This window comes from Chryseobacterium sp. 'Rf worker isolate 10', assembly GCF_050753305.1.
Classification (GTDB): Bacteria; Bacteroidota; Bacteroidia; order Flavobacteriales; family Weeksellaceae; genus Chryseobacterium.
This window is the reverse complement of the sequence record NZ_JBOZOF010000008.1, coordinates 57,672-115,342: the sequence shown is the minus strand read 5'-3', so window position 1 is coordinate 115,342 and position 57,671 is coordinate 57,672. Positions and strand designations below refer to the sequence as shown.

Annotated in this window: 58 protein-coding genes and 1 tRNA gene (2 of these 59 cut by a window edge); 15 read left to right on the top strand and 44 right to left on the bottom strand. The window is 36.3% G+C overall.

Annotated elements, in window-relative coordinates; translation table 11 throughout:
• The 5 genes from sprA to LKL37_RS22930 form a co-directional block, all read right to left on the bottom strand.
• Nucleotides 1–1,442: the 5' portion of a cell surface protein SprA gene (gene sprA, locus LKL37_RS22950; RefSeq protein WP_431612568.1), read on the bottom strand. 5,638 nt of this gene lie to the left of the window's left edge; 1,442 of the gene's 7,080 nt are visible here — the first part of the coding sequence; it begins with the start codon at nucleotides 1,440–1,442; the stop codon falls past the left edge of the window.
• Between the two features lie 6 nt (nucleotides 1,443–1,448).
• Nucleotides 1,449–2,033: a Holliday junction branch migration protein RuvA gene (gene ruvA / locus LKL37_RS22945; protein ID WP_431612567.1), complete on the bottom strand. Its 585-nt coding sequence runs from the start codon at nucleotides 2,031–2,033 to the stop codon at nucleotides 1,449–1,451.
• A gap of 193 nt (nucleotides 2,034–2,226) precedes the next feature.
• Nucleotides 2,227–4,518 (bottom strand): NADP-dependent malic enzyme, encoded by a 2,292-nt coding sequence (locus tag LKL37_RS22940; RefSeq protein WP_431612566.1) that lies wholly within the window; start codon nucleotides 4,516–4,518, stop codon nucleotides 2,227–2,229.
• A gap of 16 nt (nucleotides 4,519–4,534) precedes the next feature.
• Entirely contained in the window at nucleotides 4,535–5,383 is an 849-nt protein-coding gene (locus tag LKL37_RS22935) for an ATPase (protein ID WP_431612565.1), read from the bottom strand.
• A gap of 86 nt (nucleotides 5,384–5,469) precedes the next feature.
• On the bottom strand, nucleotides 5,470–5,733 hold the full coding sequence (locus tag LKL37_RS22930; protein WP_089696488.1) for a hypothetical protein: 264 nt from the start codon (nucleotides 5,731–5,733) through the stop codon (nucleotides 5,470–5,472).
• A gap of 356 nt (nucleotides 5,734–6,089) precedes the next feature.
• On the opposite strand from LKL37_RS22930, the gene LKL37_RS22925 reads away from it, so the two are divergent.
• The 8 genes from LKL37_RS22925 to LKL37_RS22890 all read left to right on the top strand — a co-directional run bounded on the left by LKL37_RS22925 (nucleotide 6,090) and on the right by LKL37_RS22890 (nucleotide 16,067).
• Complete coding sequence (locus LKL37_RS22925; protein ID WP_105703332.1) at nucleotides 6,090–6,548, top strand: GtrA family protein; 459 nt, start codon at nucleotides 6,090–6,092, stop codon at nucleotides 6,546–6,548.
• 3 nt (nucleotides 6,549–6,551) lie between these two features.
• Nucleotides 6,552–7,280 (top strand): lysophospholipid acyltransferase family protein, encoded by a 729-nt coding sequence (locus LKL37_RS22920; RefSeq protein WP_431612564.1) that lies wholly within the window; start codon nucleotides 6,552–6,554, stop codon nucleotides 7,278–7,280.
• A 39-nt stretch (nucleotides 7,281–7,319) separates the two neighbouring features.
• A complete protein-coding gene (locus tag LKL37_RS22915) occupies nucleotides 7,320–8,765 on the top strand; it encodes an MFS transporter (RefSeq protein ID WP_431612563.1) in 1,446 nt (481 codons plus the stop codon).
• Nucleotides 8,766–8,859: 94 nt separating this feature from the next.
• The gene (locus LKL37_RS22910) at nucleotides 8,860–9,819 is read left to right on the top strand and encodes a DUF3810 domain-containing protein (protein WP_431612562.1); all 960 of its coding nucleotides are present in this window, start codon (nucleotides 8,860–8,862) and stop codon (nucleotides 9,817–9,819) included.
• A 747-nt stretch (nucleotides 9,820–10,566) separates the two neighbouring features.
• Nucleotides 10,567–12,081 carry a thioredoxin domain-containing protein gene (locus LKL37_RS22905; protein ID WP_431612561.1) on the top strand — a complete coding sequence of 505 codons (1,515 nt, stop codon included), beginning with the start codon at nucleotides 10,567–10,569 and terminating at the stop codon, nucleotides 12,079–12,081.
• A gap of 190 nt (nucleotides 12,082–12,271) precedes the next feature.
• Nucleotides 12,272–14,467 (top strand): peptidase domain-containing ABC transporter, encoded by a 2,196-nt coding sequence (locus LKL37_RS22900; RefSeq protein WP_431612560.1) that lies wholly within the window; start codon nucleotides 12,272–12,274, stop codon nucleotides 14,465–14,467.
• 61 nt (nucleotides 14,468–14,528) lie between these two features.
• Nucleotides 14,529–14,723, top strand: a complete 195-nt coding sequence (locus tag LKL37_RS22895; protein ID WP_431612559.1) for a bacteriocin-like protein — start codon at nucleotides 14,529–14,531, stop codon at nucleotides 14,721–14,723.
• 45 nt (nucleotides 14,724–14,768) lie between these two features.
• Nucleotides 14,769–16,067, top strand: coding sequence for an HlyD family secretion protein (locus tag LKL37_RS22890; RefSeq protein WP_431612558.1), 1,299 nt, complete (start codon nucleotides 14,769–14,771; stop codon nucleotides 16,065–16,067).
• A 381-nt stretch (nucleotides 16,068–16,448) separates the two neighbouring features.
• Here the strand turns inward: LKL37_RS22890 and LKL37_RS22885 are convergent.
• The 7 genes from LKL37_RS22885 to greA form a co-directional block, all read right to left on the bottom strand.
• Nucleotides 16,449–16,522 (bottom strand) — tRNA-Met (locus tag LKL37_RS22885).
• A gap of 44 nt (nucleotides 16,523–16,566) precedes the next feature.
• Nucleotides 16,567–17,859 carry a TlpA family protein disulfide reductase gene (locus LKL37_RS22880; RefSeq protein WP_431612557.1) on the bottom strand — a complete coding sequence of 431 codons (1,293 nt, stop codon included), beginning with the start codon at nucleotides 17,857–17,859 and terminating at the stop codon, nucleotides 16,567–16,569.
• A gap of 61 nt (nucleotides 17,860–17,920) precedes the next feature.
• A complete protein-coding gene (locus LKL37_RS22875) occupies nucleotides 17,921–18,139 on the bottom strand; it encodes a signal peptidase (RefSeq protein ID WP_431612556.1) in 219 nt (72 codons plus the stop codon).
• 5 nt (nucleotides 18,140–18,144) lie between these two features.
• Nucleotides 18,145–20,136 carry a T9SS type A sorting domain-containing protein gene (locus LKL37_RS22870; protein ID WP_431612555.1) on the bottom strand — a complete coding sequence of 664 codons (1,992 nt, stop codon included), beginning with the start codon at nucleotides 20,134–20,136 and terminating at the stop codon, nucleotides 18,145–18,147.
• Between the two features lie 74 nt (nucleotides 20,137–20,210).
• Nucleotides 20,211–21,398 carry an ATP-dependent Clp protease ATP-binding subunit ClpX gene (clpX, locus tag LKL37_RS22865; protein WP_105703342.1) on the bottom strand — a complete coding sequence of 396 codons (1,188 nt, stop codon included), beginning with the start codon at nucleotides 21,396–21,398 and terminating at the stop codon, nucleotides 20,211–20,213.
• Nucleotides 21,399–21,465: 67 nt separating this feature from the next.
• The gene (locus LKL37_RS22860; RefSeq protein ID WP_105703343.1) at nucleotides 21,466–21,855 is read right to left on the bottom strand and encodes an HIT family protein; all 390 of its coding nucleotides are present in this window, start codon (nucleotides 21,853–21,855) and stop codon (nucleotides 21,466–21,468) included.
• Between the two features lie 56 nt (nucleotides 21,856–21,911).
• The gene (gene greA / locus LKL37_RS22855) at nucleotides 21,912–22,382 is read right to left on the bottom strand and encodes a transcription elongation factor GreA (protein ID WP_105703344.1); all 471 of its coding nucleotides are present in this window, start codon (nucleotides 22,380–22,382) and stop codon (nucleotides 21,912–21,914) included.
• Nucleotides 22,383–22,491: 109 nt separating this feature from the next.
• Between greA and LKL37_RS22850 the strand changes: the two genes are divergently transcribed.
• The 3 genes from LKL37_RS22850 (at nucleotide 22,492) to LKL37_RS22840 (ending at nucleotide 25,343) form a co-directional block, all read left to right on the top strand.
• On the top strand, nucleotides 22,492–22,947 hold the full coding sequence (locus tag LKL37_RS22850; protein ID WP_431612554.1) for a hypothetical protein: 456 nt from the start codon (nucleotides 22,492–22,494) through the stop codon (nucleotides 22,945–22,947).
• A 5-nt stretch (nucleotides 22,948–22,952) separates the two neighbouring features.
• Nucleotides 22,953–23,402: a D-aminoacyl-tRNA deacylase gene (dtd, locus tag LKL37_RS22845; protein ID WP_431612553.1), complete on the top strand. Its 450-nt coding sequence runs from the start codon at nucleotides 22,953–22,955 to the stop codon at nucleotides 23,400–23,402.
• Nucleotides 23,403–23,684: 282 nt separating this feature from the next.
• Nucleotides 23,685–25,343 carry a S8 family peptidase gene (locus LKL37_RS22840; protein WP_431612552.1) on the top strand — a complete coding sequence of 553 codons (1,659 nt, stop codon included), beginning with the start codon at nucleotides 23,685–23,687 and terminating at the stop codon, nucleotides 25,341–25,343.
• Nucleotides 25,344–25,431: 88 nt separating this feature from the next.
• Here the strand turns inward: LKL37_RS22840 and LKL37_RS22835 are convergent, their stop codons facing one another.
• From LKL37_RS22835 to LKL37_RS22775, 13 genes are all read right to left on the bottom strand, one after another.
• A complete protein-coding gene (locus tag LKL37_RS22835; protein WP_431612551.1) occupies nucleotides 25,432–25,944 on the bottom strand; it encodes a hypothetical protein in 513 nt (170 codons plus the stop codon).
• A gap of 60 nt (nucleotides 25,945–26,004) precedes the next feature.
• On the bottom strand, nucleotides 26,005–26,544 hold the full coding sequence (locus tag LKL37_RS22830; RefSeq protein ID WP_431612550.1) for a hypothetical protein: 540 nt from the start codon (nucleotides 26,542–26,544) through the stop codon (nucleotides 26,005–26,007).
• A gap of 53 nt (nucleotides 26,545–26,597) precedes the next feature.
• Nucleotides 26,598–27,302: a DUF1361 domain-containing protein gene (locus LKL37_RS22825; protein ID WP_431612549.1), complete on the bottom strand. Its 705-nt coding sequence runs from the start codon at nucleotides 27,300–27,302 to the stop codon at nucleotides 26,598–26,600.
• 6 nt (nucleotides 27,303–27,308) lie between these two features.
• Nucleotides 27,309–28,679, bottom strand: coding sequence for a DUF4153 domain-containing protein (locus LKL37_RS22820; RefSeq protein ID WP_431612548.1), 1,371 nt, complete (start codon nucleotides 28,677–28,679; stop codon nucleotides 27,309–27,311).
• A 66-nt stretch (nucleotides 28,680–28,745) separates the two neighbouring features.
• Nucleotides 28,746–29,039 (bottom strand): hypothetical protein, encoded by a 294-nt coding sequence (locus LKL37_RS22815; RefSeq protein ID WP_431612547.1) that lies wholly within the window; start codon nucleotides 29,037–29,039, stop codon nucleotides 28,746–28,748.
• Nucleotides 29,040–29,050: 11 nt separating this feature from the next.
• A complete protein-coding gene (locus tag LKL37_RS22810; protein WP_431612546.1) occupies nucleotides 29,051–29,536 on the bottom strand; it encodes a Coq4 family protein in 486 nt (161 codons plus the stop codon).
• A gap of 12 nt (nucleotides 29,537–29,548) precedes the next feature.
• Nucleotides 29,549–29,845 (bottom strand): hypothetical protein, encoded by a 297-nt coding sequence (locus LKL37_RS22805; protein WP_431612545.1) that lies wholly within the window; start codon nucleotides 29,843–29,845, stop codon nucleotides 29,549–29,551.
• 32 nt (nucleotides 29,846–29,877) lie between these two features.
• Nucleotides 29,878–30,168, bottom strand: coding sequence for a hypothetical protein (locus LKL37_RS22800; protein ID WP_431612544.1), 291 nt, complete (start codon nucleotides 30,166–30,168; stop codon nucleotides 29,878–29,880).
• A gap of 65 nt (nucleotides 30,169–30,233) precedes the next feature.
• Nucleotides 30,234–30,524 carry a winged helix-turn-helix domain-containing protein gene (locus LKL37_RS22795; RefSeq protein ID WP_129042299.1) on the bottom strand — a complete coding sequence of 97 codons (291 nt, stop codon included), beginning with the start codon at nucleotides 30,522–30,524 and terminating at the stop codon, nucleotides 30,234–30,236.
• A 91-nt stretch (nucleotides 30,525–30,615) separates the two neighbouring features.
• Complete coding sequence (locus tag LKL37_RS22790; RefSeq protein ID WP_431612543.1) at nucleotides 30,616–31,233, bottom strand: hypothetical protein; 618 nt, start codon at nucleotides 31,231–31,233, stop codon at nucleotides 30,616–30,618.
• A gap of 175 nt (nucleotides 31,234–31,408) precedes the next feature.
• Complete coding sequence (locus LKL37_RS22785; RefSeq protein ID WP_431612542.1) at nucleotides 31,409–32,911, bottom strand: RagB/SusD family nutrient uptake outer membrane protein; 1,503 nt, start codon at nucleotides 32,909–32,911, stop codon at nucleotides 31,409–31,411.
• An 11-nt stretch (nucleotides 32,912–32,922) separates the two neighbouring features.
• Nucleotides 32,923–35,874: a SusC/RagA family TonB-linked outer membrane protein gene (locus LKL37_RS22780; RefSeq protein ID WP_431612541.1), complete on the bottom strand. Its 2,952-nt coding sequence runs from the start codon at nucleotides 35,872–35,874 to the stop codon at nucleotides 32,923–32,925.
• A gap of 431 nt (nucleotides 35,875–36,305) precedes the next feature.
• Nucleotides 36,306–37,070, bottom strand: a complete 765-nt coding sequence (locus LKL37_RS22775; RefSeq protein ID WP_431612540.1) for an enoyl-CoA hydratase/isomerase family protein — start codon at nucleotides 37,068–37,070, stop codon at nucleotides 36,306–36,308.
• Between the two features lie 258 nt (nucleotides 37,071–37,328).
• Between LKL37_RS22775 and LKL37_RS22770 the strand changes: the two genes are divergently transcribed.
• Together LKL37_RS22770 and LKL37_RS22765 are read left to right on the top strand one after the other, a co-directional pair.
• Nucleotides 37,329–37,880: a phage tail protein gene (locus LKL37_RS22770; protein WP_431612539.1), complete on the top strand. Its 552-nt coding sequence runs from the start codon at nucleotides 37,329–37,331 to the stop codon at nucleotides 37,878–37,880.
• Between the two features lie 34 nt (nucleotides 37,881–37,914).
• Nucleotides 37,915–38,736 carry a T9SS type A sorting domain-containing protein gene (locus LKL37_RS22765; RefSeq protein WP_431612538.1) on the top strand — a complete coding sequence of 274 codons (822 nt, stop codon included), beginning with the start codon at nucleotides 37,915–37,917 and terminating at the stop codon, nucleotides 38,734–38,736.
• An 84-nt stretch (nucleotides 38,737–38,820) separates the two neighbouring features.
• Here the strand turns inward: LKL37_RS22765 and LKL37_RS22760 are convergent, their stop codons facing one another.
• From LKL37_RS22760 to LKL37_RS22675, 18 genes are all read right to left on the bottom strand, one after another.
• Complete coding sequence (locus LKL37_RS22760) at nucleotides 38,821–39,507, bottom strand: SMUG2 DNA glycosylase family protein (protein WP_431612537.1); 687 nt, start codon at nucleotides 39,505–39,507, stop codon at nucleotides 38,821–38,823.
• Nucleotides 39,508–39,509: 2 nt separating this feature from the next.
• On the bottom strand, nucleotides 39,510–40,280 hold the full coding sequence (locus tag LKL37_RS22755; protein ID WP_431612536.1) for a DUF4241 domain-containing protein: 771 nt from the start codon (nucleotides 40,278–40,280) through the stop codon (nucleotides 39,510–39,512).
• 145 nt (nucleotides 40,281–40,425) lie between these two features.
• On the bottom strand, nucleotides 40,426–40,587 hold the full coding sequence (locus LKL37_RS22750) for a bacteriocin-like protein (RefSeq protein WP_165790536.1): 162 nt from the start codon (nucleotides 40,585–40,587) through the stop codon (nucleotides 40,426–40,428).
• 201 nt (nucleotides 40,588–40,788) lie between these two features.
• Complete coding sequence (paaZ, locus tag LKL37_RS22745) at nucleotides 40,789–43,284, bottom strand: phenylacetic acid degradation bifunctional protein PaaZ (RefSeq protein WP_431612535.1); 2,496 nt, start codon at nucleotides 43,282–43,284, stop codon at nucleotides 40,789–40,791.
• A 144-nt stretch (nucleotides 43,285–43,428) separates the two neighbouring features.
• Nucleotides 43,429–44,256, bottom strand: coding sequence for an alpha/beta hydrolase (locus LKL37_RS22740; protein WP_431612534.1), 828 nt, complete (start codon nucleotides 44,254–44,256; stop codon nucleotides 43,429–43,431).
• Between the two features lie 18 nt (nucleotides 44,257–44,274).
• Nucleotides 44,275–44,868: a transferase hexapeptide repeat family protein gene (locus tag LKL37_RS22735; RefSeq protein ID WP_109714332.1), complete on the bottom strand. Its 594-nt coding sequence runs from the start codon at nucleotides 44,866–44,868 to the stop codon at nucleotides 44,275–44,277.
• A gap of 95 nt (nucleotides 44,869–44,963) precedes the next feature.
• Complete coding sequence (pcaF, locus tag LKL37_RS22730; protein WP_431612533.1) at nucleotides 44,964–46,169, bottom strand: 3-oxoadipyl-CoA thiolase; 1,206 nt, start codon at nucleotides 46,167–46,169, stop codon at nucleotides 44,964–44,966.
• Nucleotides 46,170–46,228: 59 nt separating this feature from the next.
• A complete protein-coding gene (locus LKL37_RS22725; protein WP_431612532.1) occupies nucleotides 46,229–46,924 on the bottom strand; it encodes a DUF6624 domain-containing protein in 696 nt (231 codons plus the stop codon).
• Nucleotides 46,925–46,955: 31 nt separating this feature from the next.
• Nucleotides 46,956–47,369, bottom strand: a complete 414-nt coding sequence (locus LKL37_RS22720) for a PaaI family thioesterase (protein ID WP_431345829.1) — start codon at nucleotides 47,367–47,369, stop codon at nucleotides 46,956–46,958.
• A 9-nt stretch (nucleotides 47,370–47,378) separates the two neighbouring features.
• The gene (locus LKL37_RS22715) at nucleotides 47,379–47,687 is read right to left on the bottom strand and encodes a hypothetical protein (RefSeq protein ID WP_431612531.1); all 309 of its coding nucleotides are present in this window, start codon (nucleotides 47,685–47,687) and stop codon (nucleotides 47,379–47,381) included.
• An 89-nt stretch (nucleotides 47,688–47,776) separates the two neighbouring features.
• The gene (locus LKL37_RS22710; RefSeq protein ID WP_431612530.1) at nucleotides 47,777–48,910 is read right to left on the bottom strand and encodes a 3-hydroxyacyl-CoA dehydrogenase NAD-binding domain-containing protein; all 1,134 of its coding nucleotides are present in this window, start codon (nucleotides 48,908–48,910) and stop codon (nucleotides 47,777–47,779) included.
• Nucleotides 48,911–48,969: 59 nt separating this feature from the next.
• Nucleotides 48,970–49,770 carry an enoyl-CoA hydratase/isomerase family protein gene (locus LKL37_RS22705; protein WP_431612529.1) on the bottom strand — a complete coding sequence of 267 codons (801 nt, stop codon included), beginning with the start codon at nucleotides 49,768–49,770 and terminating at the stop codon, nucleotides 48,970–48,972.
• Nucleotides 49,771–49,912: 142 nt separating this feature from the next.
• Nucleotides 49,913–50,350 carry a 1,2-phenylacetyl-CoA epoxidase subunit PaaD gene (gene paaD, locus LKL37_RS22700; RefSeq protein ID WP_394353421.1) on the bottom strand — a complete coding sequence of 146 codons (438 nt, stop codon included), beginning with the start codon at nucleotides 50,348–50,350 and terminating at the stop codon, nucleotides 49,913–49,915.
• Between the two features lie 133 nt (nucleotides 50,351–50,483).
• On the bottom strand, nucleotides 50,484–51,272 hold the full coding sequence (paaC, locus tag LKL37_RS22695; protein WP_431612528.1) for a 1,2-phenylacetyl-CoA epoxidase subunit PaaC: 789 nt from the start codon (nucleotides 51,270–51,272) through the stop codon (nucleotides 50,484–50,486).
• A gap of 30 nt (nucleotides 51,273–51,302) precedes the next feature.
• Nucleotides 51,303–51,584: a 1,2-phenylacetyl-CoA epoxidase subunit PaaB gene (paaB, locus tag LKL37_RS22690; protein WP_039364405.1), complete on the bottom strand. Its 282-nt coding sequence runs from the start codon at nucleotides 51,582–51,584 to the stop codon at nucleotides 51,303–51,305.
• Nucleotides 51,585–51,696: 112 nt separating this feature from the next.
• A complete protein-coding gene (gene paaA, locus LKL37_RS22685) occupies nucleotides 51,697–52,635 on the bottom strand; it encodes a 1,2-phenylacetyl-CoA epoxidase subunit PaaA (protein WP_431612527.1) in 939 nt (312 codons plus the stop codon).
• A 114-nt stretch (nucleotides 52,636–52,749) separates the two neighbouring features.
• Nucleotides 52,750–53,835, bottom strand: coding sequence for a 2Fe-2S iron-sulfur cluster-binding protein (locus tag LKL37_RS22680; protein WP_431612526.1), 1,086 nt, complete (start codon nucleotides 53,833–53,835; stop codon nucleotides 52,750–52,752).
• Nucleotides 53,835–55,151 (bottom strand): phenylacetate--CoA ligase family protein, encoded by a 1,317-nt coding sequence (locus tag LKL37_RS22675; protein ID WP_431612525.1) that lies wholly within the window; start codon nucleotides 55,149–55,151, stop codon nucleotides 53,835–53,837. The genes LKL37_RS22680 and LKL37_RS22675 overlap by 1 nt, the downstream gene beginning before the upstream one ends.
• A gap of 114 nt (nucleotides 55,152–55,265) precedes the next feature.
• Here LKL37_RS22675 and LKL37_RS22670 point away from each other — a divergent pair, with 114 nt between their 5' ends.
• On the top strand, nucleotides 55,266–55,454 hold the full coding sequence (locus LKL37_RS22670) for a hypothetical protein (protein ID WP_431612524.1): 189 nt from the start codon (nucleotides 55,266–55,268) through the stop codon (nucleotides 55,452–55,454).
• Between the two features lie 18 nt (nucleotides 55,455–55,472).
• Here the strand turns inward: LKL37_RS22670 and LKL37_RS22665 are convergent, their stop codons facing one another.
• Complete coding sequence (locus LKL37_RS22665) at nucleotides 55,473–56,051, bottom strand: TetR/AcrR family transcriptional regulator (protein ID WP_431612523.1); 579 nt, start codon at nucleotides 56,049–56,051, stop codon at nucleotides 55,473–55,475.
• Between the two features lie 368 nt (nucleotides 56,052–56,419).
• On the opposite strand from LKL37_RS22665, the gene clpB reads away from it, so the two are divergent.
• Nucleotides 56,420–57,671 carry the 5' end (the start) of an ATP-dependent chaperone ClpB gene (gene clpB, locus LKL37_RS22660; RefSeq protein WP_431612522.1) on the top strand. It continues 1,343 nt past the right edge of the window, so only the first 1,252 of its 2,595 coding nucleotides appear in the window; its start codon is at nucleotides 56,420–56,422; its stop codon lies beyond the right edge, outside the window.

Sequence of the window (57,671 nt, the reverse complement as noted above, 5' to 3'; positions counted from 1 at the left end):
GGACTTTCTTCGGAGAATTCCCCTACTTTGTATACTTTATTACTTCCGTTAACGGTATAAGAGTATGAAACAGCTAAAAGCTGCTGGTCATTTAATTTTTGATTTAATGAAATATATCCAAGCTGCGGCTGAAATGTGAATTCACCAGCATTAAGCTTTCTCGCTTTTGTATTGTATATAAACTGCTCCCCATTATCATAAGGAGTAGGATCTCCCGGAAGCACCTGCCCCTGAAAAATAGTTCCATAATTTTTTCCTGCTTCTCTTGATCCGGCTACTGATGAAACACCATCATACAAACCATTCAAAGAGTTATCAGGTAAAGTAAATCCACCTGCTGCTTCCCCCAAATCTCTGATCCCGATAATACTTTTCTGATACGCCAGATTACTGTTCCCCTGATCAAGTACCCAAACCTCCATTCTGGTAATATTAATAGTGGAATTGATCTGCGGATAATTAAGCAACGCATCATCATATTTGTTCAGGAAATAATGTCCTAAAAAGAAGTGTTGGTTTTCTTCATAGTCAATAGCATTGACTTTAAAGTTATTCATAACACCTCCACCCTGTACGACAATATTACGAGCCTCACCCTGTTGTTGGGAAAGAACTACTGTTCCAAATGTTTTTCCTAACTGGAATTCGGTTTTCACCCCGAACAATGATTGCGAACCACGGATCAGACTGGTGGAAAGCGGCATATTTACGTTACCGAATTCAACTCTTTTGATGATTTTATCTTCTCCTCCTTCGTTGGGTTTATCTACATTTCCAAGGCCTTTGCTTTGAAGATCTTTCCAGCTTCCTTTTGCCTGCCAAACAAGGTTCATCCTGTTTTCGAAAGCAAAACCACTCTGGGTATCATAATTGGCCTTTAACTGCAAGTTTTCTCCTACTTTCCCCAATAATCCCAGCTGAATTCTCTGATCAATATCAAAGGTAAAACTGGTCCTGTTTTGCGGCAGGATCATAGGGTTGTCTATTTTCTGGTAAAGCCCGGCAAAATCCAGAGAAGCGTATCCTGAAGGAATGATTTCAATTTTATTCCCCCCGAAAATGGTTTCGAAAAGCTTGTTATTGATCATTACTGAAGGAATGAGCCCTTTTCTCCTTGCATCTGATTTGTCTCTTCTGAAAAGAAGATTGTATTTATCAGATTTTTCCTTGTAGTAAGCTTTAGTCTGGGTAGCGAGCATATATTGCTTATACTCTTCCGGAGACATTGCTGTAGGAGGACCTGTGATTGTATTTCCAATCTTGGGATACACGTAGTACATCCCGGTTTTTATGTCGTAATAGGCTTCATACCTCGTAGGGTCTGCCACTTCATATTGTTTTCTTATGATCGCCGTATCTCTCTGTGCCTGTGCAAAAGCACCGACAGAGATAAACAGGAACGACAGGAACAAAAATATGTTAAGATGCTTAATATTCGCCACCAAATGTTAAATGTTTTTTAAGATTTGTTTAACCAATTCTTCTACTGAGATGCTTGGATTTTGTTTTATTATTCTATCCGCGATCTTTTCACTCGTACGCTTAGGAATTCCTAAAACTTCTAATGCAGATAACGATTCTTCCTTGATTTTATTATCTGCCATCACAGAAATGTTCGCATTCGGATCGCTGTATTTCTGTACTTTATCTTTAAGATCTACAATAATTCTTTCGGCAGTTTTTGCACCGATTCCTTTCGCTTTTTGAATCAAAGCACTGTTTCCGGAAAGTATTGCAGAAGCAATCTCATCAAGGCTCAATGTAGACAGCAGTATAAGTGCTGAGACAGCTCCTACACCATTAACACTAATTAACAGATTGAACATTTCTTTTTCTGAACGTGTGTTAAATCCGAAGAGAAGATGGGCATCTTCACGGATGATCTGCTGGATAAATAGAAAGGTCTGCTGATTCAAAACCAGCGTCTGTGAGGTCATCAAACTGATTCCCACGTAGTAACCAACCCCTTGTACATTGATGACCGCGTAGGTAGGCGTAAGTTCTTGAACGTTGCCTTGTAAAGAAAATATCATTATTAATTTTTAAAACTCCCAAATATAGCAATTTAAACTAATTAATGTTTTCATTTCACGTGCGAATGATTTTTAACTTAATTTTTAGGTAAGAATTCAATGAATTAACATAAAAGCAAAAGACTCCAAAATATGGAGTCTTTTATTATCTCAACACTGTTTAAAGTGTCTTTTTTTAATAAGAAAATCTGATTTAGTTTGATTTCTTTTCTCTTCTTTGAGCATCAAGAACAGCAATGGTAGCCAGGTTTACAATTTCATCTACGCTGGAACGCATCTGAAGTACGTGTACCGGCTGCTTTAATCCCATCAATATTGGTCCGATAACCTGTGCTACTTTCATTCCTCTTATAATTTTATAAGAAAGATTTGCGCTTTCCAGATTCGGGAAGATAAATGTATTGGCAGGTGTTGTTCCTAATTTTGAGAATGGGTAATCGCTCAGGTGATCTGCATTCATTGCAAAATCCGGTTGAATTTCACCATCCACAATCATTTTAGGGAATTTTTCATGAAGGATGCTTACTGCTTTCGCTACTTTTTTGGAAGTTTCAGAGATTGCAGCAAAGTTTTCAAATCCAAGCATTGCAATTCTTGGTTCAATAGCGAAAGATTTCACTGTAAATTCCGCCATTTTAGCAATATTGACAAGGTCTTCTGATGTAGGATTCTGATTGATGGATGTATCTGCGAAGAAAATAGGTTTCTTTTCAGACAGAATCATCATCATTGCCGCTACTTTATCTACTCCTTTGTCTTTTTCAATCACTTCTAAAACAGGACGTAAAACTGAAGTATAATTTTTCGAGAAGCCTACGATAAGCCCATCAGTATCTCCATGTCTCAGCATAAGAGGTCCGAAATAGTCTCTCTGACGTACATATCTTTTCGCTTTGTACTCATTCATACCTTTTCTCTGGCGAAGTTTCCAAAGGGTTTCTCTGTATTTTTTTCTGTTTTCTTTCTGATCATCATCACTTGGATCAATGATGGGAACATCCAGGGTAATTCCGTAACGCTCCATTTGTTCCTTGATGTATTTTTTATCACCTAAAAGGCTTGGATAAGCAATTCCTTCTTCATAAAGAATTTGGGCAGCTTTCAATACATTATATTCTTCAGCATTCCCAAGGGTGATTCTCTTCGGATTGGATTTCGCACGGCTCTGCATCATTCTTACCAATCTCTCATCTCTACCCATTCTGTCTAAAAGCTGGTGCTCATATTCTTCGAAATCCGTAATGGTTTTTCTTGCAACACCACTTTCAATAGCTGCTTTTGCAACAGCGCTTGATACTTTTGTGATCAATCTGTTATCGAATGGTTTCGGAATGAAGTATTCTCTTCCGAACTGAAGATTCTGAACGTTATATGCTAAAATTACAGCTTCCGGAACCGGTTCTTTTGCCAAATCAGCAATTGCATGTACGGCAGCCAGTTTCATGTCTTCATTAATTCCTGTAGCCTGTACATCTAATGCTCCACGGAAGATATATGGAAATCCTAATACATTGTTTACCTGGTTAGGATAATCACTTCTTCCTGTTGCCATGATGACATCTTTACGGGTTTCAAGGGCAAGGTCATAAGCAATTTCCGGATCAGGGTTAGCTAAAGCGAATACGATAGGATTTTCATTCATGCTCAAAAGCATTTCCGGAGTCATTACGTTTCCTTTTGACAACCCTACAAAAACATCAGATCCTTTTACCGCGTCTTCTAATGTTTCGATATCTGTCTGAGCAATGAAATCCAGTTTTTCAGGAGTAAGGTTTTCTCTTTTATGGTTGATAACTCCTTTACTGTCACACATCAGGACGTTTTCTTTTTTCAATCCTAATGAAATATAAAGCTTGGTACATGCAATAGCTGCCGCACCTGCTCCGTTTACCACCATTTTCACTTTATCAATATCTTTATTGGCAATCTGCAGAGAGTTGATCAATGCTGCCGCTGAGATAATTGCTGTTCCGTGCTGGTCATCATGCATCAGAGGAATATTCAATTCCTCTTTCAGTCTTTGTTCTATATAAAAAGCTTCAGGAGCTTTAATATCTTCCAGGTTGATTCCTCCGAAGGTAGGAGCAATACCTTTTACAATTTCAATAAATTTATCCGGATCTTTTTCGTCAATCTCGATATCAAAAACATTGATATCTGCAAAGATCTTGAACAAAAGTCCTTTCCCTTCCATTACCGGTTTTGAAGCTTCAGCACCGATGTCTCCCAGTCCAAGTACGGCAGTACCGTTAGAAATTACTGCTACCAGGTTTCCTTTTCCTGTATAATCATACACAGTTTCAGGTTTATCATGAATTTCCATACAAGGAACTGCCACTCCCGGAGAATAAGCCAATGAAAGGTCTCTTTGAGAAGAGTGCGGCTTTGATGGAATAACTTCAATTTTTCCTTTGGGTTCTGCTTTATGATAATCTAGCGCGGCCTGGCTAAAGTTCTTTTCGTCACGATTGTTGTTACTTGACATAAAATTTTGTTTTTTGTTAAAGTATATATTTAATGTGGTAATCTACTAAGCTTTCAATTGGTTTCTGAACTACATGTCCCACATTTAAATTAAGCTCTGCAGCTGCAGAACGTAGAATATTTTCATAATAATACGCTATTGATCCTATGAAATTGATCTCCGCTTCTTTTGATTCTTCATAAGGAAGAACCTGGAATTCGAAGAAACTCAGCATTTCATCAAAAACCATTTTCTTAAAATAAGGATGATCCTTTCTTTCTACAACAAATTTATTGAAATTAGCAAGATAAGCATTAGGCATGGAAGTATGGTACATGTTCTTAAGTACTTCTTCAATAGAGAGATGATAAGTGTCTTCAAATTCTTGATGAAGGTCATTCGGAAGTTTCTGCATGAAATATCTTCTCACCAGCTGTTTCCCTATAGAGCTACCGTTTCCGTCATCCATAAGAAAGCCAAGCGAAGGAAGTTTCACTTTCAGATCTGTTCCGTCAAAATAGCAAGAATTGGATCCTGTTCCCAGAATACATACTATCGCAGGTTTTCCGTTATATGCAGCATAAGCTGCGGCTGTAAGATCTTCTTTTACTATTATTTCGGCTTTGGCAAAAACCCTTTGAAGTTCTTTTTGAATAATTGCACGGTTGGATGCAATTCCACATCCTGAGCCATAGAAAAAGACTTTAGTTATAGAGTTTTTGACAGCACCAAGACTTGTATTTTTTTCTATTTCCGGTACAATAAGTTCTGCTTTGGTATTATTAGGATTGAAACCGATTGTTTCTGTTTTTAAAAAGACCTTTTGAAAGTCATCCAAAATCACCCAATCACATTTTGTAGAACCACCATCAACAATAGCAACCATGTTTATCATTTTTATTTTAAGGGTGCTAAATTAGGAATTTATCTTCAATTAGCATTTAAAAACAATCTGGAAGCTGTTTAAAATCATTAATGTTTAATTTGTGTTTTTTTTTCGTTGAATTGTATCAGCCAATCTTCTATTTCATCTTCCAGATAGGAAGTCTGTAATACCATTGCATTGATAAAATCATCTGGCACTGGTTCTCCTTTGGAGTTTTCAAGATTCCACAATTCGTTTGACATATTTTCATATTCAGAATACACTCTTTTGAAGCGGGAATTTTCTTTCTCAAGAGCCTCAATATTTTTCTGTTGAAGCTGGAATTTTCTGTATTTGTTTTGACTTTTCATACAAATATTATTAATAATTGGTCATAAAATGTTGGAGTATATGCTCTTAATCGCGCACTACAAGATAGAAAAAACCATCAACACAAGAAGTTGAAAATGAATTTATTATCAGGTCTTTATTACATCATTCTGAATATTAAAATTAGAAATAATTTTTATTAAAAAAAATATTTTAACAACTTTTTTCAGTGTTTAACATATAGTTATAAATTTGCACAATCATATTGTGAAGTTCTCCTGTTATTGATATTCTAAAACAATTATTAATAACAGAAAATATAATAAAGCATTTGCCTTTTTAGACAGCAGCTGTTTCACTACTTCACAATCTGTACAAATATTTTTAGATTAAATTAATGAAAGAAATACTCATACGTCAGAAGCAGGTTTTGTTCTTCATCATTGCAGGAGGGCTCAGTGCTATTGTGGAAATAGGCAGCTTTAAGATATTCAGCACTTATCTTCCTCATTTTTTTGTAAGAGAGACTAACTTTTATGGTATACATTATCCTTTAAGTAATATATTTTCCACCAGCTGCGGGATTATTACCAATTACTTTCTGAGTATCTGGTTTGTTTTTGAAAGAGGAAAACACTCCAAGAGAAAAGAGTTCGCTTATTTTATGGTGGTATCTTTCTTTTCCACCCTGCTCAGCTTAGGGTTTTTCCAGATATTCTACAGCTTTATATTTAAAGATAATATCAATTTATTTTTTTATACCTTGAGCCCGGAAATGATTAGTAAAATTGCAGCAATATTGCTGGTTTCCATTCTGAATTATTCGATAAAAAAGAAAGTAATTTTTAACGGTTAAGCTGTGACAAAAATTTTAAATTATCTCTGGAGATTCTGGCTGCTGCTGCTGGCTTTTTTTCTGACAGTCGGTATTGGAATCCCGGTCTATATTTTATCTTTTAACAAAAAACATTATAAATACGGATATAAACTTGTCAGACTCTGGTGTTTCGGCATGTTTTACGGAATGGGTTTCAGATATGACCTGATTAAACTTTCGGAACAGGAAAAAGATAAGAACATTCCTTATGTCTTTATCTCGAATCATACTTCTATTATGGATATTATGCTCGTCTGCATTCTGTTTCCGGATCATCCGATTTGTTTTGTAGGTAAAAAAGAACTGGTCAAGATTCCTATTTTTGGAACCATATATAAAAGGATATGTGTCATGGTAGACAGAGCCAGCGCAAGAAGCCGTGCAGATGTATACCGCAGATGTGCAGAAAAGATGGAGGAAGGCAACAGTATTGCTATTTTTCCTGAAGGTGGTGTACCGGACGACACTTCTGTTATCCTTGATGATTTTAAAGACGGTGCATTTATGCTGTCTTCGAAACATCATTCTCCTATAGCTGTTTATACCTTTGTGGGACTCAAGGAAATGTTCCCTTTTGAAAACTCAAAAGGGTATCCCGGAAGAGTAAAAGTCTATTTTAACGGAATTATTGAGCCTACAGATTCGCCAAAAGACTCAAAAGCAGAGGCTTATGAGAAAATAAAAAAAACCTTAATTAGGTATTCCGTTTAAAGGAAATAGTTATATTTGTTTGTGAAATCTATAATAAATATGTCAAATTATTCTAAACAAACCAATTGGGCTCAATTCATTCCTTTGGTTACGGTATTCTTCTTTTGGGGATTCGTAGCAGCCAGTAATGATATTCTGATCCCTGTTTTTCAAAAAGCCTTCAATTTATCCCAAACAGAAAGTATGCTCGTACAGATATGCTTTTATGTAGCATACACTGTAGGTTCTTTAATTTATATGATTGTATCAAAAAGCCTGAAGCAGGATTTGATCAATAAAATCGGTTACAAAAACGGCCTTATTGTGGGACTTCTTATTTCCGCAATGGGAACTTTATTGTTTTATCCGGCAGCCAATATGCATTCTTTCCCTTTAATGATCTCCGGATTATTTATTGTAGGCTTAGGCTTCTCTCTGCAGCAGATTGTTGCCAACCCGCTCGCTATTGAGATAGGTCCTACAGAAACAGGATCTCAGAGATTGACAATGGCTGGAGGTATTAATAATTTAGGAACTACTATAGGACCGCTTATTGTTGCTTTTGCCATTTTTGGTTCCGCAAGCGCTGCTAATACAGAAGCAAGTATAGAAAGTGTAAAAATACCTTATCTGATACTGGGGGCAGCTTTTGCTCTTGTAGCTTTAATGCTTAAATTTTCTTCTCTTCCTGCTGTAACTCCAACTAATATTGAGAATACAGATGACAAAATTCCGGGAGAGCACAGAACATCAGCTTTCCAGTATCCTCAATTGGTAATGGGTATGATCGCTATCTTCGTCTATGTAGGAGTGGAAGTTTCCACAGCAAGTAACCTTCCTGCTTATATGGAAAAGAATTTAGGATTTGAAACTAAAGATGTGGCTCCTTATATTTCTTTATACTGGGCATCATTGATGATTGGACGTTGGACAGGTGCTGTAGAAGCATTTGACGTAAATGCGGGATTCAAAAAGGTCTTAAGATTCCTAGCTCCTTATCTTGCATTCGGTGTATTTTTATTTGCAAATGCCATTGCCAAGCATGACATGTCTCCATTCTATGTATATGGATTTATTATTATTGCAATGATCATCTGCGATATCTTAAGTAAAGGAAACCCGGCAAGAATGCTTCTGATCTTCTCTCTGGCGGGGATTACAGCTTTGCTTATAGGGATGTTTACTACGGGAATAGTATCCGTGTATGCATTTACCAGTGTAGGTCTCTTCTGCTCTACTTTATGGCCATGTATCTTCGCATTGGCTATCAACGGACTTGGAAAGCACACCAATCAAGGTTCCGGATACCTTATTATGATGATTATGGGTGGAGGTATTGTAAGCTTTATACAGGGTTATATTGCAGATATTACAAATATTCACTTTAGTTATATCGTAGGGGTTATTTGTTTTGCTTATCTTGCATTCTATGCGATCCGTGTGAGTGGGATTCTGAAAGCCCAGGGCATTGATCTGGATAAAGTATCTAAAGGTAATGGTCATTAAGTTAACAAAAACAATATATAAAAAGAAAAGATTTTGGGCAGGTGTATTACTTGCCCAATTTCTTTTATTCTATGTCTTCTCAAAATCCGGAATAGTGATTTCTTTTTTTGAGAACTTTTTTGAACTTCAGAAAAGCATCCACCAGATGTTGTTCAGCTGGGTTCCTTTTTCCGTGGGAGATCTTCTCTATATTATACTGGGAGCTTTCCTTTTATATTATTTCATCACTTTATTCAGGAAAGAAAGAAGAAACCATTCTATGATCAGGATACTGATTATCATCAATGTTTTTTATTTTATCTATCAGGTTTTTTGGGGTATGCTGTATTTCCAGACGCCCATTATTAAAAAGCTTTCGAGCCAGAAAGAACCTGATGTGGAAAAAGCAAAAAAGCTTGCTCTCATTTATCTTGAAAAATGTAAGCTAACCCGACAATCTGTAAAGGAGGATAATAACGGAGTATTTATCATCACTAATCTTACATCTATACAAAAGGAAATTCTGGATCAGCAGACAAAACTACCGTCTTATATTTCGGATAAAAAAGCCAGTCAGGTTTTGGATATCAAACCCAGCATTTTCAAAAACGTAATGAACTTCACCGGGATTCTGGGATATTACAATCCTTTCACTGCGGAAGCTCAATATAATTCTGAACTACCCCATACATTTATCCCTTTTACAACAGCTCATGAAAGTTCTCACCAGCTGGGTTTCGCCAGAGAACAGGAAGCTAATTTTGTTGGGTATTTAATAGGTATCCATTCCAGTAATTTGGAATTAAGATACAGTACTGAATTTTTTACTTTAAAAAGTCTTTTAAGATTTATTGTGGAGGAAGATCCCGAGTTTGTGAAGAATACTCTTCATCATTATTCTCCTGCTATGAAAAGAGACCGTGCTTATGAAAAGAGCTTCGTTTTTCGTCATCAGGGATGGCTGGATGATTTCTTTGGTTTCACCAATAATTTATTCCTGAAAAGCAACCAGCAGGAAGGTTCTGTAACGTATTCTTACTTTATAGATCTGCTTCTAAATTATGAGAAAACATAAAAAAAGAATCGTATCAGGCGATACGATTCTAAAAACACAAATGATGAAAAAAAATTTATTACCTTGACTTGTTCCCTCATTCAAGGCGATGTAAAAGTACGACATATTTTATAAATACAAAAACATTTCTATCCTTTTTTAAAACTTTAAGAAAACTTTATGATTTTTTAAGTTCTTTTGAGTTCATTTCCTCATGTTATAAATCGTAACCAATAACACTATTCAATGTAAAAATATTGAACAAAACACGTATAACCTATTAAATGTTTACAAAATTAAACAAATGTTTAAATAGATAATATTCTACTTTTCCCTTATTTTCGTCATTTTTAAAATTGGAGTTATCCCCGGAATTTTAAGAGATATTTCTAAAATTTGGACCTCAAAATTTTAAAGATTTTCAGATCAAAAAATATTATTTTATTCATTCTTTTAAAACATGAATTTCTATATAAATTTCATTCTACTTTTCATCATAATTGATATTTATACAGGAATACACCTGATTTGCTTTGTTGTTATCAAACCAAAAGAACTTTTACGCTTTAAAAAGATATAAATCTTTACAAAAGCCAGCAGATTTTAACCCAACAACATATTTTACAATCTACTTCCAAATCTCTTTTTTATAAAATAAAATATTGAAATTCAAATCAAATCTATCAAAACCCACCTATATCTCACTAATAAAAGAAAAAATTTTTTGTATATTTAAAACATCTGTGTATTTTAGATAAAAATATTAATATGATTTTTGACAAACTAATTAACCACTTAAAACTCGATAAACAGGAATTTATTTTCCAGTTCAACTCACATCCCAATTACCCGTCTGCTTTGGCTTTTAGTGATACACTAAACTTTATGGGGGTAAAAAATGACGCTTACGAACTTGACAAAGAATATTGGGACGAACTTCCTGAAGAATTTATTGCAATTGTTGAAAATTCTTTCTCTCTTGTAAAAAAATCAGGAAGTAATTATTCAGTATATTCAGAAAAAGCAAAAACCTTCGGCAAGGAGGAACTTTATACCAAATCAACAGATTTTGTACTTCTTTTTGAAAAAACAGAAAATGCAGAAAATAAGCTGGCCTTTAATTTCAAACCGGTTCTTTACATCATTTTTGCAGCTGTACTTGCTTATTCATTGATAAGCCAAAACATTTATGAAGCTATTTTCAATCTGCTTTCTTTGGCTGGGGTGTATATTTCGCTTGAAATCTTCAATCAGAAATTCGGGAATACATCAACGGTAATCGGAAGTATTTGTGGAGGCGGCGGTACTGCAGCCAACCAGACGGCCAACTCGTGTGATAAAATTATCAAACAGGATAAAACCAGTATTTTAGGGTTGAAATTTGCAGATTTCTCCCTGATCTATTTTGCAGGACTTGCAGTATTAGGTCTGTTTTTACCAGCAACGGCTTATATTGTGAAAGGATTTACTTTCGTTTCTATCCTGGCAATAGGTTATTCTCTATACATTCAGGCTTTTGTAGAAAAAACATTTTGTAGAGTCTGCCTTCTGATTATTTCAATCCTTGTAGGACAATTGGTGATCAGTAGCCTATTCTTCCTAAATCTGTCTTTCAGTGTAGGAACTCTCCTATTAACAGTCATTCTATGGGCACTTGTTTTCTCTGCGATTATTTATTTCAATACGCTGCTTGAGCAAAAAGAAACTCTTCAGAAGTCGAACGCGAAAAACCTTCGATTCAAAAGAAATTATGAGCTTTTCAAAAACCAGATGGAGCAAAATCAAAAAATAGAATTTCAGGATACAGAAACTTTTGCCGTAGGAAAAAGAGATGCTAAACTTCGTATTTCTATCGTTTCCAATCCGTATTGCGGGTTCTGTAAAGATGCTCATAAACTGGCAGAGGGTCTTCTTGAGAAATATCCTGATACCATTTCTTTACAGATGAGATTCAATTATAGTCCTGACAGAGCTCCTGAGAAATACACACAACTTATTTCAGACTTAACTCATATTTACCACAACAAACCTGAAAAAGAATTTTTACATGCTGTAGAAGAATGGTTTGAAACAAAGGACGAAAGTAAAGTCAATGCTCTTTCCGGAGGAAATGTAACATCAGAAAACCTGAATCCACTGGTGGAGATGTCTAAGGAAAACAGTAATGCCGGATTAAGCTTTACTCCTATCTTTATCATCAACGGATATCAATTCCCTGACAAGTATGACCGTGAAGATATTTTATTCTTTATTGATGAATTGATAGAAGATGATGAGATTTAGTAAATAAATCTTACCGATTCGAAAATTTCACTATCTTAGGAAAAACAAAATAACCATCTGAAAAGATGTAAGAGAGCAGAAAAAACGATGATAAACAGGACTATTCTTAGTTTCTATTTCATTGAATTATAATTGAATTAAAGTAAAAATGTCGTCATCCGTTGACGGCATTTTATAATGAGTAATAGTTTTGAAAAAAAAATTTCCATTTTATAAGCAGCCAGACACTAAAGATTGCGGCCCTACATGTCTTAGGATCGTAAGTAAGTATTATGGTAAAAGTATATCACTGCAGCAGATTCGTAACCTTTCTGAGACAACACGTGAAGGAAGCAGCCTTCTTGGACTGAGCGATGCAGCAGAAAACCTGGGTTTCCGGTCAATGGGAGTCCAAATCGATTTCAATACCCTTAAAGAGGAAGTTTCCTTTCCTTGTGTTGCACACTGGAATAAAAATCATTTTGTAGTTGTTTATAAAATCGATAAAAACAACAAAGTATATATTTCAGATCCCAGTTACGGACTGATCACCTATACACGCGAAGAATTCATCAAATCCTGGATCGGAGAAAACGCAAATGAAAATACAGAAGAAGGTATTGTTTTGATTCTTGAAACCACACCTGCATTTTTCCAGACAGAATTTGACACTGAAGAAAGTAAAGCCAGTTTTACCTTTCTTTCTAAATATTTACTGAAGTATAAAACACTTGTTATCCAGCTGGCCATAGGACTTTTAGGAGGAAGTTTATTATCTCTGATATTCCCGTTTCTTACCCAAAGTATTGTAGACGTCGGGATACAGAACCAGGATATCAACTTTATCTATGTGGTTTTGCTTGCACAGATCATGCTATTCCTCGGAAGAATGGGAATCGAAACCATACGAAGCTGGATTCTTCTTCACCTTTCAGCAAGAATTAATATTTCAATTATCTCCGATTTCTTTATCAAATTGATGAAGCTTCCGATAAGTTTCTTTGATACGAGAATGACAGGAGATATCATGCAGAGAATTAATGATCATCACAGAATTGAACAGCTTCTTACGAGTTCGTCTTTAAATACCCTGTTTTCTCTCGTGAACCTTATTATTTTCAGTATTGTTTTGCTGTTTTATGATTACAGACTATTCATTGTATACCTTGTTGGAGCGGTATTGTACATCGGGTGGATCAGCTTCTTCCTGAAAAAAAGAAAAGAACTTGACTACAAGAGATTCTCCCAGGTCTCCCAGGAGCAGAGTAAAGTTATTGAACTTATCAACGGTATGCAGGAAATCAAAATGCATAATGCCGAAAAACAAAAACGTTGGGACTGGGAATTTCTTCAGGTAAAACTATTTAAAATCAGAATAAAATCCTTGTCACTAGAACAGTGGCAGTCTGTAGGAGGTAACTTTATCAACCAGATGAAAGATATACTTGTGAGTTTCCTTTCTGCAAAGCTTGTTTTAAGCGGAAATCTTACCTTAGGGATGATGCTTTCTGTTCAGTACATTATTGGACAGCTGAACAGCCCGCTTCTTCAGCTTATTGACTTTATCAAACAGACGCAGGATGCGAAAATTTCCCTTGAAAGATTAGGTGAAATTCACGATAAAGATGATGAGGAAGATAAAAATGAGCAGTATGCCACAGATGTTCCAAAGAGAGATATTGAAATCAAAGATATGTCATTCCGATATATTGGTTCGGATGTTCCGGTTTTTGAAAACCTGAGCCTTACCATTCCTTATCAGCAGACGACAGCTATTGTAGGAGCCAGCGGAAGCGGTAAAACGACATTATTAAAGTTATTGATGAAGTTTTATGATCCCGATCAGGGTGAAATCAGAATTGGAAACACCAATATGAAAAATATTTCTCCGAGGTACTGGAGAGACCACTGCGGTGTGGTAATGCAGGAAGGATATGTATTCAATGATACTATTGCTAATAATATTGCTGTAGGTGAAGATCATATAGACAAACAAAAGCTGAGACGTGCTGTAGAAATAGCCAATATCAAAGAATTTATTGAAAGTCTTCCATTAAGCTATAACACCAAAATCGGGAATGAAGGAGTTGGTGTCAGCGGTGGTCAGAAACAGAGGCTTTTCATAGCAAGAGCCGTTTATAAGTCTCCTGAATACATTTTGTTTGATGAAGCCACATCAGCACTGGATGCCAATAATGAGAAAGTGATCATGGAAAATCTTGAGCAGTTCTTCAAAGGCAAAACAGCCGTAGTTATTGCGCACAGACTTTCCACAGTAAGACATGCTGATAAAATCATTGTACTGGATCAGGGAAGAGTGGTAGAAGAAGGAAGCCATGCCGAGCTGGTAGATTTAAGAGGAGAATATTACAGACTGGTAAGAAATCAGCTTGAATTGGGAAGCTAACTAACATACAGCGGAATCCGAAAAGCTTATAGAGTAGGAAAAATAAAAACTAATTTTAATCATGAAAAATCTAAAAAAACTTTCAAGAAAAGAACTGACAGCTGTCAGTGGTGGGGTTGTTTTACCTGGAAACAATTGTTGCGGATCCTGGTGTCTTGGCAGTTGGGTACCATGCCGTATAAAGCATTTTGAGTGCCCTCCAGATGCAGACACTTCAGCCCCGGAATGGTATGATGGGAACTGTCCATTTATTTAAATTATATTCCCCCTGAAATAAAGGGGGAAATTTTACTACATAACAATGAAAGAAGACGTTTTAGACAATATTGAACTCCGCTCAGAAAGCGTACAGGATATTCTTACCCAGCCACCACATTGGATGATCCGCTGGGGAAATACCGTGATATTTATTATCCTCCTGTTGATTCTCTTCATGAGCTACATTATAAAATACCCGGAATTTGTACCGGCTCCTATTATTGTAACTTCCCAGAATCCTCCGGAGAAGATCGAGGCCAGAACAAGTTCTAAAATTGAAAAAATATTTATAAAAGACCATCAGGAAGTTAAAAAGAATGATGTGCTTATGGTCATGCAGTCTGCTGCCAACTATAAGGATATTTTAGAACTGAAAACGCTGATAGATTCTATTACTCCTGATAAATTATATACCTTCCCTATTGCTCAGACTTCAAGATTTAAATTGGGGGAACTGCAGGGGGAGTACAATAGTTTCGCAAAAGCATTCCAGGATGAAGCTCTTTTTACAAGATTACAACCCTACGCTCCGGAAAATCTGGCAGCCAATCAGAGTATTTCCGAATACAAGGTTAGAATAGCTACTTTAAAACAGCAGAAAAATCTGGAATCCATAAAATATGATCTGACTAAGAAAAACTTCAACAGATCTCAGGAATTGTTCAACCAGGGGGTGATTTCAGCGATGGAACTTGAAAATGAAAAAATCAAATATCTTCAGGCTCAGCAAAATCTTGAAAATCTAAAAATTTCCATATCACAAATGGACGAAGGAGTTTCCAACCTTAATAAAACGAAAAGCGGAACAGCCATTAATACAGAAAAAGACAGAATCACATACTCTTCACAAACTTTACAGCTTCTCGAGCAATTAAGAAAATCATTAAAACAATGGGAACTGAATTATCTTGTTATATCATCTACAGATGGTGTGGCCAGTTTTCAGCAGTTTTTTGGCGAAAATCAGTTCGTAAAGGTTGGTGAACCCATCCTTTCTATTCTTCCTAGAAATAAGGAGCAATTAGTGGGCAGAATGTCTGTTCCTACAACAAACTCAGGAAAGATCATTCCTGGTGAAAAAGTGCTGATCAAACTAGACAACTACCGATTCCAGGAATATGGTATCATTGAAGGAAAAGTACAGAACATATCCCTTATTCCTGATGATAAGGGAAATTATTACGTAGATGTCATTTTACCAAAAGGATTAAAAACAAGTTACAACAAAACACTTGTATTTGATAAAGAGCTTAGAGGAAGCGCAGAGATTGTAACACAGGACCTGCGACTGATTGAAAGATTCTTCTATCAGATCAGAAAGCTTCTTGGATATCAGGTTTGATAAATAATCATAAAAAAGAATAAAAGCCGTTTTGCAGATTGTAAGGCGGCTTTTTTATAAACTCATTGTAAAAATTACTATTCTCAATTTTATTTTTACAGTAAAAACAATACACTTTATCATTTAGCCCATTATTACACATATTATTTAGCTCAGATAGGAATTTGATCACGCAAAGCTTTATCTTCCAAAAAAAGGCTGTAAAAAGACCGATACAGTAGTCTATTATTATAAAGTAAAAGATGAGATATAATTGAAGAAACAAAATCATTCCCTTAATTTTCTATCGGAAGACGATTATTTACAGAAATGAAAAGACAGAATGATAACTTTTGAAAAAATAAAAACCGCAATCATTAAATCAATGATTGCGGTTTATTGTAGCGAAGACGGGAATTGAACCCGTGACCTCAGGGTTATGAATCCTGCGCTCTAACCAACTGAGCTACCTCGCCGTTTTGGTGGTGCAAATATAGAAAATATTTCTTTACCTCCAAAATTATTTTAACTTAAAATATTCCAAAACATCGCCAACATGGTCTGGTTTACTGATAATCTTATTGTTAGCATCTAAAATAAAATACGTCGGAGTTGCATGAATATTGTATGTATCAGTATAACTACTGTTCCATCCTCTCAATTCTGAATCATTCACCCATGGGAATGCTGCAATCTTTTTGGTATACGAATTCTTGTCAACGTCTAAAGATAACCCCACAACCTGAATATTTTTTGATTTCAGATCATTATATTTTTCCAGAAGTTTTGGTAATTCGCTTTCACAGTGAGAGCATGTGGATGACCAGAACACGATAACCTTTTTATCTGCCTTTATATCGTATAATGACTTCGCAGTAGTATTCACTGGTGACTGGAACTTATAATTAGGAAAAGCAGCTCCCATTTCAATGTTTGCATTCGATTTTAAAGTAGAAGCAAGCCTGTCTGTGATGGTGCACTTAAGGTTCTTAGCAAGTGACAGATATTTACTCTTGTATTCATCCATCTGGTATACATCAAAAATATCAATCAGTTCCGACAAAACAGTCTGCCCTCTTGGAGTCTCAACTTTCAGACGATCTAATAAAGTATCAACAGATTTAGTAACATTGGTATTGCCTCCGGAATTCAGATAAGATACAAGTACTGGTCTCAGCAATGAAGAACTTTCAAGCATATCACCGGATTTATCCAAAAAGTTAACTATTTCTTCCTGATCCACTTTCTTGGTTGAATCTGATGAATTTGAAATAAATTTACTGTAATTGGTATTATAATAAGCTATAAACGGATGTTGAGCGGCATCAATAGTACTGGAAGTACCAGAAAGCCTGTCGATTTCAGTTCTCAGAGCTTTTCCAAAGTCTGTATTATCCTTATAATATTCTTTGATCTGTGCTAAAGCCGGCAAAATAAGCTCTTTTTTTTGTGAGCCTTCCTGCTGCTTACTCATCAGATTATTGGCTTCATCCAGATAAATAACATCTTTTACCTTATTATTCTGGATATCCAGTTTAAAGCTGACATTTTTATTTTCAGAAATAAAGCTTACTGTGTTATTAGAGCCCGGGAAATAAACTTTCATCATTCCCATATAATTGCTCGGATACTTAAAGGTCCATGTATTATTCTTACTTTGTTCTTTAGTAACAATAATATCTTTCGAACCGTTTAGTGTATATAGAATAGCATCTTGATCTTTAAAATCTGCCGGAGTCTGAATCGTAACTGTAAACTGAGCCTGCAGAGCAAATGCAGCCAAAACTGCAGATAGCGTGTAAATCTTTTTCATAAGGTAAAAATAAAAAAACTCCCTGACTAATCAGAGAGTTTAATATTATTTTAATAAAATTTTATGCTTTTACGCTCTTGTACTTTTTTGTAAAGTAAACAATAAATCCAATTGCTACGATAGCAAGTACATATACATACATATCAATAGGGGCAGGAGCTCCTGTTCCGTTTCCTCCTCCTCCTCCTCCAGATGGTGGTGGCGATGGTGGAGTTTGAGCATATGCTAAAGATACAACAAATAGGAAAAGCGCCAGGACTAGTTTATTAATAGTTTTCATGTGGTTTATTTTAAGATTTTAGTGTTAACAGTTTCTCCCTTATCAGAAACGATTTTTACAACATATGAATTTTTAACTGAGCCATCTAGCTCGATTACAAAATCTCTGGATGTTTCAACCGCTTTTTTAGAGATTACTAGTTTACCGCTCATATCATAAACTTGAATGTCTGCCTTTTTCCAGTTTGGATCAAATCTAACAATATAATTTGTAATTGATGGATTATAAACTACAAGTGTTTTAGAAACACCTTGAGTTGTTTTACCTGTAGCTAAAGTAAGATTACTTGGTTCTCCGTAATATAGGTTAGATTCTGCGTTTGTTACAGGTACAACGTCTCCTTGTTTTGCTTCTATTAAATTACCATTTTCAGCTTTATAGTAGAAACCAATTCCTGAAGATAGCTGGTGCGCACCAGTTGGAATTAACTCAGCATTTTCTCTGATCTCGAATTTATAAGACTTCACCTGGTCGTAATAGTTCATTAACTTAACATTCTTACCTTGGAAGTTATTCTCATTAGCTTCGTTAATATATAACCAATAGTTTTGATTATTAGTATCATATCCGCCATTCAATGCTTCTTCATAAGTACCGATAAGATTTGTACCGGCTGAAGACTGAACTGAAGTTGCAGCAGAAATCTGATGCCCTGTTGTTAATGCTGGAGAAACAACATAATATGTTCTGGAAAGTTCTTTTCCATTAGCATCTAATCCGATTACACCAAGCTGCTTTATTGAATTGCTTACTGTCTTGCCATTAGCCATTTTAGCAGCATTCACATTATAATCAGTACCTGAAGTTCTTGCTGTTGACTTGAATCTTCTCAGTGTATTAAAGTTTAAAGTCTGAAGTGTATTATTTCTTAACTTGATTTTAAACGACTGCATAGGTTTTACTACTACCAAATCTACGTCACCAATAACTGGAGCAACTCCATCACCTGTTGGGAAGAAAGTAACTACCTTATTTCCTGTAGCGTAAGTAGAACCATTTGAAAGAGTAACTATCGTACCTGGGTTATATTCAACACCCCAGATATTTTTCACTGCATTTCCGTCAGTTGTTGTACCTGCTTCAGTATATCCGATACTAGCTAAATCTATATTAGTAAGGAAAGGGTTTCCGAATTGATACCAATTCTGCGCAAATGTTCCAGCCCATGGGGTTGTAGTAAACTCAAAATTATCATCAAGATAAGTATTGAACTTCTCGCCGTATTGGTTTGTACCATTACCATTAGTACCGTACACTACATTAGAGGTACCTATATTAGATCCCCCTGCATTCTGCAATGTTAAAGCACTAGCATAGGGCGCATAGGGTTTACCATTAATATTGAATACAGTAGCAGCACCTGCAGGAGCACTTGGATTCCAGTCATTATTTTTTACTCTAAGCATATAATAACCTGAAGGGTCCCAAGTAGTCGAGGTAGGAGCTAAATTCAAAGTAGTAATAGCAACAGCATTGGTGTTATCCCACTTCAGAATCGGGTTAGCGTTAGTTCCGGTTCTAGTAGTATTGAACGTTTTACCAAGTTCAGTCGATAATGAATTAAAAGCTTTACCAGAGAAAGGCAAAGCAACTTGCTGGAAATAATTACCACTACCATTACTAGTAGTTCGGTATTCTTTGGTAACAATACCTGTAATATTAGACTGGGAAATTCCGTCGATGAACAACTGTCCATACGTAGAAGTTGCAAAGGTACCAGGAGTATTAAGCCTTAAAATAATATTACCACCGTCAGTTTTATCAGCTGTACCGGCAGCATCAATTGTTTTAAAAGCATCTGAACCAGATCCTACAACCATTATATTTCCATGTACATCCAAAAGACCATTACCTTTTGTTTGTACACCTCCACCGCTATAAACTAGGGTGCCTTCGCTCACATACATATTAGCATTAGTGTCGACATGACATAGTATCTGCGCCTGAACAGAATAACTAATTGCTAAAAGACCTATAGCAAATAAACTTTTTCTCATTGTATAAATTATTTGTGTGTTAATACAATCTTTAACTGCAAAGGTATTATTTTTTTTCAGAAAAAAAAATATTTTTACCTATTAATCAAAACATTATCTTCAGTCAATATGATCTCCTTGTCCTCTCCTATTGAAAACATATAGTCTTCTAGAACTTTTTCGGTGGTACCTCGAAGGCCTCTTGCGCCTAATCCTTTATCAATAGTTTCCTCTACAATTTTCTCAATTGCCCCATCCGTTATTACCAAATCTGTGCCATCCATCTTGAAAAGCTCCACAAATTGATTCACAATAGAGTTTTTAGGTTCTTTCATAATTCTTACCAGGGTCTCTTTCGTGAGTTTATCAAGATAAGTGATGATTGGAAATCTTCCTAAAAGTTCCGGAATTAATCCGAAAGTACGAAGATCAATTGCATTAATATTTGTTAATATATATTCGTCTTCGTCTGTTTTGTTGATTTTTTCAGAACTGAAACCTATTGCCTGTTTGTTCATTCTTCTTTCGATGATCTCTTTGATCCCATCAAAAGCTCCACCGGCAATAAACAATATATTCTGAGTATTTACCTGGATATATTTCTGATCCGGATGTTTTCTTCCTCCTTGTGGCGGAACGTTTACAATGCTTCCTTCCAACAGTTTCAGCAATCCCTGCTGTACTCCTTCTCCGGAAACGTCTCTTGTAATACTTGGATTATCAGATTTTCTTGCAATTTTATCAATCTCATCAATGAAAACAATTCCTTTCTCTGCTTTTTCCACATCATAATCTGCCACCATCAGAAGTCTGGACAGGATGCTTTCCACATCTTCTCCTACATATCCTGCTTCCGTTAAAATAGTAGCATCTACAATACAGAAAGGAACATTAAGTTCTCTTGCGATAGTTTTAGCCAGGAGCGTTTTACCGGTTCCCGTCTCCCCTATCATGATAATATTTGACTTTTCAAGTTCTACTTCTCTGTTTTCGTCCTTAGCGTGGAGTAATCTTTTATAATGATTATATACAGCAATCGAAAGCTGTTTTTTTGCCTGATCCTGCCCGATCACGTATTGATCAAGAAATACTTTGATTTCTTTTGGCTTTTTAAGCTCCTCCATACTTTCTGCAGGTGAGTATCCTGTCTTGGATGCTCCATCTTTCACAATAGCATGTGCCTGCTCTATACAATTTTCACAAATAAAACCATTCTGCCCAGAAATCAGCATCTGTACTTCGTTTCTTTTTCTGCCGCAGAAAGAACATTGGTTGGAATTCATATGATATAATATATATGTATATGTTAAAGAAAATCGTAAAAAATTACTTTTTTACGATTTTCTGTTTTTAAGAATTAATAATTGAGTTTTGAATCTCTGTATATTCTTCGTTCGTTAATTTTAATCTTTCGTTTCTAAAATTCATGTCTTCCACCTTGTTTAAAGGAATTAGATGGATATGTGCATGAGGAACTTCAAGTCCTACCACCGCTACTCCCACTCTTACACATGGAATTGCAGTTTTGATCTTCTTGGCTACCTCCTGGGAAAATCCCCACAGGTTTTTGTATTCTTCACTTTCAAGATCAAAAATCAAATCCACTTCTTTTTTAGGTACAACTAAAGTGTGTCCTTTCACCAAAGGCATTGCATCTAAGAAAGCAATAAAGTTTTCGTCTTCCGCAATTTTATAAGAAGGAATCTCACCATTGATGATTTTTGTGAATATAGTGCTCATTTTTATATAGAAGTTTGGTTAGATATCAGAAGTTTAGAAATGAAACAGGTATCAGACTATAAAGTAATGTCTAATACTTCAAAAGACAGTTTGTTTCCGTTCGGTAAAGTAATTTCAGCAGTTTCGCCAATAACTTTTCCTAACAAACCTTTTGCGATGGGAGTGTTCACAGAGATCTTCCCTGTCTTCAGGTCGCTTTCGTTATCCGGTACCAATGTAAATACCTGTTCTTGCTTGGTAGCATTATTTTTAAGTTTCACCGTTGTCAGGATGGAAACTTTTGAAGTATCTAATTGGCTTTCGTCTATAATTTTAGAAGTAGAGATTACATCTTTCAGCTTGGAAATTCTCATTTCAAGCATTCCCTGAGCCTCTTTAGCCGCATCATATTCTGCATTTTCAGACAAATCTCCTTTGTCTCTTGCTTCTGCGATCTGCTGAGTAATTTTTGGTCTCTCCACAGTTTCCAACTGTTCCAGCTCAGCTTTCATTTTCTCTAGGCCCTCTTTAGTTACATAGCTTGCCATAATTTTCGAAATTTAGTTTTAGTATAAAAAAATAATCCGACATTTGTCGGACAATGTTTTCGTGTTGTAATCGTTTAATTTTTACAAATATATAAAAATTTAAATTGAAATGAAAAAAACTTTTTCAATCTTATCCATTTTCAGTTTGTTGATTTTCAGTAATTTAACTATAAACTCTTGTGGAAGCAGAGAAGATACTGTGAACTGTTTCCCGAATACTCCCATCAACGTAACCCTTAATTTAAACCTGCCTGCCTACTATGCTTTGAACAACATCAATGGCTGGATTTATGTGAATGAACAGCAGTCCGGAACAAGAGGACTGATTGTTGTCCGAACTGCGAACGGGTTTAAGGTATACGACAGAAATGCGCCTCACATATGTCCTGATAATAATACCACTCTCGAAGTGAAAGATAATATTGCTATTATTTGCCCAAAGGATAATACGAGATGGATCTTAAGTACGGGACAGCCAGAGTCGGGAGCTAAAACTTCCCTTCCCCCTAAGACCTATCCTTACAGCTATGATACACCAAGTAAAACTTTAAATATTTATTATTAAACAAGATGAAGATCGTTATACAAAGAGTCTCTGAAGCCAGTGTAAAAGTAGACGGAAAAATTGTTGGTGAAATCGGAAAGGGATTACTGCTGCTGGCAGGTGTAGATGAAAATGATGAAAAAACAGATGCAGACTGGCTTGTACAGAAGGTTTTAAACCTAAGAATCTTTGGAGATGAAGATGATAAACTCAATCTTTCTGTGAAGGATATTTCAGGAGAGATACTTTGCATCAGTCAGTTTACATTGATTGCAGATTATAAAAAAGGCAACCGCCCTTCTTTCATCAAAGCGGCAAAACCGGATAAAGCAGTCCCTCTTTTTGATTATTTTAAAGAAGAAATTGCCAAATCCGGCTTGAAAACTGAAAGTGGAATTTTCGGAGCAGATATGAAGGTTTCTCTGATTAATGACGGCCCCGTTACCATCGTCATGGATTCCATTACCAAAAGCTAAACCGGAGAAATAAAAACGACAATACAAACAACCACATACCCATACGTTTCAATTGATTGAAACGTATTTTTTTTGATTGATACGTATAAAATATATCATTCTTAAACTTCAAAAGTTTAAAAAAATCTGTGGGATTTATTATTCACAAATAAAGAAATTCCCCTGTACAAAAGAGAAAGAAAAATTTTTAAATAATAAATTCACAAAAATGTGATTTGTTTTTATTTTATTATTATTTTTGATGTAAATCAAAACTGATTCACAACCATTTAACAAAATAGTATGAAAACAAAAATCAACCTTCTCGCATTATTTGCGTTCTGCTCTTCTATGTCTTTTGGTCAGGACAATCAGGCCAAAATGGCTAGTGATCAAAATTCAATTATTTATGTTTGCTTTTCAAAAGGCATAAATTCAGAAAAAACAGCTTTCAGCAGAAATGCTGATCTGGAGAGATTTTCCAGAGAGCATCAAATTTCTTTTAAGTATGATCTCGATTTTACAGACAGTAAACTTGATGAAATGGCCAGAAGCAGTAAAGCTATCGGTAATTCCGGAGAGTCTGTAGAAAAACTGAAAAGAATTTATAAGGCTGATCTGCCTCTTCAAAATCAGGAATCTGCACAGAAAATCATCCAGACGCTTGAGAGATTCCCTGAAATAGAATATGTATCTGTAATGAGTGCAGCACCTATTGAACCTCCTTTGGTCAATGCTTTTGTAGCGACTCCAGACTTAGAAAGTCTTCAAACTTATCTGAATGACAATCCTGGAATCAATGCAAAATATGCATGGTCAAGAGGGATCACAGGACAGAACATCCGTGTAAGGGATGTAGAATACGGTTTCTACAAAACTCATGAGATGCTTTCTAATCAAAATTCTATACAATTGGAGCCCGGGTATTCTCCGAATGCAGGCTTAGCCAATAATAATTACCGCGACCACGGAACTGCAGTAGTAAGTATTTTAGGTTCTATAAAAGATAATATCGGACTTACGGGAGCAGCCTACAATACTTCTGAGATCAAAGGATATATGGAATGGACGACTGTGGGATACAACAGAGCTTCTGCAGTGAGCAGATCTATCAATGCATCCCAGTCCGGCGATATTATTTTATATGAAATGCAGACTGGTGGAAAAGATGGCCAATATTGCCCTGCAGAGTACGATAAAGTGATCTGGGATCTTACAAAAGCGGCTACTGATTCTGGAATTATTATCATTGCTGCGGCAGGTAATGGAAATCAGAATCTGGATGATCCGTTTTATGCCTCATATATTGCCAGAGGAAACAGTGGCGCTATCATTGTGGGAGCAGGTTCTCCTAATACAACCCATTCGAAATTAAGTTTCAGTACTTTTGGAAACAGAGTGGATGTTCAGGGTTGGGGAAGCAGCGTTATGGCAGCAGGCTATGGATCTTATGCGAAATATGATAATGACAACAACAGAACCTATAATTATTTCAGTGGTACAAGTTCTGCTACACCGGTAGTATCTTCTGCTGCTATTTTAATCCAATCTTTCTATCGTCAGACTACTGGTCAATATTTAACACCAACGGCGATGAAGAATCTTTTAATTTCTACTGGAATTCCTCAGGGAGGAACTGTGACTGGTCAGAAGATCGGCCCTCTTCCTAATGTGAAAAATGCCATTGTTCAACTGGAAAGTAAATTTGCGACACCTGTTAAAACTTTGACTGCTTTAGAGGTTAAAATTTATCCTAACCCATCCAGCAGTTCTATCGCTATTCAAAGTAGTGAAAATAAAAAACTGGATATAGAGATTATCAATCTACAAGGACGTATCGTGATCAAAAACTCAGTTTTACCGAATGAAAAAATTGATATTTCACAGCTGCCTACCGGTCAGTATATCATTAATATCAATGAAGGCCAGAGAAGAGTTGTTGAGAAATTGACAAAACTATAATTTAAAAAGATTTTTAGACCATTTTACTTCACATCAAACCCTCTTTCAGTACCTGAAAGAGGGTTTTTATTATCAATTTTTATCCGTTTTAGTTGGCGGGAACGCTGTTGAAATTTAGCGCTACTTTGATGTTCATATCCGAAGAAGTCTGATTCTTCAATTCGTAAACCGTTCTTACGGTCAATCCTGAACTTTTTACAATCTCATCCAGATATCCTGTATCATTAAGATCCAGATTCAGGCTGGAAGAATTGGTAGATATGTTAGAACGCGATGCGATCAGTCTTTCTCCTGTTCCATTAGATGAAACATATATTTTAACGGTTTTGAATGCGCTCAGATTTCCTCCTGACGGTGATGCCACGGAGATTTTTGCATCTGAAATTCTTACGTCTTTAATCTTCGCGTTGTTATTTCCTCCGAACCATGTCTGTACATTGGTAGCCGTTGCTGTGGAAGATACTTCTTTATCTGCAGGAACTCCTGTAGACACCAAAACATTCGTTGTGTATGGAAATGTATTCTGAACCAGCGACTGTACGGTTCCGCAACTTACGAGTACAGCTGAAGCGGCCATTGCTGTTAGAACTATATTTTTCATAATTTTAAATTTTAAGCTTAAGTGTATAGTTTGCAGAAATTATACCAAATTAATCTGATCTTATTCTATATTTACCGTAAAACTTCCTTTGGTATTTCCGGAAGCCATGTTACTTTTTCCGATGATAAGCCATACTTCTCCTTTTCCTGGAGTATCATAGGTGATTTCTCTTCCGAAAGGTCCGTCATAGTCTCCATTAGGAACTCTGATCTGATTGAAACGGATATTAAAGTCTTTCTCTTTCGTAGAAATTTTTGCTTTGATATTCGGGCGGTCGTAATGGGTCAGTTTTAAAACCAATTCCTGATCGTCTTTTGTAAACTGCTCACCAATGGTAAGCGGAAGCTGAGTTGCATCTAAGGTTCTTACAATCTGTCCGTCTTTTTCATTTCTCATCACGCCTTTACTCAGTACTTCTTTAGTGACCGGAGCATTGTTAATAATTGAATCTTTTACTCTCAATGCTGCAGAATCTGCTTTCACTGCAGAATCCGGCATTTCGGTTACGATGGTAGAATCCTTATCCTGAACTGCCGTCACGGCCGGTTCTTTTTTACATGAAATAATAATCAATGGAATTAATAATAAGCTTTTTTTCATAATATTAATTTTAAGAGTGGATCAGCATTTATGATGCTGAGCTCATTTAAATGCTAAAATTGTTCCAATCCATTCAATGATTTATTTTCCGGCTGGATTTTTTTTTCGTCATTTGTTCCTGCCCATTTGAATGTAAAATACATAAAGTTGAGCATCAGCCCCATCAAAACCGTAACGCCCCAGGTTTTGGTATATTCCATAGGATAGATCAGCCGTACCACAATATCTGAGAACAAACCAAAGGGATTATTAAGCACGTCCCAACTGTTCCATCTCAGAAATCGGCCGAGGTAAACTCCAAAGCTGCTCATGAAAAGGAAAAACACAATCACTCCATTAATCCTATTTTTTCTGCCATAATCAGAAAGCCGTTTTTCTATATCATTAAGGCTTATAAAACCACAGATCAGCCCAGTCCAGGCATAGGAAAGAATCACAACCAGATCATACCAGATCGGTATGTCATTTCTTGCTCTGAGATGAAAAAGGTCTGTAAGAATATAGGGTGAATTGGGAAAGAACAAGATCCAGACTATAATAATAAAGAGGAGTGAAATTTTACTTTTGATATTAAAGGCAAGAACAAAAGAACTCAGTAATAAAGGAATCCATGCCAGAAACAGGTTCCAGTTGAGAAACAAAAACACTTTTGTATCGCTGATATAGTATCTGAAAGCTGAGAGACTAAAACAGAATACGGTCATAAGCATCAACAATATATTAATTTTAAATCTTGAGGACTCAACAAGCTTTTTCATGATCTTTTATTGTATGGTCTGATAATACATTACTTTTGAAAGGAAGGTTTTGTTTGTTTCATTTTTCACTTTATCCTGTAAGGTCTTTTTAAGTTTCTGATCATTTTTTTCGTTTGCATATTTCAGGAGTGCTTTTTCACTGAAATTGATGGTAATTAAATGATAATTGACTGCAAAATCTTTTCGTTTCATATTTTGGGAAGTAATAAAACCGCCCCAATTGAAGTAACTGCACACGAGAATAGTTGCGTAAAAATACCAGATCATGGAATTGACAAGGAATATATTTTTTTTCTGTTTATGAATTTTTATAAACGTCAAAGCCAGACCAATTAATGATAAAAGCAGGAAAGCAAGAACCCCTAATCTTTTATAAGTAAATCCATAATTAATAATATACTCATAGTTTTTAAGGGCAGCGGAAACAACAAGAATAGCATTGAGGAAAATCCAGATTTTGGCTAATATTTTCAACAAACCTGCTTTTGGATCAAAATTAAATCCGGATTTAAAATAAAACATGATTACCAGAATAGCCATCACAATAGACATGATTACGGCATTCACTCTTTCATGGGTTTCTTCTGAAAGCTGAACAGGTGTTTTTACGGCTTCATAAAATTGTTCATAATTGTAGGTAATAATAAAGAAGACCAGCAAAATATTCAGTAAGACAAAAGAGATTACTCCGCTCATTCTTTCCGCATCAAGGTCAAGAAAGGAATAAGTCGCTTTTGAAACTCTGGAATCTTTGCTAAACTCATTATCCAGAAAATGATTGTTTTTGTAGATGAGTTTTTCCACGGCATAGTTCCAGTAATTAAAGGCGATAAAGAATCCTAAAACTGAGAGGCAGAATAACTGCCACAGATTGATATCGAGTTCATAATCTGTAAAAAGGGAAGCAAAGTGGTCGCTTCCTGCAGAGTAAATTCCAAAGAAAACGGAAACCAGCACCAACGGAATCAAAATAAAGGCAAATGTCTTCTGCCACAACCCGGGAACATTTTTCTTCGGAAGCCATTCGTCAAAACTGAAAAAACGACAGAAAGAAGTACAGCAATTCACAATAAAAACAGGAATTAAAAAGAGAATCTTCAACCTCCTGTTCTTCGATTTAAATCCCAATAAAAGCAATGAACTTGCCACCGAAATAAAGGATGCAAAATCTCCAAACCATGCAAATGCAATACTGGACAGAACACTTGTTGCAAAAAGGATATACAATGTTCTGGTTTTATTTTTTTCTGGGGTTCTAAAGAGCGTTAATAGGGCATAGACAATACCCAGAATTCCAAGGTTCAGCCCTACATTCTGATCATAAAAGAGGATAACAAAGAGAAGGGCCGTGATGAATATATAATGATGTGTTTTCATGAGTTTAATTATTTAAAGATTGAAAATTTAAAGGATTGAAAGATTTAATGTGTCCAAGTGTAGAGATTAGCAAAAATTAAAGAATAGCGTGAGATATAGAAAAGTAACAGGGATATTAAGCAACAATAGAAGAACAGAATTTCCGTTTCTTTTCTTTTCGGAAACATCACTCAGGTATTCCATTAATTCATATAAAGTAATCAGCAAATTCACTACAGCAGCAATCACCACATAATAAAATCCGAATATGATCAGAAACCCAGCTCTTGTGATCCAAAATAAAAGCAGCAAAGAGGTGCCCAGCAAAAAGGAGATTAAAAATGTTTTTTCTCCCAACGGACTGAATTTTATTTTTCCCATCACAATTAATTTTAATAAAGAACTACTGTTTCTTTCTGTTGAATAAAGTCTTTCACATGTTCGTAATTCTGCCACAGCAGTTCTTCAAAGTCCCAATGATGAAAGGCTCTCATATTTTGTCCTTTCTTGTAAGCTTTGATATAAATTTTCACATATTCCGGGAGGATAATTGTTCCTAATACGATTGCTGCCAAAAGGTGTGCATTGAGCTTACCGTTTCCAAGGAGCAGATACTGCATGGCAATTTCATCTTCGAAGTTGGTTCCACAACCGGTAATCAGGTGGTGTACATCATGGTTTTCCATTTTGGGTATCATTGAGAAACCGTGTTTCCTGTAAAACTCTCCCAATTTTCGGCCTAAAGAATCTTCCTGAAACTCCAACAGTTGTTTTTCATTGAACTGCCATTGCCTTTTTTTCTTTTTGAAATATTTTCTGTATAATTTTTGGGTTTTATCGTACACAAAAAGCAGAAACTGAACACGTATTTTTTTCATATTGTATTTATTTTAATGTAAATTATTAAGTCCGATGAATGTATAAAGAAGGGCAATGGGTATATTGATCAGAAGGATACCAATGGCTTTCAGACATTCATTCAATCTCGATCTGTATACGCAACCATAGATCAACAGTCCTAGTATCACCAGTAAGTTTAAGAATGCTCCAAAAATTAGCAGCATATATCCACCTATTGCAAATTCTTCCATCCTTGTTGTCAAATACCCGATAAGACATATGCTCCCCAGTACCAAACACAATGCAAACAGAGACTTTCCGAAGTATAAAATTTCCGAATCTTTCATAACTATTTAGGATTAATGAATCATTGAAATGATTAGTTTCCCGCAAACGGACTTCCGAAAATTCCTACAGCCAGCTCGAGCCAGATCAATGCAAGAGCCAGCAAAATGAAAATAACAATCAAGACTTTCTGGTTTTGTTTCTTTATTCTGTTTCTTACCAGATTGATGAGAAAAGCTGTTGTAAAAAGTAAAGCTCCTGCAATCAGAAAATCAGATCCCGACCAGTTTACTTCCTTAGAAAATAGATTTCCCAACAATGGAATACTTAATAATGCCAATGGAAAGGCATAAATTGTGAGTGTTTTTTGTTTTTGTGTCATCATTTTATTTAATTTTTATTTTATAAAGTACTTTGTAATTCAAAGTTGAATTTCAAAAAAATATAGGGCTATCGTCCTAATAATTTTTCCAGAGCATCCAAATGCTCGGTAAATGCCTGTCTTCCGTTCTGTGTTACACGGTAAGATGTTTTAGGTTTCTTTCCTACAAACTCTTTCTTCACTTCAATATAACCTGCTTTCTCCAGAGCATTGCTGTGGCTGGCCAGATTTCCATCTGTAATTTCGAGCAGGTTTTTCATTTCAGAAAAATCAACCCAGTCGTTGACCATAAGAACAGACATAATCCCCAGTCTTACACGGCTTTCGAATTCTTTATTGAGCTGATTTATTTTGATCATTTTACTTTATCTTATTTATTCTGCAATTATTACCAAAGGCAATACGCATGCTTATTTTACTATTGAATAGCAAAGTTTATATCCTCCTCCATTATTTATACTTCTTATGCATAATCAGTCCATACACAATATGCAAAACTCCAAAACCAATTGCCCAGAACAATAATCCCCATCCTAGAAAAAATAAAGAAATAAGTCCTAAAATGATTTCAAGATATCCTAGATACTTTACATCTGTTAATGTATAGCGTTCTGCAGCTACCAGAGCCAATCCGTAAAAAATCAGAGTAGCCGGAGCAATGAAAACGAAAAGATGATGATAAAGGAGTGCCAGGCAAAAGACACCTCCTGCTATCAATGGTACTGCAAAGGTAATCAAAAGTCGTTTTGTAGTGGCATCCCAGATCTTCAACCCTTTCTTTTTGCTTTTATGGGCAGTGAAAATGTAACCACTAAGAATAGCAACCACTAAAATAGCTATTCCAATCACAACAAGTTCTTTTACCAGAGCCGGTCCCAGAATATTTCTGTCTCCATCAAAATAACTGATCCCTTCCCTCTGAAAAACAAAATATACATAAATAGCCCCAATAATTGCCGTTAAACCCGCAACAACTCCTGACAGACCGCTTAAAGAAATAAATCTGGAAGACCGTTCCATCATAGAACGAATGTGGGATAAGTCTTCGTGATAGTTTTTTGAATCCATAAAAAGAACTTTGAATTACAAAGTTATAATTTATTTTCAATCCACCAATTTTTTATTTTAAATTTTCAAAATATTTTTCTGCCGAAAACCTCATCGCTTATTTGCTCATAGAAACAAAAAAAAGAGAACCCTGCCAACAGCTGGGTTCTCTATCATATATTAAAATCTGTACGTGTTATAATGGATTCTGAACAATCAATGGATTAGCATTGATCTCGGATCTTGGAATCAGGAATTCCCAACGTAGATCTGTATTGGCAACTGTCATTACATTATTCGTTACTACGGAAGAATGGTTAGCTCCTGTTCTGTCCAAACCTTGGTTAAGCCTCTTCAAATCTAAAAATCTGAAACCTTCACCCCAGAATTCCAATCTTCTGCTGTTAAGAATTTCTGTGATATAAGCTGCTCCCGTTGTAGTAGCTCCTGTATAAGACGGGTTCCTGTTTTTAGCAAATACATTGAAAACTGCTTTTGAACCAGCTTCATCTCCTGATCTGGCCAAAGCTTCCGCCTCAATAAGATACATTTCTGCAGATCTCATATAAGGAACATCTACTCTACTATCTCCTTGGCTTGCAGCAAGGAATTTCTGTCCTGTATAAGGGAATTTAGAATATGTTGAAGGTAAAGCAAGAGCTGTGTGTGCACCTGTTGGATCAAAATTCTTAGTTCTGATATCTGTAGACGGGAATGATAAAAATAATTTGCTATTAATTGCTTTTGGAGCCTGACGAATATTAGTAGAGTTAAAGTTCCTTGACATATAAGCACCAAAGTTCGAGAATGAATCTCCCTGATCTGCTATAATGGTAGCACCCCACATCCATTCACCTACACCTGCCAAATTATTAAACCCAGCAGTATAAGTTGCATTATCCATAAGAGCAAATCCTACACGGGCTGATTGAGCAGCCGTCACAGCCGTCGCATAATCCCCTTGTGTCAATGCAATTCTAGCTTTTAATCCTAAAACAACTTTGTCATTAAAATGGGATTTTGTCGCTCTGGTAATTCCTGTAAGCCTGGTTGACGCCTCATTAAGATCTTTTCCAATCTGAGTATACACTTCTTCTACCGTATTTCTTGCCAAAGGAATTTCATTAGCAACTAATCTGATCGGAACACCAAGTTGAGTATTGTTTGCTCCCGGAACATATCTTTTACCATAAATCTGAACCAGCATATAGTAGCAGAATGCTCTGAATGCATACGCTTCACCAATGGCTGTTTTAATTGTTGTTGCATCAGCTGCTGTAGGTGCAGGAACTGAAGGACCGTTAGCTATAACAAGATTTGCATTTCGGATTAATGCATAATAAAACTGATAAGGATAAAGATCATTGGAAGCATTATCATTTACCTGATCCTGCCATCTTACAGCTGAGACATACCAGCCATTTCCTGTAGAGGGAAAAACAAGGTCATCTGCCAAAGCATCCATTATAATCATAATTCCGCCTTGACCATTCTGTCCTTGATCACTTTGTCTGTAATACATATCTCTATGCATCCCGTTGACAATGGCCATAAGGTTAGAAGCACTTGAATAAGCTGCTTCTTCGGAAGCTGCAGTAGTAGGATCTGTCTCCAGATAATCACTCTGACATGAAGCCATTCCCGTAAGGACTGAAAGAACAACAGCCCATTTTATATATTGTTTTGCGATATTTTTCATTATTTAATTATTTAAAAAGATACATTAAATCCTATTGTTACCACTCTTGCCGGAGTGTATCTATTTGATGCAGTACCATTGAACGCCTGCGCTGGTTCCAATCCTTTTCTAGCTGTTTTGCTCCATAGATTTTCACCGGAAACAAGAATCCTTAATCCGGATACTCCAAGCTGAGATAAAGTTTCAGGACTGAAACTATAGCTTAAGGTAGCCTGTCTAAATGTAATAAAATCTGAGCTCACCAGCCATCTTGATGAATTACCCGCATTTGAACTTGTATATGTTGAGGAGTTCAATGCAGGAATATCAGTAATCTGACCAGGAGTTGTCCATCTGTCCAGAATATCTGTACTTAAAGCCCCTCCTTGTGAGTAACTGGACATCAATGCTGCATAGTTGGAATCATACGTCTTTCCTCCTAACTGATAGGTAAACATTGCAGATAGCGACCATTGTTTATACGAAATTGTTGTTCCGAAACTTCCGAATAAATCAGGAATTGCTGTTCCAGAATAGTCATATTTCGCTTTATTGAAATTGGTTGTTACTTTTTGGCCGTTAACGGTTCTGATATCAGCAGCTGTTGTATTAGCATATGTATCAGCTACAAGGAATAAAGGAGAACCATCAGTCGGATCTACTCCATACCATTGTCTTAACCAGTAATCATATATTGAATGTCCTACGGAAACTTTTTTCGTTCCATTGATAATCTCTGTTATCCCGTTTGAAAGTTCTGTAACCTGATTTTTAAGTGTGGATGCATTCGCATTAATATTCCAGGTGAAGTTTTGGTTTTTAATAATGTCCGCATTAATGCTGAATTCGAATCCACGGTTATACATTGTTCCCACGTTTCTACTGATCGTATTATCAGGAACTCCGGCAGAAACAGGAAGAGGAACCGGGAAGATCAGATCTTCTGTAACTCTTTTATAATATTCTACAGAACCTGTAATTCTGTTATTTAAAAATCCAAAATCAATCCCTAAATCGGTTTGTTTGTTTGCCTCCCACGTAATGGTAGGATCAGCCAAAAAGCCAAATAAGATTCCAGGCTCCTGAGCATTATTATAACCTAACGTATAAGTACTTTTATACATATAATAACTGTCTGTTCTGTCATTCCCTACTTCACCATATGAACCCCTGATTTTTAATTCACTGATAAGATTAGAATTGCTTAAGAATTCTTCTCCTTTAAGCCTCCATCCTGCACCAATAGACCAGAACGAATCCCATCTTACATCTTTGGCAAATCTGGATGAGCCATCCCAGCGGATAGATCCTGAAAGCAAATATTTTGATTTATAATCATAATTTAACCTTGAAAATACGCCTTCTTTTCTGTAATTGTCTGTACGGGAAGTAAGTGTTGCAGGTGTTACAAAGTTGATTAATTCATCATTATCATCTACGATCTGTCCTTTTTTATATCCGTACAGATATTCATACATGAATTTGTAGTTTTCATGTCCTAAAAGGAATTCAAAATTATGCTCTCCAAATTTTCTTTTGTAGTTTAAGAGCTGGTTCCAGGTGAATGTTTGTTCAGTAAAACTATATTTTTCTGCTGAACCTAGCGGAGCTGCATCTCCAATAATTTTGTTTCCGTAGGTACTTCTTCTATTATTTCTGATATCATATCCTACGTTGGTAGATAAAGTAAGATAAGGATCCACTTTGATTTCAGCGTAAGCTCTGGAAATGATATAATAGTTTTTAGAAAGATCTTTATTTAAAAGTGTTTCCTGAATTACGTTTCTTCCCGCTGCTGCATCTGCTCCTCTGGCACTTCCTGCATCATACACAATATTCCCTGCAGCATCATAAAGGGTAGCAAATGTATTAGGATCATGAGCATAAGGGCTGTAAATAGGCCCCATCGTTCTTGTCCATCTGTATGGATTGATATAAGCAGAATTATTATCCACCCCTTCTACAGAATTGTTTCCGTTAGAAGATACTCCACTGATGCTTGTTCCTAATTTCAACCAGCTTTTTACTTGAGAATCTACTTTTAATCTTGCTGTAAATCTTTCAAAGTCTGATTTGATAAGATATCCGGTTTCATTAGTATATCCTACTGAAGAAAAATAGGTTGTCGTATTGCTTCCCCCACTGTAATTCAACTCGTAATTCTGTCTGAATCCGGTATTCATCAAGGGTTTTTGCCAGTCTAAATCTGTATATTTAAGTTTTGCATCCGGGTTTAAAACTCCATTGACAACTAACTGATTATCTGGAACATTAAAAACATTGGTTTTCAAAACTCCTGAAATCAACTGCGCTGTTGCATAAGCATTCGCATCAGCGATAGTTGTACCCGGTACTGAGGTCATTCTGCCATTTCTTATTGACTCCCATATAAGCGGGTAGTATTGATGAACATTTACTCTATCATATTCCGGAATTGATCTTCCAATCGCTCCGGTACTCATACTAAAATTAATGAGATCTTTCCCTCCTTTTCTTCCTGATTTTGTAGTAATCAAAACAACTCCGTTAGCCGCTGCAGAACCATACAAAGAAGTGGAAGCTGCATCTTTCAGGATATTGAATGATGCAATATCATTAGGATTGATGGCAGCAAGAGAGCCGGTATAAATAGTACCATCCACCACGTATAAAGGATTTGTTGTAATGCCGTAAGAACCTATCCCACGGATTTGGATACTTGGTGAACTTCCCGGCTGTCCTGTACCGGTACTTACTTTAACTCCGGCACTGGCTCCATCTAAAGCCTGTCCGATACTTGTTATAGGGCGGTCTGCAAATTGTTTGGCTTTTACTTCGGTATTAGAACCTACCATCGTTTCTCTTTTCTGGCTCCCGTAAGCTACTACAACGATTTCATCAATCTTAGTATCCTGTGGTATGGTGTCTCGTTTTGTCTTTTGGGCCTCCACCAGATGTGCACCCACAAAGAACAGCACGGCTGTGCTTAATAATTTCATTTTCATATTTAACATATTTTAACAGTAGTTCAGCAAATATATGCAATAAAAATTGTTAAAAATACAAAGAAAATTCAATTTCAATTAATTAAATTCAATTGATTAAAAATTTCAATCAATATTCATCTATTTATTAAAAAAATATGTTAAAATTGAGTTAATAAAGATTTTAAAAAAGAACAAAATAACCAAAATACAGTTAAATTAATATCAATTTTAAACCAAAAATACTTTTTAATTAACAAAAACACACAATACAAAGCAAAAACATCAAAATAAATTAATTCAGATATACAGATAATTAAATTTCAAAGTGATTCTTATGAAATAAGTGATTAAAACACTATAAGATATAAAAAAAACCGAAGAAACTTCTTTGTTTCTCCGGTTAATATGTGAATTGAAAACCGTTATTCTTTTATCCTTTAAGATGAAAATTATTTTACTCTCAACCTTTCTTTAATAGATTCAATGTTTTTCTTTGCAGAATCTTCAAGAATAAGGCTTGCACTCATATGAATTCTTGCAGGCATTAATTCGTTAAAATGATCTGTACCTTCCCATGAAACCTTTTTAATTAATGCTAAAGCATCGCTGCTTCTTGAGGCTAAAGTCTCTAAAAATTTCTCCAATTTTTCATCCATTTCCTGAATAGAATCTGAAACCGAATGGTAGACATTATGCTGCTCCGCCCATTCGGCAGATCTGAAGTCTGCATCAATAGCCATAGCAGAGAATTGTGATTTTCCGATTTTTCTTTCTACATAAGGCCCGATAACAAAAGGTCCTATCCCAAGATTAATCTCTGTAAGCGCCAAAGCAGAGTCTTTTGTTGCAAAACAGTAGTCGGCTCCGCAGGCAATTCCTACTCCACCTCCAGTTGTTTTTCCCTGAACTCTTACCACTACGATTTTCCCACAGTTTCTCATAGCATTTAAAACTTTTGCAAAACCACCGAAAAACTGAGTGGAAGCTTCCAACTCTTCAATGGCTAAAAGTTCATCAAAGCTTGCTCCTGCACAGAATGCTTTCTCTCCGTCACTCTTCACCAAAATAGCTTTCACCTCATCCTTTGCACCTTCTTCAAGGATGGTTGCTGCCAGTTTTTCTAAAATTGCTCCCGGAAGAGAGTTGCTTTTGGGCGTTCCGAAACTGATCTCGGCAATATTATTTTTAATTTCTGATGCTACAAATTCGCTCATTTTTATTTTTATTGGATTCTTACAAAAATACGAAATACCACTCTTTCTGAGAAACTTAAAAACGATAAATTCCATTATAAATACACCTTTTATAAGATATCCTTTACGTAGAAATACGGAGTCTTTAATTTGGTATTTTCTACTCTAGTACCCGAACGCTATTAGTTGTTCCTTTGGTCTAAGAATTAATAACCAAAAGGTGGTATCTGAAAAGCCTATAAGAGAGTAAGAAAATTTAAAACTAAAAAACTTATTATCATGGACGAGTACATTGGAATCGTAAAATTATTTGCAGGAAATTTCGCACCTAGAGGCTGGATGTTTTGTGACGGAAGCTTATTGGCTATTTCAAGAAATTCAGCTTTATTCTCTATTTTAGGAACCACATATGGTGGAGACGGCATCACAACTTTCGCATTACCTAATTTAAAAGGGCGTATGGCTTTAGGAGCCGGAAATGTAAATGCCAACGAATTTTATCCTTTAGGAGTAGTAGCTGGTACCACACAAAACACACTTTTAGCATCCAACATGCCAAGTCTTGGAAGTGGGTTTCAGCTGAAAGTAGCTAACAAAAATGCCAATTCATCAACCCCTAGCGCTACAACATCTATCGCCATTACAGGAAATCAGGTAGGAAGAGACTTCAATGCTGTTACAAGCTATGTAAACAACGCGAACCCTGATACTGCTATTAATGCTCAAAGTATTGTATATGTAGGACAAAATCTACCTGTAAATAATATGCCTCCTTACCTTGGCTTAAATTATATTATATGTGTTGAGGGGATTTATCCTCCAAGAAGCTAATATCAATAATAACCTAAAATTTAAAACCAAAATCATGAAAAGCACTACTTTTTTAACAATTTGTAGTCTGCTCATTTCAATTTTTTCATTCGGGCAGACAAGTACAGAGCAATTTGAAACGGAATCGAACGGAAGTACAAGCTTCACCGATAATGGAGTTATTTTCAACATCATTTCACATGTAAGTGTTTTTGACATCCAGGGAAATTACCCCGGAACAGGCTGGAATGGAACAGCAAATGACAACAGATATATTGATAATTCTAATGATTCTCAGTCTCCACCATCATTCAGTATTAAGACCACTTCCAATTTGTTTAAAGTAAACAGATTCTGGATGTATCTTTCAGCATTGAATCTGGATCTGAATGTATCAGGAAATATTACTGTAACAGGAAAGCTAAGCGGGGTGACAAAGTTTACCCAAACAAAAACTACCGGATTTGCAACCAGCTTAGGAAGTACAAATGGATATACTTTGATTGACCTGACGAATCTGAATGGGCAAAATTACTCGAACATTGTGATTGATGAGCTTCAAATCACTGCGAACGGAGGATTCAGATATGTAGCTCTCGATGCTTTCACATGGGTAAAAGACACTAATCTGGTATTGGGTACCTCGGAAACTAAAAGCATTAAAAAAGACCTGACCGTTTATCCTAATCCAACCAACGGACCTATTTCTATCACTACTGAAAAAGCAAGTGAAGCTAAAATCTACAGTCTGGATGGTAAAACGCTGAAAACAGTACAAACTCAGAGGGGAAATAATGAGATCAATATTTCAGAGCTTCCAAAAGGAGTTTATATTATCAGAACAGCAACGGAATCTACCAAAGTAATTAAGAACTAATTTTATACAACTTCGCATAAGTTCCACATCCCTATAAAGATTCTAATTCATGAATGACAAATCCCTTTCAACAAAGGGATTTCGTCATTTTTTCAATGCAAGAATATACTTGTCTATATAAAGTTGTTTTTCCTTTGATTTATACTGCTGAATATATCTTGGATGTTCCAGAACTGTCATTGTATCGAACAGTTTTGCTTCTGTATTTAATTTTGAAATAAAATCGGCATTCTTTTTACCAAGGACGAAAACTTCTGATGTATCGAGATTAAGGCTGATATGCTTCTTCAGAGATTCTATCATAAAATCTTTTACCGCTTCGAATAGCTGCTTGTCATCATAATAATTAGCATTAAGCGATCCGTTTTTTGTTTTTCTCACAATAGCCAACGGAAAAGGAGAATTGATATAGATATCTTTATAAAAAATATCAGCACCCCCATACTCTTCAATCATGTCATACATAAAAACTGAAGAAACTTCATGGGTATGGGCAGATTTCATTTTTATTCCACAGACACTTTCCAATCTTTTTGTATCGGTAAACGGAACACCCGTTACTCCTGCTCCGTGACGGCTTGGGTTAATTCCGATCACAAATTTTCTTTGAGAAAAATCATTATAGTATTTATGGTAAAACTTCTGCATCACCGTTAATGTTTCGGGGTTGTCCAGATATGGATTCAAGACTTCAAAACCGTCAGGAAGACCTCCATTATAGCTCAGGTCTTTATTGAACTCTATGATGTGGTCAGCAAAAGTTGTATTCATATCTAGTTTTTAGAAAAAATAAAATTTTCAGGTTGATCGTCGTCATTGTCTTCATCTTCATCATCGTCACTTAAAGCCAATTCAACATCAATAAATTGAATATATAAACCACAAATTTCTTCGTTAGCATCATAAGCAAAGTAAACAGGATAAGTACCGTCTCCAAAACCGCTAGCAAACATGGGAATCTGATAATTGGTATCAGGAATCATCCAATTGATCCAGTCTCCCGCCTCTCTCTGATTGTTAGGATTATCTTTATAGCTTTGTGAAAAAAGCTCAGCGAAATAATCATCATAAACATTGTTGACATCTATTTTATCTACAAATTGATCTACAAAAGGAAGTACCTCTTTATCGGTAATACAACCTAAACCAGCATCTACTCCAAAACCAAAAAAATCATCTTCAGTTACTCCCTCTAATTCTTCAATTCCGACTAAGGCTTCTCTATAAACAACAGGCTTTTCTTTAGTAAATTCAACTTTTACAACAGCATATCTTTCTCCCCAATCTTCAGATTTTACCACAGCAATGGTCACAGGGAAATTTCCTTTCGGAGCCTGAATAAAATAAGGAGATTGATTGGCATTTAGAGAAACCAACGGGTCTCTTACCACTACTTTTCCTGAAGGAAGAGAAACATTTCCGATTTTCATCGTCTCCATTTTCTGCCCCAGAATTTCATCAGAAGTAAAATATGTTTCCAGATCTGTAGGACAAACCAGAATATTTTTCACTTCTTCCCATTTTTGCATCCAGTTTTCGTTCATTATTTTTTTGAATTGATTTTAAGTTTGAAAATAATGAATAAATCTAAGGAGATCAAGCAGGAAAGGGTTTTTAACAAAAGATTATAAAATAAAGCCGCAATCCAAGGAAATTGCGGCTTTATGTATTGTTTTTAGTTTAAAAATTCTAAGAATCAGCGCATATATAACATGCTCTGGCAATATCTGGCCATCTTCCAGGAAGACAACAGGTTCCGGGAGGACAAGGATTAAGGGCACAAGACCAGTTTGGTCCGGAACCTTTAAGAGATCTCAACTCATGTCTTGAAAGTTTTTTTAAGTTTTTCATAATGGTTAGTTTTGATATTCTCTCCTACTCTATATGCTTTTCGGATTTCGCCTATTAAAGTTAATCATTTTCAAATAAAAATAAAATAACCAACTGAAATAAAACGCATTACAATCAACCAACATCCTTGTCAAGGGTAATCGTCCATTAAAAAATCCCTTTCAATTACTGAAAGGGATTTTAAACTTATATTTTACTGAATTAAATTAATCCAAACTGTTGGAAGTGGTGGGTAAAATGCTTTTTGTGCATCAGTTCCCACATTTCTTTATTCAGTTTTCCAAAAACATAATTCATGTGTTCTGCCTGTGGATTTTCTTTGTAATAGATCACAAATTTCTTCACATTATCCATAAATGATAGTTTTGCTGCTTCCAGATTCTTGTGTCTAAGTTCCGGAAGTGAGCCATCCTGCGGAAGGAACGGAGCGGTAAATTCTTTCGGCATTGCTCTGTGGTTGTAAAGGGAATCCTGCCATTTTTCAAGATTTTCTTCCGGAGTGAAGCATTTTTCTGCTTCAGGCTCTCCAAAACTTACCAATACAGCCTGCTCAAGATGTTCTATCATCTGCTGTGGAGACATTTTTCCCCAAAGAGAAGGTGTACTTTCCGTTAATCCATTCAAAATTTTCTGAACATTTTTCACATTCAGATCAATGAAAGGGGATTGTTTTGCCACTAATGTTAAAATTGTTGCCACGCAAACTACCTCATCTCTTTGGTTTACTACTTCAACCAGCCATTTTACAACACCGGAAGGAATATTTCTTCCTTTTACTCCTCTGTTGATTTTTTCTTTTGCGGTTAAATAAACCGTGATGGTATCTCCGGCATATACAGGTTTAAAGAAACTGCATTCTTCTAATCCGTAGTTAGCAATTACAGGTCCTTTTTTCCCTGAAACAAATAATCCTGCTGCTGCTGAAAGAATGAAATATCCGTGAGCTACCGTTTTATCGAAAATTGTCCCTGATAAACTTGTTGCATCTGTATGCGCGTAGAAATGATCCCATGAAACATTGGAGAAGTTGACGATATCTGCATCAGTAACTGTTCTTCCTGCTGTTTCTAAAGAATCTCCTACTTCTACTTCCTCAAAATATTTCTGGAAAGGATGTTTGTCTGAGAATTTTTTCTCTGCTCCCTGTTGATAAATTTTAGTAATGGCTTTCAGCACATCTGGTGATCCCTGGATTGCTGTTTTCTGTAAGAAGAAATGAAGACCGCTCAGTCCGCCCATTTCCTCTCCACCACCTGCTCTACCAGGACCTCCATGCATTAATGTTGGAAGTGGAGAACCATGACCTGTACTTTCTTTTGCATTATCTCTGTTCAGGACAAAGATTCGTCCATGCTGGGAAGCCATTTTCCATGAAGTTTCTGCAATAAAATTCTCGTCATGAGAAATGATAGATCCTACCAAACTTCCTTTTCCTCTTTTTGCCAGAGCAGCTGCTTCTTCAGCATCTTTATATGGCATTAATGTAGATACCGGCCCGAAAGCTTCTACATCGTGAGAGATATTTTTTTCGAAAGGCTTGTCGTTCAGGAATAGCTTCGGGCTCATAAATGCTCCATTTTCATAGTTGGCATCTACCAGCTCGTGTTTTCCGTCATAGACAAGTTCTGTTTCTGATTTTAATAGATTTACTTTTCTCAGAACTTCTTCATACTGTTGTCTTCCCACCAAAGATCCCATTTTGGTTTCTCTGCTTAAAGGGTTTCCGATTTTTGTTTGATCCAAAGCTTTAGACAAAGCATTCTGAACATCACCGATCAAGTGCTCAGGAACGATAATTCTTCTGATTGCAGTACATTTCTGTCCTGCTTTCGTGGTCATTTCGTTACGAACTTCTTTGATGAATAAGTCGAATTCAGGAGTTCCCGGTTTTGCTTCCAATCCAAGGATTGAACAGTTCAATGAATCTGCTTCCATATTGAAACGGACTGCATTTCCTGCAACAGAAGGAAGGGATTTTAATTTTCTTCCTGTATGAGCAGAACCTGTGAATAACACAGAGTCCCCGTCCTGTACATAATCTAAAATATTTCCTGGTTCTCCGCAGACTAACTGAACGGCACCTTCAGGCAATACTCCACTTTCAATCATATCCTGAAATACCGCATTGGTAAGATAAGATCCGAAAGGAGATGGTTTTACAATGGAAGGAACACCAGCCAATAAGGAAGTGGATAGTTTTTCCAACATTCCCCATACCGGAAAGTTATAGGCGTTGATCTGTACAGAAACTCCTTCACTAGGGGTAAGAATGTGAGTTCCTAAGAAAGTTCCATTCGCAGAAATCTTCTGAGTGTCTCCATCTACCCAAAATGAAGTATTGGGAAGCATTCTTTTTGCCAGTCCGGAATAGGTAAAGAAAGTTCCGAAACCCCCTTCAATATCCACCCATGAATCAACGTGTGTAGCTCCTGTTTTATATGATAATTCGTAGTATTTTTTCTTTCTTTCTAACAGATAAAGTGCCACTTTTTTCAACATTTCCCCGCGGTCGTAGAAAGTCATTGAAGAAAGGTTTTTATATCCTACGGTTCTTCCGTAGTCAAGAGCCTGTTCAAAATTCAGCCCTTCTGTATCGGAAACAGCTACCTGTTCTCCTGTAACGGCATTGTACAAAGGAACTCCGCTTCCGGTACCCTCTACCCATTGTCCGTAGATATAGTTTTTTAACTTTTCCATAAAATATTTAATTTATCAACGTAGCAATGTAACAGTTTACCATTGAGATGCTTCATGAACTACGTTCGTAAACCTTCAGTTCATGCTCAGCATGACAAGCGTCATTATTACAGTTTTACATTGTCATATTATTAGATTTATTATTTATTTTGGTTCCTGATAAGGAAACAATTTCACTAATCCTTCATATAAACTTCTGTGAAGAATGGTTGCATGATTGTCTGTTTCCATCATTTTATATTCTAATGTCCAGTTTTTCTTTCCTGCTTTTTTCAAAACATCGTAGAAAGCTTCAACATCTTTTATCATCACCGGATGTTCCCCTTTTCCTACAGAAACATAGACAAACTTTTTCGTATCCGGAGATTTTGAAAGTAGTTGTGGTGCCTGTTTTAAAAGACTTTCGTCATCCCACCATAAACTTGGACTGATGATAAAATAGTTATTGAACATTTCCGGTTTTTTCAATAGAATTTCTGTTGCCAAAAGTCCTCCCAAAGACTGACCAAAAAGGTATTTGTCTGTCGTTTTAAACTGACTTTCTACGTAAGGTTTTAATTCTTTTTCAACGAATGCAATAAACTTATCAGAGTGTCCTGTTGTAGGATAGTCTTTCTGTAGGTCTTTTAAATCCGTATGAAAAGTAAAGTCTCTTTTTCTGTCTACATTAGCAACTCCTACTACAATTGTTTCCGGCATGGAATACATTTGATTAAAGAATTGTACTAATCCTGTAACGTGAATAAAATCTTCGTTCATACTTCCATCTAATAAATAGATCACCGGGTATGATTTTGATTTATCATATCCCTGTGGAAGATAAATATTCAGCGTTCTGTCTTCATTTAATGTTTTGGACTTAATCGTCCTCACTTCTCCTATTGTAAGCGGTTTTGTAGCAACCATCTGTGCTGACAGTGTACTACCTACCGCCAACATTATGCTGCATGCAAGCGCAATTTTTTTAATCATATTTAATTGTAATGGTTATTATTTTATATCATCCCAGATGCTGTAATCCACAATTTTGGTTGGGATCTGCTGAACATATTCTGTAAAAGGTTCACAAGGAAGAATGGCTTCTTTTCCTTCTCTTGCCAGCTCCTGATATAATTTTGTTCCTTCTGTTTTCCAGTGAATCATTTCATCAGAGACATCACGGATAATTTTTGCAGGGCTTCCTACCACCAGTTTTCTTGGTTCACATCTGAAATTGGCTGGTACAAAAGCCAACGCTCCGACAATACTTTCGTCACCAATATAGGCTTTGTCCATTACCACAGAATTCATTCCAATCAGACAGTTTTTTCCAATATGCCCAGAATGAATAATTGCTCCATGCCCGATATGTGCAGATTCTTCCAATATGGTTTCTATATTCGGGAAAACGTGAAGTGTACAGTTTTCCTGTACATTGGCTCCGTCTTTAATGATAATTTTTCCCCAGTCGCCACGAATGACTGCATTGGGACCAATATATACTTCTTCACCTATTTCTACATTCCCGATAATGACTGCCTGCGGATGAATGTAAGCAGTTCGTTTTATAATAGGACGAATCCCGTGGTATGAGTAGATGTTCATAATTTTAATTTGAAAATTTGAGAATGAATTAATTTGAAAATTAATTATGTCTTTAAACATTTTCAAATTCTCAAATTAACTCACTTTCAAATTAATTATACTTTTTCGATGACCATTGCATATCCCTGCCCGACACCGATACAAAGGGTACACAATGCATATTTCTTATCCTGCTTCTGAAGTTCTATTGCTGCAGAACCTACAATTCTGGCTCCGGAAACTCCCAGTGGGTGACCGATTGCAATAGCACCTCCGTTCGGGTTTATTCTTGTGTCATCATCTTTCAACCCTAAGCTTCTTGTTACAGCCAGTGCCTGCGCTGCAAAGGCTTCATTGAGTTCGATGATATCCATATCTTCCAGAGAAAGGTTTAATCTTTTCAATAGTTTTTGAGCAGCTTCTACAGGTCCGATTCCCATAATTCTTGGTTCCACTCCTGCTACGGAAGATCCCAGAATTTTTGCTTTTGGTTTCAACCCATATTTCTTAACAGCTTCTTCACTTGCTAAAATCAAAGCAGCAGCACCGTCATTCATTCCTGAAGCATTTCCTGCCGTTACTGTTCCTTCTTTTCTGAAAGCCGGACGAAGTTTTGCCAACCCTTCCATTGAAGAGGTAGGCTTAATGAATTCATCTTTTTCGAAAACGATTGGATCTCCTTTTCTCTGAGGAATCTCAACTTTTACAATTTCTTCTGCCAGTCTTCCGCTTTCCTGAGCTTTTGTAGCTTTCTGCTGAGACCAAAGGGCAAATTTATCCTGATCTTCTCTATTGATCTGGTGCATGTCTGCTAAATTCTCTGCAGTTTCACCCATTCCGTCAACCCCGTATAATTCTTTCATTTTTGGGTTGATGAAACGCCATCCGAAAGTAGTATCAAACATCTGGCTGTCTCTTCCGAAAGCAGCACTCGGTTTTGACATTACATAAGGAGAACGTGTCATATGCTCTACTCCTCCTGCAATATAAATTTCTCCTTCTCCAGCAGCAATGGAACGGAATGCATTTGCTACAGCAGACATCCCCGAAGCACATAGCCTGTTAACGGTTTCCCCTCCAATTTTGTAAGGAAGACCAGCTAATAAAAGTCCCATTCTTGCAACGTTTCTGTTATCTTCTCCTGCCTGATTGGCACATCCAAAAATAACGTCTTCAATTTCTTCCACAGGAACTTCAGGATTTCTTGCTACCACTTCTTTAATAACAATAGCAGCCAGATCATCGGCTCTTACTTCTGATAACCCTCCCTGCAGTTTTGAGATGGGAGTTCTGACATAGTCTATGATGTATACGTTGTTCATAATTTCACTTTAAAAATAGGATAATGGATATAAAGTCATCACATCATCTTTTTTCCGATTTATTTGTTTTTATTTCTTAGTTCTAAAACCTTTTGTAAAGTGTAGGGTTCATATTTAAAATCCGGACCAAACATTCTTTTGACATTTTCTTCAAAGGTGGAATCAAACCCTGCTTCTTTTCTTCTTTTGTTTACATTCTTAAGATCTTTCACAGGCCATACAAAATTGACAAAGATTTGTTTTCCGTCTTTATCTTTTATCATTTCGCCTTTTCCTTGTGTTCCGTAGATCTGTTCTTTGTCCTGATTCATCAGATACCGGTCTTCCATCATAGCAACCCAGGTAAACGGAATTTCTTTCTTTTTTCCGGCTTCTTTAATGAGAGGCATATATTTTGCAATTTTGGTGGAATGCTGAATCACATACCAGGCAGCCCTATTGGTAGGTTCCCCCACAAGTGTTTTTCCCGGATAACCATGTTGAGAAATAATACGTTCGATTGTCTTCATATTCAGACTATCATGCTCAGCCACCATTTCCCATCCTCTCTTTTCAAATTCTTTTTGATCTATATTTAAATCTTTCAGGATCTCGTTTTGTTTTTCAGGCGTTGTATCAGAAGTGTAAAGCATTCTGTATCCCTGATCCACCTTCATGATATCATCAAGTTCTTTTTTCAAAGCTTCGTTCACTTTCTGTTGAGCGTTGATCAGAAGAGTTGAAATTCCGAAAAGCAGTGCCACTATTTTTTTCATTCTGTTTAATCTGGTTTCTGGTTTTAGTTTTTTATAAGTCGGTTACTTTTTTCCCGATTTTGTAGACTGTTCCTACAAATTTTGCTATCAACTCCTGATTTTGATTGGTAATCTGAATATCATAAACAGCTGTTTTTCTCGTATCATTCACCAAAATACTTTCTGCCCTGAAAACATCACCTTCTTTTCCTGCTTTGGTAAAATTGATGATACAGTTCAATGCTACAGCCGCATCTCCGGTATTGTTGGAAGAAAATGCCAGCGCAGAGTCTGCAAATGCAAAGGTAACCCCGCCATGAACTGTCTTAAGCCCATTCAGCATCTCCTTCTTGATTGGCATTTCTATTAAACAGTAATTTTCTTTTACTTCAATCATTTTGATATTCATCCACTGGGAAAACTCATCCTGATTGAACATATAATCTGCTACTTGTCTTGGATTCATTTCTATTAATTATATGTTTGTTATTTCTTCATACAGCTCATCGGATAGTCTGTCGTAAACATTCATTGTTTTCCCCAGAATGATTTGTTCGTATGAAAGACTTTCTAAGTCTGATGAATTTTCAGAGGGATATGATTCATTTAAATCAATTCCGTTTTCGTTGGCTAATCTTTTGATCAGCTCTTTATATTTTTCATTAAACTTTCCTAATAGCTCAAGTCTTTCCTGCTCATCAACAGAGGAAGCTTCCTGAGTTAAATACTGTTTTTCAATTAAAAGCCTGGTTTCCAGCTCAGCCCTGAATTCATCTATATTCATAATCTTAATTTGAAAATTAAATAATTTTGAAAATCTGAAAATGAAAACCCATTATAATCAATTTTCAAATTAGCACATTTTTAAATTATCTAATTCATTTTACGAAGCAAAGGACTTTGTCTATATCTTTCTTCCTGATATTCTTCGTAAAGGTTCTGAAGAGTTTCGGAAATTTTTGCATACCCGATTTCTTTACCCCAGCTTAATAATCCCTTTGGATAATTAACTCCTTTCTGCATTGCCAGCTCAATATCTTCGTCATTGGCAACCCCTAATCTTTTAGCTTCAACCGCTTCGTTGATCAACATTGATATGATTCTTAAAAAGATCTGCTGGTATAAGGCATCGTCTTTTTGAGCTACAGGTTTTTCTGCTCCCTCGCTGTAATCGTAGAAACCTTTTCCTGTTTTTCTGCCGTGAAGTTTGGCTTCAGACATTCTTTGCTGCAATAAAGAGGGTTTATATTTAGGATCGTAGAAATAATCTTTGTAAACGGTGGTTGTTACGGCAAAGTTGACATCCACTCCAATAAGGTCCATCAATTCGAAAGGTCCCATTTTGAAGTTACCCAACGTTTTCATAGCTTCATCCACCTGTTCTGGTGTTGCGATATTTTCTTCAACAATTCTCAAGCCTTCTCCGTAATAAGGTCTGGCGATTCTGTTGACAATGAACCCGGGAATATCTTTCGCAATAACAGGCATTTTCCCCCATTCTTTCATGAGGTTGTATATTTTTTCTGCTAACGTATTTTCTGTTAATAAGGATGGAATAACTTCCACTAAAGGCATCAATGGAGCCGGATTGAAAAAGTGAATTCCGATGAAACGCTCCGGCTTCTTTAGTTCTGCACCAAGAGAGGTGATAGAAATAGATGAGGTATTGGAACTGATGATACAGCTTTCTGAAACATAGTTTTCAAGTTCTGTAAACACTTTGGTTTTGATCTCTTTATTTTCTATGATGGCTTCAATAATGAGTTCACAATCTTTGAAATCCTTCAATTCTGTAGCAATGGAAATATTAGCTAAAATTTCAGTCATTTTCTCTCCTGAAATTTTTTGTTTATCAACCAATTTGGTTAATGTTTTTTCCAAACCTACTGTTGCCGTTTCTACTTGTTTTGCGTTGGCGTCATACACCCAAACTTTACATCCGTTCGTTGCGGCTACTTGTGCAATGCCGATTCCCATCGTTCCGGCACCGATAATTCCTACATTCATATTTTAAATTTGAAAATTTGAAAATGAGTTAATTTGAAAATTAACTCATTTCAAATTAATTATTTTCCTTTATAATTAGGTTTTCTTTTCTGTAAAAAGGCATTTACTCCTTCAATGAAGTCTTCTGTACCTGCTGCTTCCTGCTGAAGATCTCCTTCCAGTTCCAGCTGTTCTTTCAATGTGTTAGTATAAGAACTGGCAAAAGCCTTTTTCGTAAGCTTAAGAGCCGCTGTCGGCATGTTTGCCATTCTTTCAAGAATTTCCATAGATTTTGGAACGAATTCTTCCTCAGTGAAAACTTCAGCTACAAGACCATGAGTTTTTGATTCTTCTGCAGATAATTTTTTACCTGTAAATGCTAAATAATTGGCCAATTGTCTGCCTAAAAGTTTCGGTAAGAAGTAAGTTCCTCCGGTATCAGGAATCAAACCGATATTTGAAAACGCCTGAGCAAAATAGGCTTTCTCATTCGCTAAAACGAAGTCGGAGATTAAAGCCAACATTGCCCCAGCTCCTACTGCAGGGCCGTTTACTAAAGCAATAACCGGTTTTTTGCAACGGGTAACTTCTAATACTAAAGGGTTATAATAGTCTACCACAATTTTTCTGATGATGTCATGATCGTGGTGTTCTTTGCCTACCACAAAAGCTTCATCCAGATTCTGACCTGAGCAGAACGCTCTTCCTCTTCCGGAAATGGCAACACATCTTACTGTTTCGTCTTCACTGCATTCTTTAACAAAATCTCTAAGATCTGATAAAGCCGGCTTGGTAAGGGCGTTCATGGTTTCCGGTTGATTAAGATAAGCGATTTTAAGCTTCCCGTCAAAATGCGTTTCAATATCGAGTTGTGTATACATAGTTTTTATTAATTTATTATTTAACAACGCACTAATTTAACAATATAAATTAATGTAACCGTCTAATAATTTAACATTCTAACAATTCCTTCGTTATGCTTTGCATAGCCGTAAAATTTGTTGTGGATTGATGAATAACTCATCAATGACATTTAAAATAATCAAATGGCTCCAGGCAGTCTAAACACTGATAAGATGCCTTACACAAAGTAGATCCAAATCTGCTGATCTGCTTGGTATGCTCAGAACCGCAACGCGGACATTTTTTCGGTTTCCCAATGTGATGCTCGTCTGCCCCTTTTTCGGGAGGTGTGATTCCGTAAACACGAAGTTTTTCTCTCGCTTCATCAGTAATCCAGTCTGTTGTCCAGATCGGAAACATCTTGGTTACTACTTTTGCATCCCATCCGTTTTCTTTCATGATTTTCATGATGTCTTCCTCAATGGTAAACATAGCGGGACAGGCAGAATAAGTGGGCGTAATTGTTACTTCACAAGAATTTTCGCTGGTAATTTTCGCTTCTCTTACAATACCCAATTCCACGATATTGATTACCGGAATTTCCGGATCAGGAACCATTTCTAATATTTCTAAAGGATTTTTCAATCTTTTTATCGTATTTTTTTAACACAAAGTGCGCTAAGATTTTTTTGACGGCTAAATGTTTTGAGTTCGCAAAGGCATTTCACTTAGCAAAGTCAACAAGAATAATTTACCACGTACACCCAGGATATGCTCTCTGCATATACTGAAGCTCACAAAGAATAAATCCGAAATACTCTGTATGATATCCTGTTCTTGATTTTGGCTGCATGAAAGGATTCTCCGGATATTCTAAACCGAAATCTGCGAAATCTTTCTTCGTAATGGTAAGGAACTCTTCATAAAGAGCATCTACATTGGGAGCAATATTCAAAGCAACAAGATCATCTTCGCCTTCTGTTTTAGCGAAAAGACCTTTTGTATATTCCCAGATATTTTCAATAGCTTTCACTAAACGTTCACGGCTTTCTTCTGTTCCCTGCGCAAAGATTTTCATCCAGGATGCAGCATGAGTATAGTGATATCTTACTTCTTTTAATGATTTTTGAGCAATTGCAGAAAGCTCTTCATCAGCAGAATTTGATAGTGCTTCATACATCAGTTTCTGATATACAGATAATACATATACTTTCAGAATCGTGTGAGCATAATCTTCGTTAGAAAGTTCTACCCAATGTGCATTCACATATTCATGCTCGTATCTTAAAAATGCGATATCATCTTCATTTTTACCGTTGTCAATCACTCTTGAAGCGTAAACATAAAAGTTATTAGCCTGCCCCAGTTCATCCAACGCAATATTTGTCAATGCAATATCTTCCTCTAAGTAAGGACCTTCACCACACCATGCAGACAAACGCTGTCCCATAATGAAACTGTCGTCTGCTAGTTTTAATAAATAATTATATAATGGGTTCATTGTTTTAGCTTTTGGCTTTTGGCATATAGCTTTTGGCAAATTGCAAGCAGCTAATAGCCATTAGCTATTTTACATATTTTTTACGTCGTTTGGAATGTCGTAGAACGTTGGGTGACGGTAAAGTTTATCATCAGCCGGATCGAAGAAAGCTTCTTTATCCACCCCTTCTGAAGTCACAATATATTTGCTTGGAACTACCCAAACAGAAGTTCCTTCTTTTCTTCTAGTATAAACGTCTCTTGCATTCTGCAAAGCCATTTCTGCTGTTGGTGCCTGTACAATTCCAACGTGTTTGTGAGATAATCCCGGTTTAGTCTGAATAAACACTTCCCACATATCTAAATTTGCCATAATTAAAATTAATTTAACAATGTATCAGTGTACCAGTTTAACAATGAGATGCTTCGACAAGCTCAGCACGACAATGATTGTTACATTTTTACATTGGTATATTGTTACATTATTATATTACTTCTTTTTGTTGTTTTTCTGCAAAAGCCGCTGCTGCTTCTTTTACCCAAGAATTTTCTCTTTGCGCTTTTCTCTTGGTTTCGATACGCTTTTTGTTGCAAGGTCCGTTTCCTTTTAAAATTTCCATGAATTCATCCCAAGGAAGTTCTCCGAAATCATAATGTTGTCTTTCCTCATTCCATTTCAGGTCTTTATCCGGAATGGTTAATCCTAAGAATTCAGCCTGAGAAACGGTAACATCGATAAATCTCTGACGAAGGTTATCGTTACTTTCTCTTTTTACTCTGTAATTCATAGAGATTTTAGAGTTTGGCGAGCTGTCATCATTAGGTCCAAACATCATCAGAGCAGGCCACCAGAAACGGTTTAATGAAGCCTGAGCCATTTCTTTCTGCTGTTTGGTACCACGGCACAATGCCATCAGAATCTCATAGCCTTGTCTTTGGTGGAAAGATTCTTCTTTACAGATCTTCACCATTGCTCTCGAATAAGGACCATAAGAATTCCCCATCAGCATTACCTGGTTCATAATGGCAGCACCATCAACCAACCAACCGATTGCACCGATATCGGCCCAACTTAAGGTAGGATAGTTGAAAATACTTGAATATTTTGCCTTTCCTTCCAGCATATCATCATAAGTAGCGTCTCTATCTGCTCTGATAGTTCCGTTTCCTAACGTCTCAGTGGCAGAGTAAAGGTATAAACCGTGACCTGCCTCATCCTGAACTTTTGCTAAAAGAGCCATTTTTCTTCTCAATGAAGGTGCTCTGGAAATCCAGTTAGCTTCCGGTAGCATTCCTACAATCTCGGAATGCGCGTGCTGTGAAATCTGACGAACCAATAATTTTCTGTAATCATCCGGCATTACATCTTTTGGCTCTACTTTATTTTCTTCGTGAACGTATTGAACAAATTTTTCTAAGTCCATCTTTTTTGAATTTGAAAATTAAATAATTTGAGAATTTGAGAATTCGGAAATTTGAAAATTAATCTGCATTAGTTACATTTTCAAATTAGCACACTTTCTCATTTTCAAATTGTCTTACACATCATAATTAAGCATCACCACATTCGTTGTAGGGTGACATTGGCAGGTAAGAACGAAGCCTCTGGCCACTTCTTCTTCGGTAAGTGCATAGTTTTTCTCCATGAAAACCTCTCCTTCCAGAACCTGCGCCTTACACGTACAGCAAACGCCTCCTTTACATGCGAAAGGAACCGGAAGCTGATCTTTCAATGCTTTATCTAAGATACTCTCTTTTTTAGAATTAAGGTGGAACGAATATTCATCATCATCAATGATTACCGTTACCATACTTTCAATATTGGCAATTGCTTTGAATTCATCACTCATTTCCTCCGTATTTTCTTCATCCGGAGCGGTGAAATACTCAAATAAAACCTGAATAGCAGGTACTTTTTTATCTTTCTTCAGATAGTCTGCAATCCCCTTAATCATTTCCGCAGGTCCGCAAATGAAATAGGTAGCTTCTTTTACGTCGATATCTGTATATCTTTCAAACAGTAAATCTAATTTCTCAGGAGAAATTCTTCCTTCAAAAATCGGGTCTTCGTGTTTTTCACGGCTTACTAAATAAACAACTTTCAATCTGCCGTTAAAAGATTCCACCAATTTATCGATTTCACCTTTTTTCATCACATGATTCATGCTTCTGTTGCTGTAGAACAAATAAGCATTTGAATTCGGTTCCTGATAAAGGCTTTCTTTAATATTGGATAAAACAGGGGAAATTCCGCTTCCTGCAGCCAGGCCAACGTAAGTTTTCACGTTTGTCGGGTGATATGAAGTGTTGAAACCACCCATGGGAGGCATTACTTCCAGCACTTCATCCATGTGAAGATGTTCATTGAAATAGCCTGATACTTTTCCACCTTCAAGCAATTTCACCAATACTTCCAGCGTATTGCCTTTTTCACTTGGAGCATTGCAGATAGAGTAAGAACGTCTTTCTTCATTTCCGTTGATTGTCATTCGGAAATTCAGATACTGCCCTTGTTTGAATCTGAACTTATCTTTCAGTTCTTCAGGGATTTCTACCGCCACATTCACTGCTTCGGAAGTATCTTTCTGAACTTTAACTGTTTTAAGTTTATAAAATGAATTCATTATTTTTTTAGTATTCTATTAATTTTTCCACCTTCGCACTTTGGCAGGCTGTCCTGAGCATGAACTTTTACTTTCGTAGTAATCCCTACCCTCTTTTTTATTTCGTTTTCTATATTTTTTCCAAAATTCCCGACAAAATTAAAATAATCATCGGTATTGGCTTCTATTTTCTGAGAATTTACCAGTTCATCATCTATTTCAACATCAATATCCAAAGCGATACACATATGTTCTTTCTCTACAGGTGTCAGATAGTAGTTCGGAATCACCCCTTTTACGTAAGAAAAAGCATCTTCAATCTGACTTGGATATACATTTACTCCTCTTACGATCAGCATATCATCTGCTCTGCCAACAATGGGTTTCATTTTCACCATTGTTCTTTTGGCATTTTCATCATAATAAAGACTTGTAATATCATTGGTCCAGTAACGTAAAAGCGGCATCGCTTTTTTGGTTAAAGTGGTAATCACCAATACACCTTCTTCCCCAAAAGGAACCGGCTGCTTGGTCAATGGATCTAAAATCTCAGGATAAAAATGATCTTCCCATATATAAGATCCGCCTTTCTCTTCAAAATCCTCCATTGAAACTCCAGGTCCGATAATTTCACTTAAACCATAAATATTGGTTGCATGAACACCTAATTTTTCTTCAATGTGTCCTCTGATAATTTCTGTCCATGGTTCTGAACCTAATACTGCATATTTTAGACTGATCTCCTCTGCAGAAATTCCTCTTTTTGCAAACTCATCCGCAATCGTTAAAGCGTATGAAGGTGAGCAGCAAATCACTTCCGGTTTAAAATCCACAATCAGGTCTACCTGTCTTGCCGTCATCCCTCCGGAAATAGGAAGAACACTCATTCCCAGCTTTTCCGCTCCGTAATGAAGTCCTAAGCCTCCTGTGAAAATTCCGTAACCATACGCATTATGCAGCTGCATTCCCGGTCTTGCTCCTGCAGCATGTAAAGATCTCGCCACTACTTCACTGAAAAGATCTACATCTTCTTTGGTATACCCTACTACCGTTGGTTTTCCCGTAGTCCCGCTTGAGCAGTGAATACGCTGAAGCTCATTTTTCGGAACGGTAAATAACCCGAACGGATAGTTATCTCTTAAATCCTGTTTGTAAGTAATAGGAAGTTTAGCGATATCCTCAATCGACCTTATATCCTGCGGAGATACTTGCAATTCATCAAATTTCTTTTTATAAAATTCCGACTTCTCTCCCAAATAGCTGATCAAGCTGATCAACCGGTCGGATTGAAGCTGTCTCAACTGACCCAGCTCCAGATATTCAACTGAAAAATCCATAAAACTAACTAACATTTGTTAGGTGTAAATTTAAAAAGATTTTGCTAGCTGGCAAAATTTTTATGACTTTTGTCATATTTTGAATGATTCTAAATAAGAAAGATAGTTAAAATTATGCCCAATGTCATTCTGAGCACAGACTGCAAGTCTGCGAATGTAGTTCAGAAGTGTAGAGAAGAAACTCTTATTAAATATATGAATCAATTTCTCTATCCCGAAATAACAAACGCAGTATTAAAATTCATGACCAAACAGCATAATTATGAGATTCTTCCTTCGTCAGAAATCGAAGATTCGACGTAGTCAATGACAACAAAGTGGTTATTTTTTCTGATTTCCCAACAGACCAAAAAGAATCTTATCCCTGATTTCATCAGTAATTGCATCAGTAGAATCACTACTTCTTTTGAACCAGAAATAGGAATTGTTTAAAGTATGAAGGATAAATCTTGTAGTAAACGATGGTGATTTCAGCTCCCAGTTTTCAGCTTTGTAGATTTCGGAAATCAGTTCTTCAACTTCCTGCTGATAGTTTTTTCTTAATTCTACAAATTCGGGAAGTTTTTCTTCCAGATGTCGCCATTCATTGGAATAAATATGAGTAACATCGCGATTTTTAAGAACAACAGATAAGTGTTTATCCAATAGAAGATTCAGTTTTTCTCTCGGAGCAATGTCTGTATTTTTTACTTCCTGAAGTTCATCGAAAAACTCCTGAGCAATGCCAAAACAAATCCATTCCAAAATTTCTTCCTTTGAACGAATATGTGCATACAGTGATGCTGCTTTGATATTGAGTTTCGTAGCCAGGTCCCTTACAGAACTCCCCATATACCCTTTCTCTTTGAAAAGTTCTACTGCTACATCTAATATTTTTCTCTGTTTTTCTTTTAATTCCATCTGGTAAAATGCAAAAGTAATTATTCTGATTCAAACTGCTTGTTTTTTAATCAAAAAATGAAAAAGACTCTTCATCTTATCCTTTGCTGTTAGATTATTTTACCCTGTTATGACTTTTTGTTCAAGATTTCTGAGAAATAATTGCGAAATCGGAAAATTTGTCAAGTTAAATTTCCGTTAAAAATACAATATCCGGAAAATTTGTCCTATTTTTTTGTAAATTTAATAATTGAACAGTTTTTGCGATACAGTCATCGAATAAATGATTAAATAATTGATGGCATTAAGAAACTGAGCCTTGAAATTTAGTTTCTTGATGTTTTTTAAAACTAAACTTTAAACGAATCATTACCAAAAATATATAAAATATGAACTTAAACCAATATACTGTAAAATCACAGGAAGCCATCCAGGCGGCACAACAGGTTGCTATGGAACTTGGCAACCAAAGTATTGAACCTCAACATCTCCTTGAAGGAATCTTCCAGGTGGATGAAAATATATCGCCTTTCTTACTGAAAAAATCTGAAGCAGATGCTAATTTAGTAAGAGAGCGCAACCGTGAAAATTTAGAAAAACTTCCAAAAGTACAGGGAGGAAATATTTATCTTTCACAATCTGCCAACAAAGTATTGCTGGATGCACCCAATATCGCTAAGAAAATGGGTGACGAATATGTAACGATTGAACATTTATGGCTATCTCTTTTGGAAACCAGCTCTGAAGTATCCAAAATGCTGAAAGATATGGGGGTAACCAAAAATCTGCTGGAAGGTGCTATCAAAGAATTAAGAAAAGGAAGCAAGGCCACTTCTGCAAGTTCAGAAGAGACTTATCAATCCTTAAATAAATATGCTAAAAACTTCAACGAATTAGCTGCAGAAGGAAAACTGGATCCTGTAATCGGGCGTGATGAAGAAATCAGAAGGGTTTTACAGATTCTTTCAAGAAGAACAAAAAACAACCCAATCCTTATCGGGGAACCGGGTGTAGGTAAAACTGCAATTGCTGAGGGAATCGCCCATAGAATTATCAACGGTGACGTTCCTGAAAACCTGATGGATAAAACTTTATTCTCATTGGATATGGGAGCTTTGATTGCCGGAGCAAAATATAAAGGTGAGTTTGAAGAGCGTTTAAAATCTGTTGTGAATGAAGTCATCAAGTCTGACGGACAGATTATTCTTTTCATCGACGAGATCCACACGTTGGTAGGAGCCGGAGGCGGTGAAGGAGCTATGGATGCTGCCAACATCTTAAAACCAGCTTTAGCAAGAGGGGAATTAAGAGCAATTGGAGCTACTACTTTGAACGAATATCAAAAGTATTTTGAAAAAGATAAAGCGTTGGAAAGACGTTTCCAGAAAGTAATGGTGGAAGAACCGGATACTGAATCTGCCATTTCTATCCTTCGTGGTATTAAAGACAAATATGAGGCTCACCACAAAGTAAGAATCAAAGATGAGGCAATTATTGCGGCTGTGGAAATGTCTCAAAGATATATTTCAGACCGTTTTTTACCGGATAAAGCTATTGACCTTATTGATGAAGCTTCTGCAAAACTGAGAATGGAAATCAATTCCAAACCGGAAGAGCTCGACGTTCTGGACAGAAGGCTGA

Excerpts from the sequence above, each read along its gene's own strand:
- ruvA (WP_431612567.1), bottom strand. The coding sequence starts at position 2,033 with ATGATATTTTCTTTACAAGGCAACGTTCAAGAACTTACGCCTACCTAC.
- LKL37_RS22940 (WP_431612566.1), bottom strand. The coding sequence starts at position 4,518 with ATGTCAAGTAACAACAATCGTGACGAAAAGAACTTTAGCCAGGCCGCG.
- LKL37_RS22935 (WP_431612565.1), bottom strand. The coding sequence starts at position 5,383 with ATGGTTGCTATTGTTGATGGTGGTTCTACAAAATGTGATTGGGTGATT.
- LKL37_RS22930 (WP_089696488.1), bottom strand. The coding sequence starts at position 5,733 with ATGAAAAGTCAAAACAAATACAGAAAATTCCAGCTTCAACAGAAAAAT.
- LKL37_RS22925 (WP_105703332.1), top strand. The coding sequence starts at position 6,090 with ATGAAAGAAATACTCATACGTCAGAAGCAGGTTTTGTTCTTCATCATT.
- LKL37_RS22915 (WP_431612563.1), top strand. The coding sequence starts at position 7,320 with ATGTCAAATTATTCTAAACAAACCAATTGGGCTCAATTCATTCCTTTG.
- LKL37_RS22905 (WP_431612561.1), top strand. The coding sequence starts at position 10,567 with ATGATTTTTGACAAACTAATTAACCACTTAAAACTCGATAAACAGGAA.
- LKL37_RS22895 (WP_431612559.1), top strand. The coding sequence starts at position 14,529 with ATGAAAAATCTAAAAAAACTTTCAAGAAAAGAACTGACAGCTGTCAGT.
- LKL37_RS22890 (WP_431612558.1), top strand. The coding sequence starts at position 14,769 with ATGAAAGAAGACGTTTTAGACAATATTGAACTCCGCTCAGAAAGCGTA.
- LKL37_RS22880 (WP_431612557.1), bottom strand. The coding sequence starts at position 17,859 with ATGAAAAAGATTTACACGCTATCTGCAGTTTTGGCTGCATTTGCTCTG.
- LKL37_RS22875 (WP_431612556.1), bottom strand. The coding sequence starts at position 18,139 with ATGAAAACTATTAATAAACTAGTCCTGGCGCTTTTCCTATTTGTTGTA.
- LKL37_RS22870 (WP_431612555.1), bottom strand. The coding sequence starts at position 20,136 with ATGAGAAAAAGTTTATTTGCTATAGGTCTTTTAGCAATTAGTTATTCT.
- clpX (WP_105703342.1), bottom strand. The coding sequence starts at position 21,398 with ATGAATTCCAACCAATGTTCTTTCTGCGGCAGAAAAAGAAACGAAGTA.
- LKL37_RS22860 (WP_105703343.1), bottom strand. The coding sequence starts at position 21,855 with ATGAGCACTATATTCACAAAAATCATCAATGGTGAGATTCCTTCTTAT.
- greA (WP_105703344.1), bottom strand. The coding sequence starts at position 22,382 with ATGGCAAGCTATGTAACTAAAGAGGGCCTAGAGAAAATGAAAGCTGAG.
- LKL37_RS22850 (WP_431612554.1), top strand. The coding sequence starts at position 22,492 with ATGAAAAAAACTTTTTCAATCTTATCCATTTTCAGTTTGTTGATTTTC.
- dtd (WP_431612553.1), top strand. The coding sequence starts at position 22,953 with ATGAAGATCGTTATACAAAGAGTCTCTGAAGCCAGTGTAAAAGTAGAC.
- LKL37_RS22840 (WP_431612552.1), top strand. The coding sequence starts at position 23,685 with ATGAAAACAAAAATCAACCTTCTCGCATTATTTGCGTTCTGCTCTTCT.
- LKL37_RS22835 (WP_431612551.1), bottom strand. The coding sequence starts at position 25,944 with ATGAAAAATATAGTTCTAACAGCAATGGCCGCTTCAGCTGTACTCGTA.
- LKL37_RS22830 (WP_431612550.1), bottom strand. The coding sequence starts at position 26,544 with ATGAAAAAAAGCTTATTATTAATTCCATTGATTATTATTTCATGTAAA.
- LKL37_RS22825 (WP_431612549.1), bottom strand. The coding sequence starts at position 27,302 with ATGAAAAAGCTTGTTGAGTCCTCAAGATTTAAAATTAATATATTGTTG.
- LKL37_RS22820 (WP_431612548.1), bottom strand. The coding sequence starts at position 28,679 with ATGAAAACACATCATTATATATTCATCACGGCCCTTCTCTTTGTTATC.
- LKL37_RS22815 (WP_431612547.1), bottom strand. The coding sequence starts at position 29,039 with ATGGGAAAAATAAAATTCAGTCCGTTGGGAGAAAAAACATTTTTAATC.
- LKL37_RS22810 (WP_431612546.1), bottom strand. The coding sequence starts at position 29,536 with ATGAAAAAAATACGTGTTCAGTTTCTGCTTTTTGTGTACGATAAAACC.
- LKL37_RS22805 (WP_431612545.1), bottom strand. The coding sequence starts at position 29,845 with ATGAAAGATTCGGAAATTTTATACTTCGGAAAGTCTCTGTTTGCATTG.
- LKL37_RS22800 (WP_431612544.1), bottom strand. The coding sequence starts at position 30,168 with ATGATGACACAAAAACAAAAAACACTCACAATTTATGCCTTTCCATTG.
- LKL37_RS22795 (WP_129042299.1), bottom strand. The coding sequence starts at position 30,524 with ATGATCAAAATAAATCAGCTCAATAAAGAATTCGAAAGCCGTGTAAGA.
- LKL37_RS22790 (WP_431612543.1), bottom strand. The coding sequence starts at position 31,233 with ATGGATTCAAAAAACTATCACGAAGACTTATCCCACATTCGTTCTATG.
- LKL37_RS22785 (WP_431612542.1), bottom strand. The coding sequence starts at position 32,911 with ATGAAAAATATCGCAAAACAATATATAAAATGGGCTGTTGTTCTTTCA.
- LKL37_RS22780 (WP_431612541.1), bottom strand. The coding sequence starts at position 35,874 with ATGAAAATGAAATTATTAAGCACAGCCGTGCTGTTCTTTGTGGGTGCA.
- LKL37_RS22775 (WP_431612540.1), bottom strand. The coding sequence starts at position 37,070 with ATGAGCGAATTTGTAGCATCAGAAATTAAAAATAATATTGCCGAGATC.
- LKL37_RS22770 (WP_431612539.1), top strand. The coding sequence starts at position 37,329 with ATGGACGAGTACATTGGAATCGTAAAATTATTTGCAGGAAATTTCGCA.
- LKL37_RS22765 (WP_431612538.1), top strand. The coding sequence starts at position 37,915 with ATGAAAAGCACTACTTTTTTAACAATTTGTAGTCTGCTCATTTCAATT.
- LKL37_RS22760 (WP_431612537.1), bottom strand. The coding sequence starts at position 39,507 with ATGAATACAACTTTTGCTGACCACATCATAGAGTTCAATAAAGACCTG.
- LKL37_RS22755 (WP_431612536.1), bottom strand. The coding sequence starts at position 40,280 with ATGAACGAAAACTGGATGCAAAAATGGGAAGAAGTGAAAAATATTCTG.
- LKL37_RS22750 (WP_165790536.1), bottom strand. The coding sequence starts at position 40,587 with ATGAAAAACTTAAAAAAACTTTCAAGACATGAGTTGAGATCTCTTAAA.
- paaZ (WP_431612535.1), bottom strand. The coding sequence starts at position 43,284 with ATGGAAAAGTTAAAAAACTATATCTACGGACAATGGGTAGAGGGTACC.
- LKL37_RS22740 (WP_431612534.1), bottom strand. The coding sequence starts at position 44,256 with ATGATTAAAAAAATTGCGCTTGCATGCAGCATAATGTTGGCGGTAGGT.
- LKL37_RS22735 (WP_109714332.1), bottom strand. The coding sequence starts at position 44,868 with ATGAACATCTACTCATACCACGGGATTCGTCCTATTATAAAACGAACT.
- pcaF (WP_431612533.1), bottom strand. The coding sequence starts at position 46,169 with ATGAACAACGTATACATCATAGACTATGTCAGAACTCCCATCTCAAAA.
- LKL37_RS22725 (WP_431612532.1), bottom strand. The coding sequence starts at position 46,924 with ATGAAAAAAATAGTGGCACTGCTTTTCGGAATTTCAACTCTTCTGATC.
- LKL37_RS22720 (WP_431345829.1), bottom strand. The coding sequence starts at position 47,369 with ATGAATCCAAGACAAGTAGCAGATTATATGTTCAATCAGGATGAGTTT.
- LKL37_RS22715 (WP_431612531.1), bottom strand. The coding sequence starts at position 47,687 with ATGAATATAGATGAATTCAGGGCTGAGCTGGAAACCAGGCTTTTAATT.
- LKL37_RS22710 (WP_431612530.1), bottom strand. The coding sequence starts at position 48,910 with ATGAATGTAGGAATTATCGGTGCCGGAACGATGGGAATCGGCATTGCA.
- LKL37_RS22705 (WP_431612529.1), bottom strand. The coding sequence starts at position 49,770 with ATGTATACACAACTCGATATTGAAACGCATTTTGACGGGAAGCTTAAA.
- paaD (WP_394353421.1), bottom strand. The coding sequence starts at position 50,350 with ATGGTTCCTGATCCGGAAATTCCGGTAATCAATATCGTGGAATTGGGT.
- paaB (WP_039364405.1), bottom strand. The coding sequence starts at position 51,584 with ATGGCAAATTTAGATATGTGGGAAGTGTTTATTCAGACTAAACCGGGA.
- paaA (WP_431612527.1), bottom strand. The coding sequence starts at position 52,635 with ATGGACTTAGAAAAATTTGTTCAATACGTTCACGAAGAAAATAAAGTA.
- LKL37_RS22680 (WP_431612526.1), bottom strand. The coding sequence starts at position 53,835 with ATGAATTCATTTTATAAACTTAAAACAGTTAAAGTTCAGAAAGATACT.
- LKL37_RS22675 (WP_431612525.1), bottom strand. The coding sequence starts at position 55,151 with ATGGATTTTTCAGTTGAATATCTGGAGCTGGGTCAGTTGAGACAGCTT.
- LKL37_RS22670 (WP_431612524.1), top strand. The coding sequence starts at position 55,266 with ATGCCCAATGTCATTCTGAGCACAGACTGCAAGTCTGCGAATGTAGTT.
- LKL37_RS22665 (WP_431612523.1), bottom strand. The coding sequence starts at position 56,051 with ATGGAATTAAAAGAAAAACAGAGAAAAATATTAGATGTAGCAGTAGAA.